This is a genomic window from Sunxiuqinia sp. A32 (genome assembly GCF_052690465.1).
In genome coordinates this window covers 1-57,671 of sequence record NZ_JBQYLI010000021.1, presented here as the reverse complement: position 1 = coordinate 57,671, position 57,671 = coordinate 1, and the positions used below count along the sequence as shown (strand labels likewise).

Here is a 57,671-nt window from a genome sequence, read left to right as displayed (position 1 = left end):
TTAAAGTTTTAGAAGAGCAAATTGCATCGTTAAAATAAGATTTCCGTTAATAATATTTAGTATGCATCATATTAACTTGGTGCATACTATTTTTTTGTAAGTAATTTCCCCCAAAAACAAACCCTACCTCCTTGAAGTTTGTTATATAAATCCGATATTTGGCTTCCGTGCACAAAGGGATAAATTTGATTTTCAAATTATTATGAAACAGGTTTCATTATTCGTACAGAAATGAAATCGAACTCAACTCCCAAAAATCGATTTATAATGGCAAACTATATATACAAAACAATTCGTTTACTTTTAATTCTTGCAACAATACTAGTTGGCAGTTTTACTGTTTCACATTCGCAAACCCTTTCGATTGACGATGTATCTAATGATGAGGGAAACACTTTGCAATTTACAGTTACGCTGAATCCTGCACATACAGAGATTGTTACTGTGAACTATGCCACACAAATTAATTCCGCCTCTGCCTCCGATTTCTCAATTGTTTCAGGCACTCTAACTTTTTCAATAGGAGAGACAGCAAAAACGATTGATGTTAACACAACAATTGACAGTAAGTATGAGACAAATGAAACATTCTTTGTAAATCTTTCTGACGAATCAGCAAATGCCAGCATAACTGATCCACAAGGCATTGGCACAATCAACAATGACGACAATCAGCCTGCGATTTCAATAAATGATGATTCGAAAGAAGAAGGAAATTCGCTAAACTTTACAGTCTCGCTTTCAAATGAAAGCTACCAAACAATTACAGTAGATTATAAAACAACTGATGTTTCTGCAACCGCGGGCGACGACTACACCACGATACCTACCACGACACTTACTTTTGCAGAAGGAGAAACAACTAAAAACTTTTCTGTGACAACTACTGATGACAGTGATGTGGAAAGTTCGGAAACATTTACAGTTGATCTTTCAAATGAGTCAAATGCATCATTTGGGGATAATCAGGGGCTTGGTACAATCACGGATAATGATGTTGCCGCTACTCCTGCGGCATCAATCAATGACGTGTCTGTAACGGAAGCAGGCAACCTCACATTTACGGTGACTCTGGATGCCTCACCGGCTTCTCCTGTTTCACTTCAGTATGCAACGGACAACCAGTCTGCAACAACCGCAGATAATGATTATACAGCGATACCACTAACAACGTTGGACTTTGGAATAGGGGAAGTCACCAAACAAATTGTCGTTGCCACAACTGATGATGACAAGTTCGAACCAAATGAAACAATGCTGGTCAACCTCTCGAACGAATCGGGAATTACCATCTCTGATTCTCAAGGTATTGGCACAATCAATAATGACGACAATCAGCCTGCGATTTCAATAAATGATGATTCGAAAGAAGAAGGAAATTCGCTAAACTTTACAGTCTCGCTTTCAAATGAAAGCTACCAAACAATTACAGTAGATTATAAAACAACTGATGTTTCTGCAACCGCGGGCGACGACTACACCACGATACCTACCACGACACTTACTTTTGCAGAAGGAGAAACAACTAAAAACTTTTCTGTGACAACTACTGATGACAGTGATGTGGAAAGTTCGGAAACTTTTACAGTGGATCTTTCAAATGAGTTAAATGCTTCATTTGGGGATAATCAGGGGCTTGGTACAATCACGGATAATGATGTTGCCGCTACTCCTGCGGCATCAATCAATGACGTGTCTGTAACGGAAGCAGGCAACCTCACATTTACGGTGACTCTGGATGCCTCACCGGCTTCTCCTGTTTCACTTCAGTATGCAACGGACAACCAGTCTGCAACAACCGCAGATAATGATTATACAGCGATACCACTAACAACGTTGGACTTTGGAATAGGGGAAGTCACCAAACAAATTGTCGTTGCCACAACTGATGATGACAAGTTCGAACCAAATGAAACAATGCTGGTCAACCTCTCGAACGAATCGGGAATTACGATTACTGATACTCAGGGAATTGGAACAATCAACAACGACGACATCAAGCCCACTATTTCAATAAATGACGACACAAAGGTCGAAGGAAATTCATTGAACTTCACGGTTTCTCTATCGAATGAAAGCTATGAAACAATTACCGTAGATTATAAAACAACAGATGTTTCAGCAACTGCGGGGGACGACTACACAGCGATACCAACTACAACACTTACATTTACCGAAGGACAAACCACCAAAAACTTTTCTGTAACAACTGCTGATGACAGTGATGTGGAAAGTTCGGAAACTTTTACATTAGATCTCTCCAACGAGTCAAATGCTTCATTTGGTGACAATCAGGGTGTCGGCACAATCACAGATAACGATGTTGCCGCTACTCCAGCGGCATCAATTGATGACGTATCTGTAACGGAAGCAGGCAACCTCACATTTACGGTGACTCTGGATGCCTCGCCGGCTTCTCCTGTTTCACTTCAGTATGCAACGGACAACCAGTCTGCAACAACCGCAGATAATGATTATACAGCGATACCACTAACAACGTTGGACTTTGGAATAGGGGAAGTCACCAAACAAATTGTCGTTGCCACAACTGATGATGACAAGTTCGAACCAAATGAAACAATGCTGGTCAACCTCTCGAACGAATCGGGAATTACCATCTCTGATTCTCAAGGTATTGGCACAATCAATAATGACGACAATCAGCCTGCGATTTCAATAAATGACGACACAAAGGTCGAAGGGAATTCCTTAAACTTCACAGTGTCACTATCAAATGAAAGCTATCAAACAGTCACAGTAGATTATAAAACGACCGATGTTTCGGCAACAGCGGGCGACGACTACACAGCGATACCAACTACAACACTTACATTTACTGAAGGACAAACCACCAAAAACTTTTCTGTAACAACTGCTGATGACAGTGATGTGGAAAGTTCGGAAACTTTTACAGTAGATCTCTCCAACGAGTCAAATGCCTCATTTGGTGACAACCAGGGAGTCGGCACTATCACCGACAACGATGTTGCCTTGCCACAAATTTCAATCAATAATCCATCAGTTGACGAAGGAGGCAACCTGGTATTTACAGTCACTTTAGACATTTCACCAACATCGCCCGTTTCTGTCCAATATAAAACAACGGACCAAACAGCTAAAGTTTCTGATTTGGATTACACCGAGCAAACACTCAGCACTTTAAACTTTGGTGTTGGCCAATCAAGTAAAACAATAACAGTTAACACAATAACAGACAGCAAGTATGAAAGCAATGAGACATTGGCTGTAGACTTGTCTAATCCTACTGGAGCAACAATTGCAGATAATCAAGGAATAGGTACTATAAACAATGACGATCCATTGCCATCCATTTCAATTTCAGATTTGTCAGCTGAAGAAGGGAATACATTTATCTTCTCTGTAACATTGTCCAATCCAAGTGACCAGACAATTTCGGTTAACTATACCACAGCCGATGGAACGGCCACCGTTACCGGCAATGATTATACTCAAATCACCAGTACTCCATTAACTTTTCTAACTGGAGAAACCAGTAAAAATATTTCTGTTGCAACAAATGATGATGGATTGTATGAGAATGATGAAACTTTCAAAGTCAACCTCTCAAGCGCTTCGAATGCAACATTGAGTGTTACACAGGCAACTGGAACAATTCAGGACAACGATACTGCACCTGAGTTTTCAATTAGTGATCCAACTATAGATGAAGGTGGAACACTTCTATTCACCGTTTCTTTAAACGTATCCCCTACAGAAGCAGTTTCAGTGCAATATCAATCCGCAGATCAAACAGCAACTTTAGCTGACTTAGACTATACTAAAAAAAGCCTGACCACTTTATATTTTGCAATTGGGGAAACTAGTAAAACCATTTCTGTTGCAACAACCGAGGACACAAAATATGAAGCAAATGAGACAATGGTTATTAATATAACCAATGCCAGCAAAGGCATTATTTCAAAAGCACAAGGAGTCGGAACCATTAATAATGATGATAATCTGCCAAGCATTTCAATTGCTGATGATTCAGAGTTGGAAGGAAATTCTCTCGAATTTTCAGTGACACTTTCTAACATCAGCTATCAAACAATTAATGTTACCTACGCAACTGCAAATGGGACAGCTACTACTGCTGATTCTGACTATAATCCGAAAAGTGCAACCGTATTGACATTTGCTCCGGGGGAATCTACAAAGTCAATTTCTGTAACTACAACTGGCGACAGTTATTATGAACCTGATGAAACCTTTGTGGTAAACTTAACAAGCCCTGTAAATTCGAGTATAAATAATTCTCAAGCAACAGGAACAATAGCAAATGATGATCCTCAACCAAAAATCTCAATCTCTGACGATTCCAAAATTGAAGGAAATTCTCTCAGTTTCAACGTAAGTATTTCTGCAAGGAGTTATCAGACAATTTCTGTTAATTATGAAATAAATGATGGCACTGCTACAGTTTCCGGAAGCGATTATACTGACGATTCAGGGTCCATACAATTTCTGGCTGGTGAAACATCTAAAACAATTACAGTTGCTACCAATGATGACAACATTAATGAACCGTCAGAAACATTCACAGTTGATTTATCGACACCGACAAATGCAACATTAGATGATGGCCAAGGCATGGGAACTATCATTGACAATGATGGAGAACCCTCAATATTCATTGGAGATGCAAGTAGTGAAGAAGGTGAATCCGTTGATTTTACAGTATCCTTGAGCAATGGTTCCAGCCAATCAATCTCTGTAAACTATCAAACAGCAAATCAAACAGCCGAAATAACAGATTCTGATTATACAGGTGTTGCCACCACTGTTCTAACATTTGCACCAGGGGAAACCGTTAAAACCATATCAATTAACACAACTGAAGACACAAGATATGAAGAAGATGAGACTTTTCTCATCAACCTATCAGGCGCCGTAAATGCAACAATTTCTGACAATCAAGGAACTGGTACCATTACAAATGATGATCCTATTCCTTCTATAACAATTAATGATGATTCTGCCGATGAGGGAACGATCCTTAATTTTACGGTAAGTTTATCCAATAGCAGTTATCAAACAATATCTGTTGACTATTCCACCGTTATTGGCACTGCAACGCTCTCTGACTTTACTGCTGTTAGTTCAGCAACTATTGAATTTGCACCTGGAGAAACAAGCAAGAATATTAACATAAATACAACTCCGGATAAACTTTGGGAAGTAAACGAAATATTTACGGTTGTATTGAGCAATGCATCAAACGCAACAATCGCAGTTGGAATTGGATTGGCAACAATCCTAAACAACGACAATCGACCAATCGTAAATGATATTTATAAATCTGGAAATGAAGATTCCCAGGTAACGTTCTCAACAACTGACTTCACGAGTCAATTCAGTGATGCAGACGGAGACAATTTGCAAAAGATAAAAGTTGAAAGTCTGCCAGAAAACGGAAGTTTACGATTAAATGGATCGAGTATCACCGCGAATTCCGAAATAGACACCGGTGATCTTAGTAAACTTTCTTTCACCCCGAACAATCAATGGAGCGGGGAAACTCAGTTTGACTGGAATGGTTCTGATGGAACAAATTATGCTTTATTCAGTGCTCAGGTGATTCTCAATATTGGATCAGTTAATGATTCACCAAGGGCAGAAAACGATGTTGTCAAAAGTCAGGAAGACATGCCAGCAACTGGAAATGTTTTGGATAACGACTCCGATCCGGATGGAGATCAACTTACCGTTACTGGATATACGATAGAGAGTGCAGAGTATTTACCAGAAACAACTGTTACAATTGAAAACATAGGAAATGTTGCAATTCAATCAAATGGTAATTTTCAATTCACCCCTGTTGACAATTACTACGGAGAAGTACCGATAATTCAATATACCATAGCAGATGCCGATAATAAGACTTCAAACGCGACACTTAGCATTAGTGTAATTTCAGTGAATGATTCTCCTGATGCTATTGATGATTCAGAATCTATATTGGAGGATACTCAACTTACTGGAAATGTATTAGAAAATGATTTTGATGTTGAAGGAGATGAACTAGTGGTTACTAGCTTTGAAGTAGAATCAACAAGTTATAATCCGGGACTAAACGCTACCTTAGATAATATTGGAAGCATCACAATCAATCAAGATGGTAGTTTTACATTTTCACCACTACTGAACTTTAACGGAGATGTTCCAGCAATTAATTATACGATTGAAGATCCTGACAAATCAAATGATACGGCTGTTCTTTCAATTACAGTAATCGCACAAAGCGAAGAAACCGTCGCAGTTGATGATCAATTTACAACGGCGAAAAATACAGCAGTTCAGGGGAACGTTATTGAAAACGACATGGATGGAGATGGAGGAAACAACCTGACAGTCGGTACCACTCTTATTACAAATCCTTCTCATGGGAATGTTGTAATGAATGCAAATGGTAGTTTTACCTATTCTCCTGATACTGACTATTCCGGCGAAGACCAGTTTGAATATGAAGCTTGTAACTCAGCCAACTCTTGCGATCAAGCTACTGTCACCATTACTATTATTGTAGAAAACCAAGCTCCGGTAGCGGCAGATGATGAATACATTCTCAACATCAATGAAACGTTAAATGTCTCAGTCATCGCTAATGACTCTGATCCTGATGGTGACCAAATACAAATTTCGACCACAGCTGTTACAGAACCAATAAATGGTCAATTAACTATTAACCCGGATGGAACGATTAGCTATCTGCCAAATGTTGATTTTTTAGGAACCGATTCATTTGACTATGAAATTTGTGATAATGGCGATCCATCAAAATGTGATAATGCAACAGTTACCATAACTGTAATGGAGATTATTCCTATTGCTGTGCACGATGCAGCAACGACAGCTATCAATTTGCCAATTGATATACCTGTTGCAGATAATGACTCTTCTTCATTTGATCCCGCAACTTTACAAATAATTGAAAATCCAGCAAATGGTATTGCTACCATCGAAAGCTTTGGGATCGTGACTTACACGCCAAATACCAGTTTCATCGGTTATGATTCTTTTATTTATGAAATATGTGATTCAAATAATCATTGTGATACTGCCATTGTGCGAATAACCATTGGTGACGAAGATTCACTACTTCCCAAGCAAGTATTTACGCCAAATGGAGATGGACAGAATGACACGTATGTTATTGAAGGAATTGAAAATTATCCAAATAATAAATTTATAGTATTTAACAGGTGGGGAAATGTTGTTTATGAAAAAAGTGGATACATGAATGAATGGACTGGAGAGTCCAATTCTTCCATAACAGTTGGAAACAATCCGCTCCCCGTTGGAACCTATTTTTACGTACTTGAATATAATGCAGAGAAACGTATTACCGGATTCATCTATATTGACCGTTAATTTTTACGCATCTCTCAAAGAACATTGAACATGAAACTACGAATAAAAATATATCTGATATTCCCGCTCTGTTTGCTAAGCTACCTTAGCTATGCTCAGCAAGACCCATTATTCTCTCAATACATGAACAATCCGGTGTCAATAAATCCGGCATACGCTGGTAGCAAAGGGATGTTAAATATTACAACCTTAGCGAGGCAACAATGGGTAGGAATTGATGGTGCACCAGAAACTTTATCTCTTTCAGTCAATTCACCATTCAAGGTCTATAATGTTGGCGTAGGATTGAGTTTAATTTATGATGTGATTGGCCCTGTGAAACAAACAGGACTTTATGCCGATTACGCTTATCATCTGGAAGTAAGCAATAAGTCTAAACTGAGCTTTGGATTAAAGGGAGGATTTAACCTATACGACTACAACCTTCTCAGCTTGAGAGGATCAGAAAATGACGAACTGATTGCATTACAAGGAGACAGAAACATGTTCCTGCCTAATTTTGGACTGGGCGTTTTTTATTATTCCGACAAGCATTACTTAGGTCTCTCTGCCCCAAAACTGATAAAAAATAGTTTATCTGACGATAAAAGCACTCAGAATGTTATTAATTATGAAGAAATTCATTACTTCCTAATGGGGGGAATGATTCTTGGCGTATCAGACTTTATTAAATTTAAGCCATCGTTTATTACTCGGTTTGTTAGTGGGTCTCCTTTTTCCGCTGAATTATCGGGTGCATTTATTTTCCACGACAAACTGTTACTTGGCTTAATGTATCGATTCGAAGATTCTTTTGGTGCACTTTTTAGTATTCAGTTGTCACCGCAATTAAAAATAGGATACGCTTATGATGGAACTCATTCAAGACTTGGCAAATACAATAGTGGAACCCATGAAATCATGCTTAGCTATGACTTAAAGTTTGGACATAAAAAGACCCTATCACCACGCTTCTTTTAAATTGAAAAAATCCATCATGAAAGGCATTTCTTATATATTATTCTTTATTTCATTGAACTTATTTTCCTTAGGCTCATTTTCACAAAATGCAGCTTATAAAAAGGCCGATAAATTATATGATAATTTTCAATATGCAAAAGCAATAAAAATTTACAAAACTCTCCTTGACGATAATCCAAAAGACATCTATCTTATTCAACGACTAGCTTATTCAAATTTTAAAATTGGAGATTATCCAGATGCATTACATTATTATTCTGCACTAGTTGCATCTCCTAGCGCTAGCCCAAATGATTGGTTTCAATATGCGCAACTATTGAAAATAGATGGAAACTATACAGATGCCCAAAAATGGTTTGAGAAGTACTTGACAGAGGATCCGAATAATGAATTGGTTAAAAATAAAATTGAAATACTATCAGAATTAGATCAGCTAATCGGATCTCGAAAATTTACAGTTCGCCGAACGAATAAGAATAGCCGATTCACCGACATGTGTCCTGCTATCTACAACGGGAGTTTAGTATTTAGTTCCGCCCGAGATACCTTCTCGGTATTTGGCAATGATTATTTCGGCGATGGTCAGCCTTATTTAGATCTTTACATTGCAGGCTTCCACAGAATGGTTTTATATGAAGTCAGAAAGTTTGCAAAGGAGTTAAATACACCATTACACGAGGGACCTGTAGCATTCAGCTCAGATGGTAAAAAAATATTCATTACTAGAAACAGCCTTATTAAAGGAAAGAAAAACAACTCCTCTAAAGGAGTGACTAATTTAAAAATATACATTTCAGAGTGGGATGGTAAAAAATGGGGGAAGGAAACTGAATTCCAATTCAATAGTAATAAATATTCTGTAGGTCATCCCGCAATAACAAAGGATGGTAAAACAATTTATTTTGTTTCTGATATGCCTGGTGGCTACGGTAAGACTGACATTTACAAATCTCAATTAACTGCTCAAGGCTGGTCGCAACCTGAAAACCTAGGTCCCACAATAAACACAAGCGAAAAAGAGATGTTCCCAACATTGGATTCTGCTGGTAATATATATTTTTCATCGAACGGGCATCCTGGATTTGGTGGTCTTGATATTTTTATCGCTGTAAGTGATGAAAGCGAAAACTATTTGGTACAAAACCTGGGAAACACCCTTAATTCTACTTACGATGACTTTTCTCTAATCTTTGATGATTCTGGAAAATCCGGATATTTTACGTCAAATCGCCTTTACGGAGAGGGAGAAGACGACATTTACTACTTCGAAGTAGAATAGTCAAATAGTTCTACAAAATGAATAGTGAGAATTTAAAAATTACATTTTTTGAATTTCTCTATACATAACTCCCCAATCAGGTAGTCCTCCAAAATTTCTATCATCGATATACAAATCCGCTAATATCTTGCGACTAACAGAGCCATCAAATTCTTCTTCCGGATAATTTCTGTTTACCGCATAGAATTCAACCCCTCCTGACTCACAAAATTGAATTGCGTCTTCAAGCTCCTTACCACTTCGGTACGTCCAAAGTATTAATCGATGACCTTCCTCTTGAAGCTTCCTCAATGTCATTAAAGCAAATGGAATCTCTTTACCTATTTTGGGATAACGATGTTCAACGATAGTTCCATCAAAATCAACAGCTATAATCATTCTTTAAATATTTTAGATATGCAAATGCAAATATATCTATTTATGGTAATAATGACCATAGCTATTTTTGTAGTTATACTTGGAACCGTAATATCCGGCATAAACGTACTTCTTAGTGTTGATGTCATTAAACACAATACCAGGATTTTTCATCTTTCGTTGCTTTGTTACATAGTTCAAGAATTTGACCTGATCCTTTGAACTGTAATCCTGTTTCAATACAAATAGATTCATATCCGAATGATAACTCATATTGATTCCATCACTCACCAAAGTCAAAGGTGGATTATCAATGATAATATAATCATATTTATCCCTGAAGGTATCTAGCAGCTCTTTAAATCTATCGTTTTCAATCAACTCACTGGGACTCGGAGGAATTGGGCCACCTGGTATTAAAGTAAGATTATTAACCTTTGTTTTCTTTCTGATTTGATCTAAATCAACTGCCCCAACCAAATATGTACTTAACCCATCTTTGTTTTCCAGATCAAGAAATGAATGTATACTTGGCTTTCTCAAGTCAGCATCAATTAACAATACTCTTTTATTATTCATTGCCAATATGGTGGCTATGTTAAGCGTTGTAAAGGTTTTACCCTCTCCTGGTATAACTGAATGAGTACTCATTACACGGCAAGAACCATCTGGCTGCAGAAATCTTAAATTTGTTCTCAACTCACGTAAAGATTCTGCAATAGCAGAACGTGGATTCTTAACTGCTGGTATTGGATCATTTGAGTAAGGATTATGAATAATATTTCCAATGATTGGTATTTCAGTCATACCTTCTATTTCTTCAGCTGATGTAAGTTTTTCATTAAAATAACTGGACAGCATTAATACAATCAATGGTATCATTCCACCTAGAAAAACTCCAGCTGCCATGTTAATCATCCGACTTGGACCAACTTTGTATACAGTAGTTATTCTCGCGGGATCAAGCACTTTGGCATCTGGCTGATTAGAAGCGTGATTAATGGCTGCCTCCGCTCTTTTTTGAAGCAAGAATGTGTACAAATCATTATTCAGATCAAACATTCGCTTCATGTTCATTAAATCCTGCTCAGTTTGCGGGATAGATGACATTTGAGAGTTTATTTTAGCGATCCTCTCATCTAAACTCTGGATCTTAAACTTTGAATTATCAATCAAATTATCCAAAGTTTCTCTCAAACTCTTTTGAGCGAGTTCAATCTCTCTCTCAATAAGAATATATGTAGGATTCTTTTCACTAGCTGTATATGAAATAACCTCTTTCCTACTGTAAAGATCAGAAAGCTTAACAACTAAACTGTTTAACGAAGCATCTGTAATTCCAACCACAGAGGGAGACACAACTTGCTTCATCTTTTCCGTGTCATTTAGATACTCTTTCAAATTAATAAAGTAATCATAACTACTCTTTTCTTTGGAACGTTCTGTATCTAATTGTACTAACTGTTGAACGATTAATCCACTTTCTTGAGATAGATCAACAATCTGGTTTTTTGATCGATAATTTGTCAGATTACGCCCTGCAGCTCCCAAAGTATCAATCACTTCAGACAACTGCCGATCAATAAAGTCAATAGTATTCCTTGAGCGACGATTCTTCTCATCCAATCCATACTTTATAAATTGTCTGTTTAATTCATTTAAATAATCAACTGCCTTTTGGGGAACATTATCAGTAATCTGAAGATTTATCATATCAGCTCCATCCTGCAATGGCTCAACAGTCAATGATGAAATATAATTCATTGTCTGATAATCCATATCCTTCAATATAAAATAGTAATCAAATCCTTTTTGATAATCCTTTGCATAAAGAGTAAAATTAAAATACTCACTTTCAAATGGTACCCCAAGTTCTCCTTTTTGAGAAAAAACAAGGTCCATTTCCCTTCCTCTATGAAAAACAGTTGCATCGACGTTTATTTGGTACTGATTATCTCCGATTAATTTTATATATATTGGAGTATATTGAAGATTATAACTTGATGCTTCTATTGTCATAGAAAATGGCTCATTCCCATAAAGTTGTTGATCAAGCATTGGCCTATCAATATACCATTCACAAAACCATCCTAATTCATCTAAAGCTTTTCTATTTAAAGAATAGGAAGTTAGCGTTCCAATATAATTTTCAATCTTCCCCCTATTTTTAAACATAAAAGGATTTACATTCCCTAATAGATTAGAGGATGCATCTTCTTCTTTTATTAAAATTAAACTGTTTGAACTAAATGTTGAAGGTGTAGTTTCTGTGCGATAATAACCAGCTGCTCCCCCAAGCATAACAGCTAAAACGAACCAGTACCATTTACGAAGTATTTTATAAAGAAACTCTTTAATTAACCTAGTATCTTTCTCCTCTAGCGTTCTATTAATTTCTTCAATTTTTGAAACCATACGTAATTAATAAAAATATTCCTGCTTCAATTATAAAACAGTGTTCAATTAAAACTAATTGGAACTCTTTTGCGTGTCAATAAATCTCCAAATAACTAGTAATGTAGAAATTGTAGACATAAATAACGTATACATAGCAGCGTTCTGTCGAGCATTTTTTAATTTTTGAGGCTGAATATAAACAACATCATTGGGTTGTAAATAAAACACTTCAGACTCGAAAATATTCTTACTCGTCAAATCCACTTTAAATGGCTGAGTACCATCCTCATATTCACGAATTACTGTAGTTTTATCTAACGATGCAAATTCACTTATCCCACCAGCCATGCCAATAGCTTCAAAAATAGTAAGTCTATTGTGATAGTTATACACAACACCAGGCTGCCGAACCTCCCCCATCACAGTAACCTTAAAACTCAAGTACTTAACCTGCACAGTCGCATCATTCAGGTATTCATCGGCCCTAATCTGAATACTTTCTTTTGCTTCTTTAAGAGATAAGCCTCCAACCTTAATTTTCCCTAAAATGGGAATTTCAACTTCTCCAATATCATCAACTAAAAATCCACTAATATATTGTCCAGATAATGATTCATAAGGTCTGTTGTAACCTGAATTACCAGCCCCTGGACTAAAGAGCGCATTCACCTCAGCGTTTATTGTTGAAATATTGATGTATAAATTATCATTTGACTGAATAATATACGTAGAGGGGGGCTCTGGAACTCCATTTAAAAATGCCTCTGTATTAACATCATATAAAAAAGTAAGTTTCTTTTCCGAACTACATGAAAAGAAACTTATACCTACCATCATTACTAAGATATAATGAATAAAATGTTTTCGTATGCTCATAATAAATTGACCAATAAATTCATTCTAGTTTTCTGGCGAAAAGATAAAAAAATTAATGCCCATCTCCAATTAACATCACACGAATAGTTTTAAAAACTAAAATAAAATCTAATTTAATTGACCAATTATCAATGTACTTCATATCCAACTTCATCCATTCTTCAAACTTAATGTTATTTCTACCTGACACTTGCCATATGCACGTAATGCCCGGCTTAACACTTAATCGTCTAATTTGCCATCTCTCATACATTTCCACTTCACTAGGAATAGGAGGCCTTGGCCCCACAACAGACATTTCACCTCGTAAAACATTTAGAAATTGTGGAAGCTCATCAAGCGAAGTTTTTCTTAAAAATCTTCCAATTCTAGTAACTCTTGGATCCATTGCTATTTTAAACACCGGTCCTTCCTGTTCATTTTGTCCCATCAATTGAGCTTTTAAAGCTTCCGCGTCAGCAACCATTGTTCTAAATTTAAAAACATAAAAACGTCTTCCATTTAACCCAACTCGTTCTTGTTTAAAAAATATTGGGCCACCGTCATCTAATTTTATTGCAAGAGCAATTATTGCTAAAAATGGAAAAGTCAAGATAATTACAAATAAGCTAAAGAAGAAATCAATCATTGCCTTAGTCTTCAACGCGAGGTAATTATTAGGAGATGTTCGATATGACACAAAAGGCAATTGACTAAAAAGAGTAGCAGGCGATTTTAGTAAACTAGAATTTACAGCAACATTTGTTTGATGATGAAATCCTACACCAATTTCAGAACAATCTGCAATAAGTCTTGAAATCTCTTCATGATTCACTTGTGATTTGCAGTATATAACTTCATCAATTGTTTCATGATCTAAAATATCTTTTAAATCTTTTGAAGGAATAATGACTCTATAGTCAGAACCATATTCACTATTTATGGAACTACTATTGGTCATTATTGCCCAAATCCTGTAACCCCAATCAGTATTTCGAATCAATAAATCAATAAAGCTTTTTGATTCATTATCGGCAATTAATAAAATATTTCGGCTATTATAACCTTTCCTCCTGAAATAGCGAACAAATACTTGCAGCAGATATCGGTATATATTCAGAAAAACTATATTAATAGTCGTAAACAAAATCAAATTCACTATACTCAACGCAGAATATTGGAGTAAAATATTTATTGCAAACAAAAATCCTAATCCAATAGATATTGCACGAAAATACCCTTTAAATACTTTCCACCCACTAGTCATTCGAATCAAATTTCCGTTACCAGTTTGATCAAGTAATATAAACCACAATGATGAAACGATTATTATTGAGAAATTGAACTCAGTCAATTGAACTTCATTCGCACCGTAAATTCCAATCTGCAACCACCAAACAATAGCGAAGCTAAAAATTGTAATCAGCACTTGCAGAACAACACTGATTTTTGATATAACTGTTTCACGTTCCTTTAACATAGCCTGAGTTTTAAAAGTGAATTTTCATTAGACAACTGGTTTGATTTTATTTCAGTTTTCACAAGGACTAATCCATACTGTGAAAATGCAGGCTTATCTACATTCTAACTTTGTGTTTTGGTTCGATTTAAATAACAATCAAACTTACGGTTTAGATGTCAATTTCACACATAAAAATGTGCAAAGTAGTAAAATTACCCACCCACAAATAGCTAGATTTCTGAACTTTGAGGAAAATCTCCAGAAGGTCGATTAAGAGCAGACGAAAGTGCTAATTTCTTCTACATTTTAAAGTACGGTAAATACCTATTGCGCTTATCCCGCCAAGCATATTGAACAATAAGTCCAGAGTAGATGCGGTTCTAACGGTCGTTAACACACCTTGTAATACTTCAATTGCGCCCCCGATAGCAAACAGACACACAACAAGAACCAGAATGCCTGACTTACTGACACTTGATACACCCGACAACAAGCATAGCATTGCCAAAACAAAGTATAGGATAAAATGAACGACTTTATCAAAGTGTGGAAAGAATGAAGTATCATTCACTTTGTTGAAAGAGTAAAAAGAAAGAAACAGAATAAACAAAAACCATACTACAAGTATGGTTTTCCACATTATCTTCAACATATATCTATAATTTAAAGAATAGCAATAAATCACACAATATTTTATTCGAGATACCAATTATAGATCCGAGCGATCCCTTCCTCGATTTCCACCTGGTGTTTCCAACCTAATTGGTGAAGTTTAGAAGGATCTGTCAATTTTCTCATAGTTCCATCAGGCTTGTTGATATTAAAAATTAAATCTCCGCTGAATCCCACAATATTTTTAACCAATGCACCAAGATCACGGATACTTATTTCTTTCCCAGAGCCAATATTGATATGTGTATTCCTTACTTCCCCATTTTCGATCTCCGAAACCTTTATCAAATCATCAAAACTGACATTTTCCATTACAAACACACATGCATCTGCCATATCCTCACTCCACAAAAATTCTCTCATTGGCTTTCCAGTTCCCCAAATTTCCACAGAGACATTTCCATCTTTATGCTTTACCAATCCGTATTTTCCCAATACCTCTAACATCTCATTTTCACTCGATGTCCCATCGATACCTTCAATCGGTCTTCCTGATAAATCCTCTCTAATGAGATCCCAATTATTGTTTTCCAAACACTTCCCTAAATGTATCTTTCTAATTAACGCAGGAAGCACATGAGATTTTTCCAAATCAAAATTATCATTGGGACCATATAAATTTGTTGGCATAACTGCAATGAAATTAGTCCCATATTGTAGGTTGTAGCTTTCACACATCTTTATCCCTGCAATTTTTGCTATTGCATAAGGCTCATTTGTATACTCGAGGGGAGAAGTCAACAAGCTATCTTCTTTCATAGGCTGAGCAGCCTCTCTGGGATAAATGCAAGTACTTCCCAAAAACAAGAGTTTTTTCACACCGCCTAAATACGCCTGATGAATCACATTATTCTGAATCATTAGGTTCTCATAAATAAACTGTCCTCGGTAAATATTATTCGCCATAATCCCGCCAACCTTTGCAGCTGCAAGAAACACATAATCTGGTTTCTCCTTCTTAAAAAATTTAGCAACAGCATCCTGATCAGTCAAATCAAGCTCGCTAAATGACCTTAGCACAAAATTCCCATACCCTTTTTGTATCAGATTTTTATGGATGGCAGAACCAACCAATCCCAAATGACCCGCTATATATATCTTACTATTTTTGTCCATCAAATCGAGTGATTTTCTCCAGGTTTGTAACAACTACTCAAAATAATTCATAATTCGATATCCACCATCGCGCAGATATGAATCCTTTTGCATCAATTTTACATCGGACTTCATCATATCCGAAATTAAAGCAGCAAGATCATATTTCGGAATCCAGTCCAGTTTTTCGCGCGCTTTGGTAGCATCCCCTATAAGAAGGTCTACCTCGGTAGGACGAAAATACATCGGATCAACGCTTACAACTTCATTTGTTCCGTAACTCATTCGCGCCATTATTCCATCTAAAAATGAATCACCAACCCTTTCTTTAAACAAATCTTTATCGATGCCAGTTAAATATCCCTTTTCTTCTTTTCCCTCTCCCTTAAAGGAAACTTCAAGTCCAACTTCTTCAAATGATAAGCGAATAAAATCTCGGATTGTTGTCGTTACACCGGTTGCAATCACATAATCATCTGGTTGATCTTGCTGCAGAATAAGATACATTGCTCTTATATAATCTTTAGCATGTCCCCAGTCTCTTTTTGAAGAAAGATTTCCCATAAATACCTTGTCAAGCATTCCAAGTGCAATTCGAGACACCGCCCTAGTAACTTTTCTCGTTACAAAAGTTTCTCCACGCACAGGTGATTCATGATTAAACAATATTCCATTACTCGCATGAATTCCATATGCTTCCCGATAATTCACAGTAATCCAATATGCATACATTTTCGCCACGGCATAAGGTGATCGAGGATAAAATGGCGTCTTTTCTGTCTGCGGAACCTCTTGAACTAAACCATACAATTCGGAAGTTGAGGCCTGATAAATTCTAGTACTATTTAAACCAAGCAACCTTATCGCTTCCAATAATCTCAAAGTACCAATTCCATCAGCATTTGCAGTATACTCAGGCGTATCAAAACTCACCTTCACATGGCTCATCGCCGCGAGATTATAAATTTCATCTGGCTTAACCTCCTGAATAATCCGCGTTATATTCATGCTATCAGTCATATCTCCATAATGCAGAATAAGATTCCGGTTATCAGTATGTGGATCTTGATAGAGATGATCAATTCGATCCGTATTAAATAACGAGGACCGACGTTTAATCCCGTGAACTACATAGTTTTTCTTTAATAAATATTCTGCAAGATAGGCTCCATCCTGCCCGGTAATACCCGTGATTAATGCAACTTTTGACATAGACGTAATTTAGTTGTTTATTTTATATTTTTTGCATCCTATTGGGGACTGAAAAATTCTTCTAAAAACATAATGAGATTAATTAGAAATTGGAACGCTAATTATCGATCAATTGTTTTCCCCAGACTGTTTATTTAGTAAAAACACCCATTATCTAAAAATCTATTCTCTCTTTTTCCAAATTTAGAAAAACGATTGAAATAAATTGAAGTCAATTTGAATGGGACCTGATAATCGAGGTTAATTCTAAGAAATACGAAATCAAATTTACCAGTCCAAAGATTATACTACACTGCGATTATTCCAATGGGTATTTTTACTAAAAACATTATGAATCCGTAGATTTATTCTAACTTGTTGGGAAAGCCTAGAACACTTTATAATCGACTAATCTCATTCTGAAAATCGTTTTATCAATTTGAGAATCCCACACAACGTTCAACGCACGCTAAATACCTAAAATGCTGTCACTTGCAATTTAATCATTGTTATGGCACAGCTATTGCCATGCACAGACTCATATTGAAAATACGAATGCGATGAGTAGGACAATCAAAAAAAACAAAAACACATTAATTAATAATTTATCATCAAATCCCGGTATACATCGGGCTATTTCCTTATTAATCAACAATCAAAAAAAATAAAAAAATTGAAATCCGAATAGGGTATTTCGATACAAAAGGGTATGCACATTAGAAATGCAGCTTGATCAGTAAGACAACCCATTCGCTCAGCGAAAAAGCCAGTTTGATCACCGAGACATTATCTGATGTAGAATAAAAAGAAAAGAAAATGAATAAGACGAGAGATTTAATTTTTATCATTCTTTTAATGCTTCCTGTAACTCTTCTAGCACAAAACAGCTATTATGTGAGCAGCAGTGAGGGGAATGATTCAAATTCCGGTATCAGTACCGGTCAAGCATGGAAAACATTGGCAAAAGTGAATAGCTTCACACCGCGTCCTGGAGACAAAATACTTTTTAAAAGGGGAGATGAATGGGAAGGCACCATTACGGTTAAAGCCTCAGGTACATCTGGCAACCCAATAACCTATGGTGCTTATGGTACTGGTGAAAAACCTAAAATTTACGGTTCAAAAACAATTACTGGATGGACATTGCATTCTGGAAATATTTATAAAGCCAGTTTTAATGAAAATATTGAACAGCTATTTGTGAATGAAGAAAGAATGATGTTAGCAAGATATCCAAACGAAGGATACTCAATTAACAATGAGGACATTGACAGTAATATCAACTTTACTGGAGCATCTTATATCGAAAGAACAAGTGCCTATACTGTAGTCTCCAAGGTATTGCAAAGTTCTAGTGTACCAATTTCAGGTAACGGGTTTATTCTTACAAATAAGCTAGAATTGTTAGACAGTGCTGGCGAATGGTATTATGACGCTCTAAACAATACCGTTTATCTATGGACTGAAAACGATAATAATCCATCAAACTACCAAATTAGAGGATCAATTAATAACTTTTGCATGTCTATTTCATCTAAAAGTTATATAACTATTCAAGAACTAAGTTTATTGCAGTGCAATAATTCGGGTATAATAATTGACAATAATAGTGATTATGTTTCTATTCTGGGGAATACAATCAAATATGGAGAACAATATGGCATCTATCTCCCCAGCTCAGGCTCTAACAATACCGTTATAAGTAATAATTTAATAGAAGGCTCTAACAGAACTGGCATTTGGATATTATCGCCTAATTCTAGTATCGAAGACAATACTGTAATAAATATCGGATTACAAACAAATTGGCATAAGATCGCTCAAGGTCAACAAGTAGGGACAGGAATTTTCTCTAGATCGGACAATTGTACTATAAATCATAATCGCATAGTTAACACAGGTTATGATGGCATCAATTTTTATGGTCAAAAAACAATGGTAAAGTTCAACTTTGTTAATAACGCAATGTCAACACTTGGTGATGGTGGCGCAATTTATACGTACAATGGTTCAAATTATTCTAATCCTGCATCAGCCGGCTCTGAGATTATGTATAATCTAGTTATTAACTCAACTGGTAACAGAGATGGATATCCTAAGAATAATTGGGATGATGGATATGGAATATACATGGATGATCGAACCCATGATGTTAAGATACATTACAATACTGTGCACAATTGCAACGCAGGGATATATCTTCATATTGCCGGTAATATTGAAGTGAAAAATAATAGCATTTCCAACTGCAATGCAATGATGCTTTCCTGCGGGGAAGAACAAGACAGCTACGTTACAAATAATACATTCTATGCGTACAATGAAATTGATGATTTCATATGGTGGCAAGACGATCCACAACGTTTCATCAAAGAAGATGGTGCATCTCCAGTATATGACTATAATAAATATGTAAATCACTACAATTCATCAAACATTTTCAATAACTTTGGCGACTGGCTAACTTGGAAAAACAATTATAGAGACGCAAGTTCCACTTTTAAAAGTCTAAGACTTGACACTAATGAAAACGAAAAGTTATTTTATAATGACACCAAACAAACCAAGATATTTAGCTTGGGAAGTGGAACATTTAAAGATATTTTTGGCAATGTAATTTCAAACTCATTCACATTAGAACCATTCACCTCTAAAATCGTAATTGGAACCAATTTTGATCAGGTGCAAAGTGATAATCAAGCTCCAATAATTCAGGATCAAAAATTCGATTTACAGGGAGACATAAGCATCAACCAGCTTATTGGACAAGTAAATGCATCAGATCCTGATGCAGGACAAAGCTTAAGTTATTCAATAATTGATGGCAATACAGATAATCTATTTTCTATTGATCGATCGTCAGGAGTGATAAAGGCAACTGCAAATTCAGTACTTACAAGTGATCTTTCATATAATTTGGTAGTGCAAGTAACTGATGATGCTGTAAATCCATTGTCAAGTACTGCAAATATTCAAATCAACATAAAAAGCAGTTCTCAAGTCCCCTCTGAGTCAATTGACACCACCAGTCCAACCATTACCGGTTTTAGCATTCCATCTACTTCAACATCATTAACTATAGATATTCAGTCATTTACTGCCACAGACAATGTTCAAATTAATGGATATTTCTTATCAGAGAACAACGTTAATCCAAGTAGTTCTGATGAAAACTGGGTATCCTCTCAACCCGCATTCTATACTTTTTCATCTGAAGGAGAAAAAAATCTTTATGCGTGGGTAAAAGATGCTGCTGGCAATATTTCAGTTAATAAATCAGCCGCGGTAACGATCTCACTCCCCGCAATATCTTCAGATTTTTCCGAATATCTTTTTGAAGAAGGTAGTGGTTCAACAGTACTTGACTCAAAAGGATCAAACGACGGGAGTATCATAAATAATGTTAGTCGAACGATTGGAATTAAAGGGGATGGACTCGAATTAAATGGCTCATCCTATATAAATCTGGGAAAAAGTTTCGGTGATAATATCCAGGATGAAGTAACGCTCAGTGCATGGATTCAACCAACTCTTGCATCTGGCGGCTACCAGGGGATTATTATGCATGGAGGTCCAAATTTTGATTCATTTGCCTTGTATATTCATACAAATAATCAAACAATCGGATTTAAAACGTCGGGGACTTCCTCTTCGTGGACATCTGTTGTCGCCCCCGCCTTATTCGACGGAAATTGGCATCATTTAACTGCCACCTATGATGGATCTCAAAAAATCATCTATTTGGATAATACCGTTTTAGTGAAGGCTAATTCAACAGGATTAATTGAATCGGGAGCAGGATATAATTTATTAATTGGTGCTGGTCGGGACGAGACTCCTCCAACATTAATTTACACAGGACTAATTGATGAAGTTCGTATTTACAACTACGCATTAACAAGTTCTGAAATTAGTGAATTATATTTTCAGGTTCAAAATAGCGAGGCAACCGGCCAAACTGACAAGGAATCAACTACAGCTACAAACCAAGCCCCTACGATTTCAGATCAGTACTTTGAAATTAGTCAGCCAAAGATAACTAATGAATTTGTAGGAAAAGTAGTTGCCTCAGATCCTGATGCCTCTCAGCAAATAAGCTATTCAATTACCTCTGGAAATAATGAAGGACTGTTCATGATTGATCCAGTCTCTGGAGATTTATATACAAATTCAACAATTGAAACAAATACGAACAAATCCGTTGTACTTTATGTAACAGTTTCCGATAATGAAACAACACCATTATCATCAAGTGCCCAGGTAACTGTTTCAATTAATACCATGGAAGTAAATCTGGCTCCTGTAGTTTCAGATCAGACATTTGAAATTCGCAAGAATAATAAATCAAATGATCTTGTTGGACAAGTAATTGCATCCGACCCAAATATTGGACAAACCCTAACTTATTCAATTGTTAGCGGTAATACCGACAATCAATTCTATATGGATCCAAATACTGGTGAAATCTTTACAGACAAAGCACTATTGTTAACATCGAATCAAACAATTATATTAGCCGTTGACGTTAAAGATAATGGTTTATCTCCGCTGTCAAGTCGTGCAAATATTACTGTAAATGTTATTGCAGATAGTAAATTAGTAAATGCAGAAGTAAAGGGAAATAATAAAAAACAAATTACACTTTATTATACAGAACCTCTTCAGGAAACAACTCTAAAAAGCACCGAATTGATCTCTGCTTTTACGGTAAATAATAGTAAGTCCATAAAAAAAGTTAGTATTAAAGGGAACGAAATTCGACTAGATGTGGATTCTGATTTTAATTTTGAAGATGAAATTTACATTAGTTACGATAGCAGTACAAGTGCTATACTTGATTTGTCTGGAAATGAAATTGACTCATTCACGAACTATATTGTAGAAAATAACCTGCCAATAGAAACGGATGACGTTACAACTGATGTGGAAACTGACATAGACAATGGAACAATGGAGGTTTCGTTCTACCCAAACCCTTCAAATGGTTTTTTTACCATAAGGGCTAATAACCTTATTGCAGATAACTGTATTATCAATATGTATAATATGCAAGGTAGTCTGGTTGCTAATAAAGAAATTTTTGCCATGTTTGGTAGCCTGGAAGAACGAATTGACATGACTCATTTAAGTACGGGGACTTACATCATTCACTTTATAAATGAGAGTCAAACCAAGCAGAATAAGTTAATCATTCAATAAATAGAAATTTTCCTAACTATAATATAAGGGAATGAGCGATTTGCCAAATGAAATCGCTCATTCCCTTTTTATGTAAAAGCACCTTTTACTTTATATTTTGATAATTACTAAGGGTGTGGAGGTTTTCAACCTCCATTAAACACAACAAGTTAGCGTTAACTTCACAACGCTAAAGTCGTTAATAACAGAAGCGCTAGCCTGTTAAAGTCGCTCGGGGCGGTTTTGGCATGTGGGAGGAAGGACTACCTTGACAAGATTTTTCTTTGTTTCGTTTCTTTTCATCTATGGAAAAGAAATGAAATTATTTTAATAAGGGGGTAACACTGCTAAATTACCTGTTCTCCAAATCTAAAATCTCAATTTGTGACTCATTACCGCCTAGCTTATTATTAACATAAAACAGTTAGAAATTGACATTGATAAGAAAAAACAAGGGTTTCCTGTAAAATTTAGGGGCGTTCCTGTAATCCTGCTTCGTTTTGTTTAATATTTAATTCAGTAATGCTAACTTGCTCCATGTTTTTGGTCTTATCACCCCACAATCAAAAGTGAGTGATTCTTAACGGTAATACGTCAAAAAAAGTTTGTCTATAGAGGAATAAAAGAACTTGATCTCCCCACATGCCACAGGGATGGTATGTAGCCGGCCAGCTGTCGGTAATAAAGAGGCCGCCCTTGCCATGGTAAGCTAAAAGGCGGCCCAACAGTTAACAACGAATAAATTCGTTGCTACCACGCCAAAATTACTAATTATGGCAACATTAAACGACAAAGAAAGTCGTGATTTCGTACAACAGGTGCTTGTCATCGTCAATCAGAATGCAAGTTTGCTAACTGATGCGGGATTTGATCCAACGCCCCGAACAGGGCAGTTACAAACCGAGCTTCAAACAGCTGACGATGCAGAGGGTGCCCAACAGAACGCACAAGCCGCTGCTCTTGATGCAACAAAAGTCGCACAGCAAACATTAGAAGTGGCTTATAATGATGCTTCTGCCGTTGTAAACCTGATAGAAGGTTTGCTTGGAAAAGATCATGGTCTGGTACGTCAATTGCGTCAACTACGGAAGTAGTTCTTTCACATTATTAAAAAATCCCGTTCTGGATTCTGGACGGGATTTCTTATTTCATTTCATTTTGAATTTTAAATAAACAGACTCTCCTTTCCATCAGATGATCACAATCTGACACCAGAGCCTGATACTCACATGCCAGAGCATGTCATTCTTATGGAAGATCATCTTTCCAAAACAACCGATGATACCAATCTTATGCCAGAGCATCTTGCTACCCAATAAGAGAAAGGCGATCTTGTAGAAGATGATGTTGCTATCCTGTAAGATCGTCATTCTCCTACACAAGATTAACGTTCTCTGGAACAAGCTCATGCCTCTCAGGTAAAAGATCATCGTTTACTGACGGAAGATAGTAATCCTCCCCTGAGTTTAAAAAACCGCTAAGAACACTGTGGATATAGAGATTAATGGCTTTTGCGTGATACCTACCGCGCCAGTCCAGACAAGGACTAAAAAGGGGAAAGCCTACAGGGGAAGTCTAGATTTATAGGGAAGCTTACGGCAGTGGTAAAAAAGGAAATGCATCCCCAAATGAGCATGCATTTCCTTTTGATTACACTATGTAAATTAATCTAAATTTTCTTCTATAAATTCTTTTGTTTCTCTAATGTGTGATTGACTGGAGGCTCCGAATAAAACAGATTCAATTTTTGGAAACCGACCTAAATATTCAATTGCCTCTTTTGGTCTAAGAGCACCAGCTGCCAAAACCTGCATGGCAATAGGCCTAAATTCTTTTTCTTTTAAGTACTTCTCATATACTTCAATTCCTCCACTCATCCTGAAGCCAATTTTGTTAATTGAACTACAGATAATCGGATTCTCAATTCCAATCGAATTTAACGTATCTAATAATAATGGCATATTCATCGTAATATAACCTGGCTCTGCATTGTATTTTTTTCGAATATATTCGTCGTACTCTTTAAATACATCATTCATTTTTAATCCCAGGATCATATCAACTAATACATTCTGAATAAAGATCACAGGAGTATTGATACCTTTGAACATCTTCATTTCTGCATCAATCAATAATTTCATCAACTTGATAAAATCTTTGTTTAAAAATGCCATCCCTCCCTTTGCAAATGTTGAAAAAACATTCCCTGGCACATATTGCTTAATTGTTCCAGCTATCCCTAACTCAGTAACAGCATTTGCGTATTTATGAGCGTAAGGCATGCATGGAAATATATTAAAGTCCTTATATTTTGATGGATTGGAACGCATATGATTGCAAATATTTCCAATACGATCATGAGTAGTGCACATAAATGTATTAATTCCTGTTTCAATTGCTTGGTCAAGCACCCTGATTATTGCTAAGTCATCTTTAAAACGAATGGCCTGCGCACGAGATTTTTCATCAGACAGGTGATTTACTGCAAAAAACTGGTTGTCTCCAAATAATACTTTATCCATGAGTAATGTTATTTTTTAGCGTTTTCAATAAGCATTTCAATCACTTTGTCAGTGTATAATCCTTCTTCAAAAGTGTTTAAACTAGTTATATTACTATTAATAATGCAGTCAATAAAATAATCAATCTGTGCGCTGTATTCTTCTCCTCGAAGATAAAAATCAACAGGAATTGCCAAATCAGTTATATATTTAATTGTCCATCCTTTTTCTAAACTTTCTTTTGGAGCCGCTTCTTTTAAATAGATTTTAAGTTCGGTTGCATCACAAATAATCTTTCCTTTCTTCCCATATACAGTTATAGAAGTTGACATCTTACGAAATGTCTCATCACTCCAGTTCACAGATAATACACCACTTAGACCACTTTCTAAACTCATTAAAGAATATACTGCATCCTCAACTCCTTTAGAATACATACTCTTCAATAAAGTTCCATTCAATTTTGATGGACGACCAATAACCTCCTGAATCAAATTGATTACATGAGAAGCATAATCGTACAAGCAACCACCTCCTTCTTCTGGCCTTGAACGCCAGGTACCACCCTTTTCTTTAGTAACTACAGGACCGTATGCTTCCCCAGTAAAATGAGTCAACTCTCCTAAGACATCAGTCTTCAGCAAACGCCTCAATTCTCGAAATGTTCCAATAAAATGATTATGATATCCGACTTGGTTGATCAGTTGTCTATTATTTGCGATCTCTACGAGTTCGCTTCCCTCGTTTACATTTAAACTAAATGGTTTTTCACAAAACGTATGAATTCCTTTTCCTAATGCATATTTAACAATCGGATAGTGAAATCGGGTAGGAGTAGCAACCAAAACAAAATCCAGGCTCTCACTATCTATCATTTTGATATAGTCACTGTAAGTCCTAATTTTACTGAATTTGTTGAAGGCATTCAACACCATTGAAGACGTATCACAGACTGCAACAAGGTCCACTTTTGGATGAGCACCTACGATCGCTGCATGAGATAGCCCCATTTTACCTAATCCAATAATTGCTCCTTGAATCATATTTTCTTTATTTTTAAGAATATTAAAATTACATGCCAGAAAAAAAGCATCTGGTTACCAATATTTCGTTTGAATACTTCTGGTCTCAAAAAGATTCTCACCAACCATCCAATTCTTAACTTAAACCAAATAGGGTGAATCGTTTTCTGCGTGCCTGCAAACCAATCAAAAACATTTCCTATACAAATTACTAAACCAGCGTTCAGTCTTTCCCTATGTTGTATTGCCCACTTTTCTTGCTTTGGACATGTCATCCCTACAAACAAAATATCTGGTTTGAATAAGTTAATCTTATTAACCATTGTCTTATTTTCCTCCGCAGAGAATTCAGGTTTAAATGGTGGAGAATGAGTCTCTATCGAAATATTTGGATACTCATCATTTGCTCGATTCTCTATCTTTTTAAGTGTACTTTCAGATGAACCTAGAAAGAAAGCTTTCCCCCCACGCTTATTTAGACGGTTAATAAAATGATAAAATACATCCGGCCCCTGATTTCTCTTTATATTCTTGCCTTGAAGCATCAGCGATGCAAATGCAAAATAAACCCCATCTAAAACTAAATAATCAGAAGTTTTCAGCGCCTTTTCAAACTCACTATCTTTTGTTGTAATACCGTATGAGTTAGGACTGATGGTGTTAACTACCCGACATTGATCTTTTGTAATTGGAATTAGGCTTAGATCATCAGAGAAGACAGTAAACTCTAAGGTATTTATTAATTTCATAAAATTCACAATTGCTAATTACTGATATTTATAGAGTAAGACTACTTATACACTCGTTCTCTGAGCCAATCAACATTACTCCTTACAACCTTTGCTGGAATTCCAGCAGCAATAGACCCACTAGGGACATCCTTCGTAACCAATGACTTAGTGCCAATGATCGAATTTTCCCCGATTGTTACTCCCTTCAAAACAATAGAGTGAGCACCAATCCACACATGATCATGCACTTCAATATTTTGGGCGTAGTTTATTCTCATACCTGTCTTAGTATCCAATATACTATGCGAATCCCCTGTTCTAAATTCAATATTATTAGAAAACATACAGTCATTACCAATAACAATTTTACTATTCGATTCAGTTACTGCAAGGTGAGCCGATTCAACAGTTGTTTTGTCACCAATTTGTATACTACAACAATCATCTTCGAACCATATACTACCACCCCGAAAAAAACAATCCTCGCCAATTTTGAATTTATTCTTATTCCCTCGTATATATATCTTCATATCTGATAATACAGTTCTAACACCAATTTCAATAACATTCCCATCACCTACAATATCATATTTCACATTGAACAATACCCCCTTGTTCTTGATCTTGTTATTTCTACCAATTATCGAAAGTTTATATCTTCTTTTTAATCGCTGGATACGCCGAGCTATATTATATAAAAGCCGACTATCTTTAATAAATTTTATTACTTTCTCATTCATTCCTATCAATATTTCGTAATAATACATTCGACAACGAGTTTTTTAAGATCTCAACAATCCTCATCTCAAACTTTTTAATAGTAAATTCTTTACTGTATTTTTCCTTCCCAGCGTCTCCCATATCCTGTCGTAATTTTGGGTCATTTATCAATAACTCTAATTTATCAGCTAACCTACCTGGGTTGTTACTATCTATGAGAAAACCAGTATGATTATTATCTACCATATCCCTTATACCACCTTCATTTGTTGAAATAATTGGCAATCCAAATTGCATTGCTTCTAATAATACTAATGGAAAACATTCATTCGGATAAAAAGTCGGAAAAGCAAATATGTCGGCTTGTGCAAAAGCGTCATGTTTATCTCTTCCGTATCTTTTCCCTAAATACGAAACACAGCTTTCCAATTTTCTTTCTTGGATCTTTTCCACAAATTCTGATTCAGAAATATCCCCTTCTCCTCCAATGAAATCACAAAAAAATCGAATATCTCTATTTCTCAAAATAGTGCAAGCATCTAATAAAACAGTGACACCTTTTGAGTCAATCAAGTTTGAAAGAAACAAGATTTTGACAGGTTGATCTTTCTGCAAACTGAAATCAGAACGATACTCATCAGGAACTCCATTCGGGCAAATCGATGCTCGATCCGGTCGAACAAAAGCAGCAACATCACTATATAAATACTGTGATAGAAGAATTACATCAACATTTCGAAACACATACTTATAGCACAAATAATATATTGGCTTTGTCTGGAAATTTTTAACACCTTTATTGTGCAAGTGATAAATCAGATTAACTCTGCAAGTTTTAATTAAAATAACCAACAAAACATCTCTGAAAAAAGCAACTCCAGTTGTTGTCAGAGAAAAATAACATAAATCTGTTTTGCTGAATAACAATTCTTTTAATAATCTAACCCAAATCAAAATAAATCCAAAGACCTTTCTAAGATTAACTCTACCAGTTTCATTAACATTCCTAGATGCAAGCAAATTAACATACCGACAAGAAAACTTTTCATTAATCAAGCTACTATCCTGAATAAATTTTCCAACCATTGAAGACCCATGAACAGGTGGCGGAATATGGAGAAGAAAGAGAATGTTGTTTTTTATTTTTCTTTTCATATTTGCGAAAAAAGCGTCCAAATTTTTTCATCTAGAGTAAACGGCATTAAGTCGGATTTCAATTTAATTGGCAATTGGAGAGGAGATAATTCTTTAGATACTTTGTCAATAAGGGCTGTTAATTGCAATTCATCTTTAGGATCAAACAGATATCCATTATCATCATTTATTAAGGTTGATGCACCAGCAAGGGCAGAACAAATAACTTTACATCCCGCCAATAATGCTTCATTAACGACAACACCGTATGGTTCCTGATAACTTGGTAGGATTAAACATTGAGCAATGTTAAACCACACCATTAACTCTCTCCCTTCAAACCGCCCCAGCAATAAACACGAATCTGACAATCCTAATTCTAGGATTAACTTTGACAAGGCTTCAAACTCTTCTCCGGCGCCAATAATAACCAATATGTCATTTTTGTTTTTTCGTTTTGCAAAAGCTCTAATTAGCAATATTGGATTCTTAATCTTTACCAATCGCCCAACAAATAGAAAAACTTTTTTACCATTCAGTTTATATTTATAAACTTTTTCATCTATACCTATTAAACTCTCATTTAGCTTCTCCCTAAAGACATTATTGGAATGTACAATAGGTAACTCTATTGCTTGGGGTTTTGAATTAACATTTTTCGAATACCAACCACAAACTTGCTTACTCGGAAATATGACGCCATCTAGATAATTTGAGGCAATACTTCTGGCTATCTTCCTAATTCCCTTCCTACTGACTGACAAATCCAGACTATCATCACTAATAGTATATACTTTTAGAGAGCTCTTAAGCAGTATTTTATAAATTAATACGGCAAAAGTTATTTGACTATATTCACTGCAAAATATTATTCCAGGATTGACATCTCTTATTATTTTGAATATACCAAAACGCATTGATCTACTATTGAAATCGAAACCTGAAGACAACAAATTAAACGTAAACCTACTACCTCCTCTCAATTTCTTCTGATCAAATTTTTGATCTTGAAGATTAGCGTAGGTAAAGTAAAATGTTGCATCAAAATTCTGAGCAATTTTATTAAAAAAGTCTATTCGGTAGGGAGCGAGTGCCGGATGAAAGACAACAATTTTTGTTTTACACATAAAAAATAAATTGTAAAGATATCTCGAAAACTATCGAAAATATAGATAATTATATCCGAGAATAAACCGGATTCCAGAGATATAAGACCACGAAAAGGCAATTCACAACTTAAAAAATCGCTTATGATTCCCTATATAAAAACTAATATTTACCAATCGACTACTTAAGAATGACCCAAATCGCTCGAATAGTCTTCTAATTTTTGAAGAATCGACAACTTGTGAGTCCTCTATTAGAAGAATTGGATTGTGTTTTATTTTTAGCCTATTATGAATACAATAAACATTCAATAATCGTTCAGCCATAAATCCAAAAACCCTTGATTGATATGAATAAGGAGATATTTTCACTTTCTTTTCTACCTCAAATAGCACCGCAAATAACCATTCGCAATATTGATCAAAAACTTCCTTTTTGCAAATAAGCATATTATACGGACTAAATTTATTAGTATCGTAAAGAAATTTGTTCCATGTTGATAAATATGCTGGGAATTTATTACCAAGAACTTCCGATATTATCTCTATGTCTTCTCTTATATGATTAGAGGTGTAATATACATACATTGAATACGGATACACATGAGACTTTGCAAGTATTATATCATGTTTCTTCAGGTGTCCATTTATAACATCTTCACTTGGGATATAATCATCTAAATCACTTTCTTTGATAAATTTTACAGTCTTTGCAAAAAAGGTATTCGATTTAAGATTAAAATGGCGTCTATAATGATACATTCCAATAATATTTGTATCTAAATTTTTCCAAGCCCAATAAAAAGCAGTCAACTCACAATAATTAGGATTTTTTTCAGAAATATTGTCCCCAACCTCATCTCCCTGCAACCCAAAATCCTTATTTGACCGTTTTTTCCCGACATGAATTGGTAAAAATATTTCATTCTCTGGAAAATTCCCTTCTTTATGAGTCGCAATTAAAATTTTTGTATTAACCATTATTTTGAACCTTTTTAGATAATTCCAGTGCTTTTGCCACAACTTGATGCATGTCGTAGTATTTATACTCAGCAAGTCTTCCACAAAAAACTACTTTAGTTTGTTTTCGGGCTAACTCCTGATATTTAGACAGAACTAGCTGGTTCTTCTGATCATTAATTGGGTAGTATGGCTCATTATCTTTAGAAAACTCATGTGGATACTCCCTTGTTATATACGTTTTGTCCTGAGTCCCAAACTCAAAGTGTTTGTGCTCGATAATTCGAGTATAAGGAACTTCTCGATCTGTATAGTTTACTACAGCATTGCCCTGAAAATCTGGCATATTCAACAACTCATTTTCAAAATAAAGGCTTCTATATTCAAGTTCTCCAAATTGACATTCATAAAATTCATCAATTTTCCCGGTATATACTATCTTTTTAGCTAAATTATCAAAATCATACTTTCTATCGAAATAGTTTTCTCCGGTCCTTACCTCAACACCGTCTAATAGATTCTCAATTAGTTTGGTATAACCACCAATTGGTATCCCTTGATAAATATCATTAAAATAGTTATTGTCAAATGTATACCTAAAAGGTAACCTACGAATTATGAAAGCAGGTATCTGAGTTGCTGGACGCCCCCATTGCTTTTCCGTATATCCTTTAATCAGCTTTTCATAAATATCTCTCCCTCCTAGCACCAGTGCCTGTTCCTCGAGATTTCTGGGTTCTTTAATGTCGAAATATTCAGCTCGTTGTTTCTCAATTTTTTTCTTTGCTTCTTCTGGTGTTTTAACCCCCCATAATTGGTAGAAAGTATTCATATTAAACGGCAAATTAAACAATCTTCCTTTATGATTTGCAATAGGAGAATTGGTAAATCGGTTAAACTCTACAAAAGAATTTACATAATTCCACACTTCTTTATTACTAGTATGAAAAATATGAGCTCCATATTTATGTACATTAATTCCTGCTATATTTTCCGTATATATATTCCCAGCAATATGCTGCCTTTTATCTATTACAAGGCACTTTTTACCTTTTTTTGAGACCTCATGAGCGAAAACAGCACCAAAAAGACCAGCACCAACAATTAAATAATCATACTTTGCCATTTTGCAAACTAAATTAAATTTACATTAACCAACAAGACAAGGGTAAATATTGTTTCTTCGATATTTCCAATAATTTAATTAGAAAATAAACCTCATAAATTAACTGTTCGAACTGCTAATAAATTAAAAATCGATACCATTATACAACTAAATTCGAAAGGTTCAATTCTTCTTCGATTTTTTCTTTCAATAATTTACAATCAATGTATACATCATCGCTTTGCCCTTTGACACTTTTATTAATCTTACCCATATTTCTGCCTATAAAGTAATGATAATCAAGGTTTCTTTTGGAAGCAATATCATAGAAGAAAGTGAAATCAACATATTGGTCCCCAAACAACTCCATGACCGTTGTATTTTCCTCACAAAAAACAAAATTAGTTAGCCCTGCACCACTTAATGATATAATTAAATCAGCATAAGCAAACAGATCAATTTTTTCTTGAAATGACAGTTCACTTAAAACAACCGTTATGATACCATATCCTAAAAGCAATGTGGCTACTTCATCTTCATTAACGATATTTCTGAAAGAAGAATCCTTTCTACTAATAAAAAACTTCCTGCTTGAAAATGCCGGCTTATTCTTTGGAGGAAACTCATTTCTTAGGAATTCTACAATCCAATAAGGAATATGATGACTACCCCTTGAATAACTCGAAGCGATCAACATATCCGCCTTAATATGTGGATAATAAGTACTGTCAATTATTTTTTCTTTAGGTACTCCAAAAGCGATTAAAGAGTCTAATTGATAATCATACTTAATAGTTGGCACATAAAACCAATCAATTTTCTCCATAAACCCCGACTCTTTCAAAATATGTAGCTTAGAAAAAGAATCAACCAACCAGTGAGCATAATTAATATAGGAACCACCTCCAGCAATAGTATGAAAAACTGTACCTTTAAAATGTTTTACTTTATGAAAATACTTCCGCTTAAAAACCCTACTATCTTTAATTGATTGATTTTCTTTCAATAACAAATCCAATGAGACACCTCCTATTATTTTATCCATATCATCAAAAATAGATATTGTCCATAATGAATCAGTAAGTATTCTTCCATTCTTAATTTTGAGTATATACTTTGCAGGCTCTTTCTCCAATAGAGGATAAGTTATGTAACTGGATAAGTCCTTCAACATTACATCAGTAATTTGAATTTCAGAATTCATCTCGGGATAAATTTCCTGATATATTTCCTCTGCCGTAGGATTCTTGCTTATATATTCTTTAATATTTAAATAGCAACCCTTTGGTCTTAATTTATAATTATAATAAACCTGATGATAAAGTACCTTTTTTGTAAAAACCTCTATCTTCCATTTTATATCCTTTAACTTCATAGTATATAAATTTAGCTTGGCAAAAAACGACAAGACTTGAATATCTTATTATCGATAAGAAAATTTATAGTGTAAATTAGAAAGACTTTTTGCTTGACAGTTTTGAATATACTTCTGGGAACAACACTTTTAGATAAGCCTTAATTGCGTAGATAATCCACTTCCATCCCCAAAAATTTTTCCTAAATTTATTATATTCACTCAAGTTTAAACCCTTGGGCGAATGCATTAATTTCCATCGCGTTGATAGGGGGACATTTGAATTGCTCCACCCTGGCTTTTTTGTATCATCAGGGCATATTGCAATATAGGTTTCAGTAGTATAACATTTAAATCCAGCCAATTGGACTCTCAAACCATAATCATAGTCACCCATACCATGAGTGTAATCAGGCGATAAATTTCCTAACTTTAGGTATATTTCATTCGGAATTAACAAAACATTCCCATTTGTATATTTACATTGCTGTAATTTTCCATTTGGAACAACGGGCCCTGATTCATTTCTGCCACCATAAGAAAATTCTTCTAAATATATACTTGTTTGACAAGCACCTGTAAATATTGACGGTCTATCCTCTTGTATTAAAGCTTTACGATAACATTGAAACAGCTCTATTAATGCATATTCTTTTAAAATAGTATCATCATTTAAAAGTAGATAGAAATCATAGTCCCTATTCTCGCTCGCCGTTTGCCAAGCTAAACGCATCCCTTGGTTCCAAAAGAGGCTTCCATCGCCTGAAATGACATGTATTTGAGGAAATTCTTTATTAACAGCTTCTTTTGTCCCATCGGTTGATCCATCGTCCACCAAATACACTTCAAAAACTTGATCATCTGGAAGCTTCGCCTCATACAAAGCTTTCAAACTGGATAAAGTTTTATCACGACGATTATGACAAGTAATCAAAACCGCCATTGTTTTACCTATCATCATCTAAATATTAAATTGATTAATTTTGAATAGAGCATAATTTCTATATGCAACAAGGTATCTCTTCTCAAAAATACTACGTGCCCATAATTTAACTTCCGAATTGTTCATTTGCCTAAAGGATTGAGAGAAACATATACCAACCGTTAACCAAAGAACATAATTATTCAAATCAAATAATGTGTAATCTTCTACCCAACTATATAGCCAACGAAAGGAAACATAAACGCCTATCATTTTGCTGTATATATTGTTTGACCTATATACCGCAATAGATGAAGCTTTATAGAAAACTAGGAAATATAACAAAACTCCTATTATGCCATTCCAAGTAAATATATTTAGTATATTTGCTTCGTTTTGCACCCTTTCGCTTCTTCCCGTTAAACTGTCACTCTTATCTGAAATAAAAAACTGAGTGTCATTTCCGCGTGCAGGACTCCTCCCTAAAATCCAATAATTATGTTTTTCCGCAGAAGTTAATACTTCTTCATATAAAAAGGTTCTTGAGTCTTGTATTAAGGATTGTTTTTCTACAGTACTATCGTCTTTAACCCCTTCAATATACTCATTAACTTTAAATATATTAAAAACACCGGATGTCGCAAGGAAAAAAAAGAACCACGGAGCAATAATAAATATCCATCTTGCTAACTTCATTAATTTTGTCAATGCTGGAATATTTTGGAAATAATAAAACAGCAACAAAATAATTGGAACTCCATACTTAAATATATGGCTCCTGGATGTTAAATCAGCAAGAGTCGCTACAAGTGCAACAGCGATAATAAACACTTTCCATTTTAATTTAAGTGATGGATAAAACAGCGCTAATAAACTTATTGGGAACAAATACCATCCCCAACCATTTAATGACAAGAATGGAATAAAAAATAAGAACAATGGCAATGTATATTTAATGAAAAATGACAATATTGCCTGCACCATTTCTTTATTTGTTGCAGTGTATATAATAATTGGCATCAATAATCCCATCCCCATTTCAATTAAGCTTTTATAATCCCAATAGTTGTCCGCCATGAAAATTCCGCCTCGGATGATACTAAAAAGATTCCACAATAAAAAAAACTTTAATATGCGAATTGATCTTCTGTTTTCAGCCTCAAAAAAAACATAACTCCCCCCCCAGAAAGTCAAAGCAATGAATATATAAAAGACCCAATAAATAGCTGTACTACCAAGTGGGGAATAGGAAAAACGCTGTACCGAAATAATAGAGACAGGTAGAATGGTAAACGGAATTATTTTTAATAAATAACTTTTAAACATTTGTACTTACATGAAAATATACATTCAAATAACTGTTAAGAATAATTATAGTATATAAAATAACTTTACCGATATAGCAAAAAGCAGATATTTGAGTAGATATAAATTTCTGATACAAAATGACTATTGGTAAATGTACCATTCTTCATTTTTTTCATACTAAATCATTTCTTTTTATAAACCCGAGAATATATCTGATATAATTGCTCCCCATTATGAATTTTATTATGACGTTTAGAGGCAACCAACTTACTTTTTTCTGATAGGGAAAGAGCAAGCTCTCTATTCGAGAATATTCTACAAATGCTTGATGCAAGCATTTCAATTTCTTCAAAGCGATATAATAATCCAGTTTCTCCATGCTCTATCATATCTGAATTTCCTCCGACATAAGAAGCGACACAAGGTAAGCCAAGCAATTGCGCTTCAGCAACTGAATTTGGACTATTCTCAATTGCAGATGGACAAACAAATACGTGCGTTCGCAAAAAACGTTCGCAAATTTGGTCTTCAGATAACAGTCCCGTAAAAATGATCTGCTCCGATAAATTCCCCCTCCGTATCAAGTTATTAATATAATTTCCAAATCCATTTATTCTAATTCCCCTATTTGAAAAGAAATTGTGCCCAGCAACATACACCTTTGTATCTGGATAATGTTTTAAAATAATAGGCAGCGCCTTAATTAATTGATGAAAACCTTTAATCGGATATTGTGCTTGACTTATAAAGATACTGTTCCTTTCACAATTATCAATATCCCATTTCTTTTTATAAAATATTGGACGTAAACTTCTGGTTAAATGATGATATGTCGCTTTTGAATTAAGAGCCCAAACATGATCTCTATCCCAAGAAGTACGCCCCATAAAATGATTAACTTGTTCAATTAATAATTTTTCAAAAACACCCCTTTTATACATATTTCTCCATTGAGAGAATATTGTGTCTTTCCGAACAATATCTCTAATAGTAATTGATTTCGTTAGCTCCAACTTATCAATGTTTCCATAATAATAACGCTCATAAACGCTAACTAACCCTTGAATTGAAACGATAACATTCTCAACTCCACAAGCTTTAACATATGAGTAAGAGTGAGTATATTCGGTTCCATGTATATGAACTACATCTGGTTCAAATTCGTCCCTTATCATTTTCCAAAATGAATCTATTTTTTCACCTTTTATGTTTTCTCTTAACTTAGAAGGCAAATTGTAATGAACAACTCCGTTCTTTTCTACTTTTTTATATTCATTCCCACTATAAAAAGACGCCACTGCAAGATTAATATCATCCGTATAATCAAATAATGCAGCTGCATCAGCATATACCCACCCAACAGTAACTGGAGCCTTCAAGCCCAAGTCATGATAAATTTCAGGAAATGGAGTATTCGTTATCCAAAGTAATTTCATAATGTCAATCTTAAACAGGCTTTAAATAAAAAAATTCCAACTTCTATTAAACACTACCATAAAATTAGATTCCGATCTTTCTAAATATTGATTTACTGATAGATACAAAAAGCTGCTTCTCGTTTCTCTGAAAACCAACTAGGAATAAAAATATAAGAAATGATACCATACTCATAACAAATACAAAAACAAGTCGAATAATCCCCGGATTAAAGACAAATAAAGGAATTGATGCAAATAACATTGACAAGGTAGACGTAATCATACACCGACCAACCACATTTAGAAAGAAATCATTAAGTGATAAGCCACATATTGTATAAACAAAATATATTCTAATTAAAAAAAGTCCTAGCACCATAAAAACCAAACATAAATAGATAGTATAAGGTGGTGCCCCAAACTTAAACGCAAAAAAACTTACAGGCAACACTAAAATATAAGCTAATGAATTCCAGTAACTATAGTATCGAATATTACCGGTTGCCTCAATTGCTGTTGGAAACGTGACAGTTAATTGATTCAAAATTAAACGAAAAAGATTCAATCGACAAAAGACAACTGCATACTCAGGAACATCCTTCAGCCACACATCCATAATATATGGCATCTCGATGATCACAGGGATTGCTAAAAAGGCAAGTAAAAAAAAAGATATCTTGTTACCTGTCATAGAAGCCTTCAGCATCTTTACTCGATCATTGCCTCCTTCACTCTTAACAATCACAGGATTTAGTGCTTTCAGCATTGTTTGAGAAAACGCCATCAACTTACCAGTGATTTCATGAGAGACCCCCTGAGCAGCATTGACAATAACACCGAAAAATGAATTTAAAATGATTGAAATACCTTGCATGGTAACAATGCTTGCAGCACTATTTAATAACGCTAGACTTGCAAAACCAGTCATTCTCTTAAATAATAATCTATCAAAGTATTTTCTAATATTTAAATGAGCTTCTTCGTATTTACGATAACAGTATACTTTATTCAAAACAAATAAAAATATCGGTATTATAACCATTAAAATTCCATAAGTAAGTAATTTATCAAATGAGGTAATAGTAATATACAGCGCAACTGCTAACTTAAGTACTGCCTCAATAATACCAATAATAGCAACCCACAACATATTTTCGTGTGCATTGACAATCGCATCATAGGGAACAGATATTATAGTAAAAAAAGTACTTACCAGCATAAGTTGAAAGAGGATCTTTGCAATATTCAACCTGTTCTCTGGAATTTCTAAAATACCTTTAAAAAGAAAATACCCAGCAACTTCTAATACAAAAAGAATAACAAAACCAATAACTATATGCAGTACGGTTGATACATTAAAAATATTTTTTAATTTGCTTTCATTTCCTTCTCCTTGAGCATGAGACATAAACCTCTGCGTTGTTGTAACCATGGCAGCATTTAGGAATGTCAACATTGCAATGGAACCTAATATAACATTATAAATTCCATAATCCTTAGCCCCCAATGCAGCTAATATTAGTCTAGTAATATAAAGTGAGATAAATACGGTAATTGCCATCCGGGCATAGAGAATACCTGTGTTCATTGCCACACGTTTTGCAGCCTCCATAATTAAACTAGTTTTAAATTTTTATTACCAACATTCCAATTCGTCTATTCAACTAAATTCAATTATGCCAAACCAACGCTTTTCGGGAATTCACTTTTAACTTATCAATTTTACTCGGTCCCCTATTTACCAATTTACTCCATTTCCAAATAATTTTTGTTAGCATAATATATGCAATTCCCATTTTATTCAGGTACTTCTTTTTATATAAAAAAATTTCAAAGGCTGAAAAATTATTCAATATTCTGCAATCAAGCTGTGTTAAAAATAAGTTTACTAGGTTGTGGTCATTTTTCTTTAATGCCGCATAAAAATTATGCCTGATTTCATATTTATTGAAAATCGTAAATAATCTATTTTCTTTTTTATATTTAATCCAATTCTTGTAAACAAAATTGATCCTATCTATAACAAATTGGGTACATTCAATCCTTTTAATTGAAAACAATGAAGTATTTTGACCGGCAACACCAATATAATATGTTGATAGAGGAAATCCACAATAAACTACTGTCTCAGTTAGGCCAATTGTGAAAAACAAGGCATAATCTTGGTTTATTCTAAGTTCGGAGGGAAAACCTCCATATCTATCGAACACCTCCTTGTAGACTACAATTGCGCTTGTTTGCGTGAAAACAAGTGGGTCTTCAAAATAATTAACCGGGGTTATTTTACTCATATATTTTTTTGCAATTCGATAAGTCAATCCTGTCTTAGTCTCATGTAATCCAGCACAGCAATACATCCCAGACATTGGATATTTTTCAATTGCTTCTTTCATTTTTTCCAGATAGCCTTCTTTCCAAGTATCGTCTCCATCCAAAAATGCAATATAACTGTACTTTGCCTTTCTAACTCCATAATTCCGAGCTGCACCTGCCCCACTATTTGACTCAAGACTATATACTCTTATTCGTTCATCAATTTTATACTGTTCAACTATCTCAAGACTATTATCGGTAGATGCATCATTCACAATCAAAACTTCAAAAACAGTAAACGATTGTTTAATAACAGAATCAATAGTTCTTGCAATGGTTTGTGCTTTATTATAAAGCGGGATAACTATCGAAAACATATAAACCCATTTTATTCATATTAGTTTTAATCTGCAATGTAAATCAGGATAATTCTTCACCGTGCACAGGCCTATTTCCCTCTCATAAGTTTAATGAAACTATAAATTAATTTTTCTGATATGGAGTTAATGTTCATTTAACTTTCATAACAAAATGCAAAAACGCAATTTGATTAACTTTTCAATGCAACGCAAAAAATGAAGAATTATTAAATGCATTAATATAAAATTCATCACATTTGGTCTGAAATTGAGCATAAAAGTTAACTCAAGCAACGCGAATACTATGTCTATAAATTTCTTTCAATCAAAACTCAATAGATCTATTTTGATTCAGATTCAACAAGTTGCCCTATATATTTAGCATACAGCGTCGGATCCGGTAAGTCAACATCATCAATAGTTATTAAGTCATCCCTTTTTAGCGTTCTTTTTACGACACAGTTCTCTGCCAATCCAACAGGAAGCAAGTTATCGGCCCGGGCTGAGTTGGAGTTATCACAAATACCATAAGTTTTATACCCACCTAAGCCATCAATCTTATCACCAGGCTTCAAATCCTCTTTTGCAACAGATACAACTTCAACTTTCATCCCAAACTCTGCATCAAGAGTAATATCCTTAAAAATAACCAATCGTGCAATTGAACAAACTAACTCGAAAAACAGAAGATGATAAGGTACATAGAAACTGTATAGGGGGCCATCACCAAGTTTACCATATCTCAAATATTTTGCTGATATAGGGTCATCAGTTGTTGCGAAAACAAATACGCCCGGACCAGGTTTTGCCCCAACAACATAATCTACGATTCCACCCAGTTCCCTCAACTCATCCACATCAGGATAAACTCCTGAAGTCATTTCATCAACATGTCCATTAAAATAAGGACCTATCATTCCCCGTTTTGCCACTCCCATATTTGTTGCATTCGCGGTAGTCGCCTGCTCAATGGAAATTTTTGTGCCGTCAGCAAAACTAGTAACCATTTCCGGAGTCATTCCCCATTGTTTTGCGAAAGAAGCTTGAGTAGTTGGATTTCGATACCGATCCTGTAATCCTTTAATATTTCCACATATCAAAGGCTCAAATCCTTTCATTTTAACATGACGAAACAAGTTTTGAGTTACACCCGGTTGATCACCATCTCCCAATGTATACAGTACATTATTTTCGGCAGCTTTTGCTTTCAAGTATGGTCCAAATGTTGCTTCCAATTCTGCATTGAACGAAACAACATGCTTACCATTTTCAAAAGCCTTTATAATATTTTCAAGGGCAAAACTAATTAGCCCAGTCAACTCAACTAAGACTTCTACTTCAGTACATTCAATTAATGCACCAATATCTTTGGTTATTGCTGTATATCCATTTTCAATTGCAATGGCCATTTCACGTGGACTAAAAACTATTTTAGTTTTATGGACTCCAGCTAATTTCAGTGCATCCTGGGCTTTTTCAATTGTCCGATTGTAAACAGCAACAACAATCATTCCTGGAGTATAACGACTTATCTGATTAATTACTCCTTTCCCCATTTCTCCAGCGCCAATGATTCCAACCTTAATCGGGTTATTCTCATCTTGCCTCTTCTGTAAGGCTTTATCAACAATTATCATAATTTATAATTTTAAGGAAGAATGATATTTTTAAAATTAGGATGCATAGTATCCCTGTCAGAAACTACTTCTGCTTCAATAGGCCAATCTATCCCAATTTCTGGATCATCCCATCGAATTCCTCCTTCTGCAGACGGTTTATAAAATTGTGTTACCAAATATGTTACTTCACTATTATCTTTTAAGGTGATAAATCCATGAGCAAACTTCTCAGGAACATACAGCATTCTATGGTTGTCTTCCGTCAATTCGATACCAAACCATCTTTTAAACGTTGGCGAGTCCTGACGAAGATCAATAATCACGTCAAAAATGGCTCCCCGGATGCAACGAACTAACTTTGTCTCTTCATAAGGATTTACCTGATAGTGCATGCCTCTAAGGGTGCCCTTAAATTTATTAAAAGATGTATTCGATTGAACGACATTTCCATTTAAACCTTGTTCTTCCATTTCCTTTTGGCACCATGATCTTCCAAAAAAACCACGTTCATCCGCAATTTTATTAATATCAATGACGTAAACTCCTTCTATTTCTGTCTTGTTAAATATCATTCCCGTTTCTATTTCATTAGTAAAATTTCGCTTCAAATTTTTGGAGTAATTTTATTGAAAAGTTAAATCAGCATAATGGAATATATGACTCACTTAATCGTTCCCCTTCTTCCAAATCTTGAAAAACTTTTAAATTCGGAATTACCGTTACAAACTTACTGTCCCATTCTTTTGTAAATTGTAAACTGTTTACGATTTCATTTTTTAAATTCCAAGCTAAAATAACAATGAAATCAGGTTTAAACTCCTTAATTATATCAGGTGAATAAACGCAAATATGACTTCCTGGCAAATACTTATTTTGTTTATGCGGAGAAGAATCTACTACAAATTTGATGAGATCATCACCTTTGATTCCACAATAATTCAATAATGTATTTCCTTTAGCAGCAGCACCATAACCAATAACTTTTTTCCCTTCAAAATGACATTTCAACAAAAAATTTAAAAAGTCGTCTTTAATTTGATTAACCTTTTCCGTAAAATCTTTATAAAATGCGTCAGTGTCAACTCCAGCATCTGTTTCTTTGCTTATCATTTTCTCAACATTTGACGTAACTGCCTTTGAGTCATCTTCTTTATGTTTCACATAAATACGCAACGATCCACCATGAGTTGGAATTTCTTCAACATCAAACACTTCAAGTCCAAATGATCCAAATATTTTACTGACCGTATAAAAAGAAAAATATGAATAGTGTTCATGGTATATTGTATCGAATTCACAATCCTCTACCAACCGCAATAAATGAGGAAATTCTATTGTTATTATCCCTTTCTGACTAAGTGCTTTTTTTAATCCAATTACGAAATCATTTATATTTGGAACATGCGCCAAAACATTATTTCCAATAATTAAGTCTCCTTTAATGTTATTTGGTATGAAGCGAGTATCAACAAAATCGCTTCCAAAATAATCAACAATAGTATCAATCCCTCTATCGATTGCTACTTTTGCTGTATTTGCTGCAGGATCAACTCCTAGAACATCATATCCTTTGTCTTTAAAATATTGAAGCAAATACCCATCATTTGACGCAATCTCAATAACTTTAGTTTCAGTACTAAATTTAAAGCGACTAATCATCATTTCAACATAACTCTTAGCATGTTCGAGCCAAGTACTAGAGTAAGAAGAAAAATAAGTGTACTCATCATTAAAAATTTTGCTAGAATCTGCGATCGTTCCAACCGAGACCAATCGACAATTGTTACAAACATAAATTTTTAATGGTAAATAGATTTCTGGTTTCTGCAATTGCTTCTTATTTAGCATTGCATTTGAAGGTGGACAATTGATCAAATCAATGAAAACATCCTTCAATTTCATGTTGCAGTGACGGCATTTCATAGATTAATAATTTCTAATTTTTCAGATTAAATCTTAAGCTAACTATCGATCATTTTTTCTTAATAAAGTTGTGGATCAAAATAACTGATCTGCCATTGATCCAAAATTTTCACTTAGGCAATCGATTACGATTTGAGGGGCTGATAACATATATTGAATCCAATTTACTCGAGAATTCAAATTAGCATCTATTTTTTATATTAAACTGCAGTCGTTCATCTGCTATAAACAGTAATGACTAAAACTTCACTAAAAAATACACTAAAATTCTTCAAATCACTTAAAACTAACAAATGAAATTACTCAATAAGTCTTACTCTCTCATTATACTATTTTAATATGTGCCCGTTAATAATCATTTTATAGATGCTTTCTCATTATAATCGAGAATTTGTTTCATCGTAAACTCAAACATATCACTTTCTTCATGATACCGTTTATACCACTCAACGGTTCTTTTAATTGTTTCCTCATACCCCCAAGCAGGGTACCAGTTCAACAAATGGTAAGCTTTATCGATTGTAAGGTTCAGCAAAGATGCTTCATGCACAGATTCAACATCATCATGTGTCCATGATCCTGCTCCCCAATTCTTTAAAATTTCTTCAACTAAAATCTTTACTGGCTTATTTGAAGAAAGGTTAGGACCAAAATTAAAACTATCACAAAACAACTGATTTTCAAACTCCTGTTCGAAAAGTTTTGCTCCTAGGAGCAAATAGCCACCTATTGGTTCAAGTACATGTTGCCAAGGTCTGGTAGCATAGGGATTTCGCACATGAATATTTTCGCCTTTCGATAAGGAACGAATACAATCAGGGACAATTCGATCTTTTGCCCAATCTCCTCCCCCTATAACATTACCTGCCCTCACAGATGCAAGTTGAACTCCATGCGTCTCTATTTTTAATGGATCAAAAAATGAGCGCCTATAAGATGATATTACTAGCTCCGCTGCACCTTTACTTGCAGAATAAGGATCATGCCCTCCCATTGGATCAACTTCCCTGTAACCAAAAAGCCATTCTTTATTTTCATAGCTTTTATCTGATGTAATACAAACAATTTTTGTTCTAATCCCAAGTTCCCGAACTGCCTCTAAAATATTTGCAGTTCCCATAATATTAACATCAAAAGTTTCAAGAGGAATTGAATATGAATCACGAACTAATGGTTGTGCTGCTAAATGAAAAATAATATCAGGTTTTGTATCCTCAATACATTCTTTCACATCACTATAGTTACGCACATCACAAGTATATTGCTTAACTTTCTTTCCAAGCTGTAGCTGTTCATACATCGATGGATTGGTAGGAGGATCAAGTGAGTATCCAGTTATCTTAGCTTCCAGATTCAACAACCACATTGTCATCCAGCTCCCTTTAAATCCAGTATTACCAGTAACTAATACAGATTTACCCTTATATGACAAAAGCCTTTCCAACATATTATCTTAATTATATCACCAAACTTTCCAAGGAGCAGTCCCTGATTCCCATAAATTTTCCAAAACATTCTTATCTCTAAGCGTATCCATTGGCTGCCAGAAATCAGTATGTTTATATGCAAATAAGTTCCCACTAGTAGCTAATTCCTCCAATGGTCCCTTTTCAAAAACTGTTGAATCGCCATCAATCAAATCCAATACTTCTGGCTCTAGAACAAAATATCCACCATTAATCCACGCGGTACCATCAGTATCTCCTTTAGGTTTTTCTTTAAAATAATTAATTTGAGTATTATCTCCATGAAGTGTAAAGACCCCAAAACGACCAGGTTGTCGAACAGATGTCAGGGTTGCATTCTTCCCATGGTTCTTATGAAACATGATTAAATCATCAATATTAATATTACATACTCCATCACCGTAGGTTAAGCAAAACGTTTCGTCGCCAATGTAATCTTTCACCCTTTTAACCCGACCACCTGTCATCGTATTCTCACCGGTATCAACCAGGGTAACCGACCAAGGTTCAGAATTCATATTATGGACTTTCATATTATTTGTCTTCATATCAAACGTTACATCAGCAGTATGAAGAAAATAATTTGAAAAATATTCTTTAATCATGTAACCTTTATAACCACAGCAAATAATAAAGTCATTGATCCCATAATGAGAATAAGTTTTCATGATATGCCAAAGAATTGGTTTTCCTCCAATTTCAACCATCGGTTTTGGACGCACTCCACTTTCCTCACTAATACGGGTTCCAAATCCTCCCGCAAGAATAACAGCTTTCATAATTTAATATTTTTGAATTTTACTCTTTTAGAAGATGTATTCAACCCTTTCCTATACTCCTCAAATCAAACCCAATTTCTGTTAAATTACTTCGGTCTAAAATATTTCGCCCATCAAAAACAAAAGCAGGTTTTAACATTCGGTCATAAATTGTAGTCCAGTCTAACGTCTTAAATTCATCCCATTCAGTTATAACTGCAATGGCATGAGCTTTATCCGAAGCAGAATATGCATCTTCATGCACAAACAATTTTTCAGAAATTGATTCTTCGTTTCCATAACCAGCATAAACCAGATCCTTTATCATTTGATGCTTTGTAACTTTTGGATCGTATACATGAATTTCCGCCTGATCTTGCATTAATTGACCAGAGATATAGATAGCGGCTGACTCTCGAGTATCATTTGTATCCTTCTTAAACGCCCAACCCAAAATGGCTATTTTCTTTCCGGAAACGGTATTAAACAAGGCATCAATTATTTGTTTTGAGAAACGGTGTTTTTGATAATCATTGATTTTAATTACCTGTTCCCAATAATCGGCAACTTCAGGCAATCCAAAATGATGACTTAGATATACCAGATTTAAAATATCCTTCTGAAAACATGAGCCTCCAAAACCAACTGAGGCCTTTAAAAATTTTGAACCAATTCGGGAGTCCGCACCAATTGCACGTGCAATCTCATCAACATCCGCCCCAGTCTTTTCGCACAGTGCTGAGATTGAATTGATCGAAGAAATCCGCTGTGCTAAAAATGCGTTTGCTGTCAATTTTGATAATTCTGAAGACCATAGTTTTGTTTGTACAATACGTTCACGTGGTACCCAGTTTGCATATACTTCTGATAATAATTCGATCGCTTCCAGTCCATCTTCGTCCTGATCGCCACCAATCAGAACCCGATCTGGCTCCAACAAATCTTCAACAGCTGTTCCTTCTGCTAAAAATTCAGGATTCGATAAAACCTGAAATTTCACATCGGAACTATTCGCTTCCAATATCGTTTTTATACTTTGTGCTGTTCGCACAGGTAATGTAGATTTCTCAACAACAATCTTATTTTCCTTCGCTTCATCTGCAATTTGACGAGCGCATAACTCAACATATTTCAAGTCAGCTGCCATTCCTTTTCCGACTCCATATGTTTTAGTTGGAGTATTTACTGATATAAAAATCATCTGCGCATCTGCAATTCCTTTAGACACATCAGTTGAAAAGAATAGATTTTTCCCTCTAGTAGATTTTACGATATCTGCTAAGCCGGGTTCGTATATTGGAAGTTCATCTAAATTATCAGAATTCCAGTCAGCAATCCTCTGGGGATTTACATCAACTACATTTACTCGTATATGTGGGCACTTTTGAGCTATAACTGCCATGGTTGGGCCACCTACATATCCGGCACCAATACAGCAAATTGAAGTAATTTTCTTTCCTAACATTAATTAGTATTGTTTCTTTGGTTTTTTAATTATTTGATTTCTAATCCAATGTTTTAATATCTTTAATTTGGATTTCAGTGTGTACGCAATATCCTAATTCCCTAAATCGAAGTACAATTCTATTTTTACCTCTGATCTCAATGACCTCACCTTTGACTCCCTTAAGTAATCCTGATTTTACTTCCACCTTATCTCCACGTTCCAAATCATCAACAGTCGCTTCAATATTTTGATTAAAGTGTAATAGAAAAAGTTTTAAGTCTTCAATTTGTTTTTCAGGAATTGATGCTGCTTTTCCATTAAATGAAATATAACGCACAGCTCCATCAGTATTTAAAACTTTATAATACTCTTTATTACTAACTTTTACGAATAAATAGCTTCTCAGGAGAGGTTCTTCAATCTTTTTTACTCTATCACTCCATTGTTTATCTTCAACCTTTAACGGTAAATAACATTCAATATTTTGTGATTCAAGTAGCTTATATAATTTCTTTTCGTATCTGGATCTGGTATATACGGCATACCATTGATATTTACTATTTAAAGTCATTTATTCTCCATTGGAAATGAACTGAAAGATTGGAAAATCAAGATACAACCAGTTCAAATAGATTACTTTTTTTTTCAATTATAATATTGCGATTAAAATTACAACATTTTTAAAAAACAAAAAGTAGAATTATCCTTAAACTGAAGTTTAAATATCTACGAAAGAAATTTAGAAATTGGATATCTATCAAATAATCTGAAGAGTTATTTTTGCTGGTTCTTCACAGCTTCGCTCCTTCACTCCCAATAAGGTGTGTGTTCGAAGCACGATAAATCTTGAATACAATAACGAATATCCTACTATTTTTCTTTACTGGCAACTAATAAAAATCTAGATTCTTTTGGCAAAATTGCTTCAGGAAACTGTTTGTCAACATATTGGAGCGTCTTAAGAATTATTGCTTTTTATAAATATCAGTAAAATTACCACCAGCCTAAAAACCCTTATTTTTCAGGTGTTGGGTGATTTCCGCAAGGATAATTTTGAAATGTGTAGATATTAAATATTTCGAAATTGAATTTGGAAAGAACTTTAATCAAAATCAGGACGATTTATTCTTCAATAATTCCCATTTGTTTCATTAAAAAACTCGCATTCATTGTGGAAGTAACACCTTGAATAAGTTTGTAGTCAAATATGAGGCTTTCGTCATTTAATTTGATATCAAAACATAAGTTATTGATGTTTTGAGGATAAGTGCTACTCAACCTTGTCAATTCCAAATCATGAGTTGCAACTACGCCATTGGCTCTTAGATGAATTAACTGTTTTATGAGCTCTCTGGAACCAGATAATTTATCATGAGAATTGGTCCCTTTCAGCATTTCATCAATTAATAAAAATAGCTTTTCACCATTACGAATTCGCTTCAGCATATTTTGGAGGCGAAGCAATTCTGCAAAAAAGTATGACTCGTCTTTATGGAGATTATCGGTCGTACGCATGTTTGAGTAAAGAAATGCTGGTTTAATTGTAAACCAACTTGCACATACACGGCAACCATTTAAAGCCAAAATAAAATTCACCCCCAATGCCCTTAGGAAAGTACTTTTACCTGCCATATTTGCCCCAGTAACAATCGCAATTTTTCCTTCTCCATTCATTCGAAATGAGTTACCAATTCGTTTCTCTGAATTAATAAGTGGATGGGCTAAATCATTAGCGGCATAATGAAATTCATCTTTCTCAAAAGAGGGAATCGTCCATTCCGGATGATTGTGATTCAAATTGCCAAGACTGCAAAGAGCATCCAACTGGGATATTACATCAAAGCATTGATAAAAGAAGTCTTTGTATTTTAACTGCCAGTTGTTTAGCTGATAAACACAAATTAAATCCCAGATAAAAACGAATTCACCAATGAATGCAAAAATGAGATTTGCACGGTAATCAAACCTTGCCATTGTCCTTTTCAAATCAACAAAAACCTCACTTGCCTTTTTTTCACGAGTTAGTAATCTTCCTTTTAACCGAACTAATTCTTCTGACTGAAACCCCTTTTTTTCAATCATTAAGATAAGCTCGAGGTAGCTTTGCAATATTTTTGATTGCTTCCCAAATCTATTATAGTATGAGGAAATTACTTTTCGAAATACAAAAAGGACGAACCCATTAAATAAGAAGGATAACAATGCCACTGACCATGGTACAATTGAAAAAGAAAGTAACAGTAGCAACATAAAATTGACAGCTGGTAAAATGAATACCAGCCATTTCACCAAGTTCCATTTTGTTTTCTCTGTAGATTCGGCAAGTAGTTTCAGTAGTTTAAAATCATCTTCATCGTGTGTTTTTCCTTTCGCTTCATAAAATTGCCGCCATCTAGTATGCTTCGAAAGCTCTTTCAGTGCTTCCTGCCGTTGCTCTAGTCGCTCAATGTCTGTCATTGGATTTGAAAGGTATTCCGCCAATTTTTTCCGTCCAAGTTGAGTTGTCGTGCGATTCAAAAACTGAAAAACAGAATCTTCTCCAAATAAATCCAAATCATTTGAAAATGGATGCTCTCCATCCTTAAAATCATCACCTCCATCAAACTGTGAATATTCCTCAGAAACTGCAAGTAATTCCTTTTGATTAATCTCAATTAGGTTTCCATACAATCTCTTCTGCTTCTCTCTTTCAATGAATTTTTTAATCCAATAAAAGAATAGCACAACAGAAACAACAATGATAGATAATGCAAATGGAGCACCTAACACTTTATAAAAGACAAGAGCTAATATAAAACTCACAAATGCGAGTAATCTCAATACTGATAAAAGTTGAATTCGCTTTTTGATTTCCGCAAACTTCTGCCTATCAGATTCAAGATAATTTTCATATTTCAGAAAAAGTTCACTTTTCATCTTACAACAAATGTATGTGCAGCAAACGGTTCACCACTAATAGCACCATAATAACGACAAATAAAAAGGAAATAATAAGAGAGTAGCTTTCTGCATTTTCCAGTGAAGTTTCGCCTAATCTTGGTTTTCGGTGCAAATAGTATCTGTTTTCCAAATAGCTCAATAAAACGGAAAAAGCATAACCTATGAGACTTCCTACAATTATTCCCATAATGATATCTCCAGGATAATGAAGCCCTAAATAAATTCGTGTATAACTTGCCAGAAGTGCCCAACCAAAAATTAAAATAGAAAAACGATAATTCCTGAATAACCGTGAAGTAAACATCGCTACCGCAAAGGTATTGGTAGCATGAGATGAAAAGAAGCCGTAAAGGCCTCCCCTTTTTAGTACAATGTGAACTAAATCCTGAATTTCCGGATTTTGAGAAGGTCTGAAACGTTGTACTGTTTCTTTAATTAGTACAGATAGTTGATCTCCAATTAAGATTGTTAGAACCAACAAAAGTAAAATAAAGACTGCCTTGGCACGGTATTTCTTAATGATAAACCAAATCAATGAAATATAAAACAACAGCCATACTTCAGTGCGAGTAAATAGCGACATCGCCACGTCCCAAAACGGAGTATGTTTGCTGTTAAAAAAGAAAAATAGACTTTGATCAAGTTGTGCTATAGACTCGAATAAACTCATTATTTACTGTTCAGAATACGCCAGATTTTATCTTTCAACGGCAAAATCCCATGTCCAGTTACCGAAGATATAAAATCATGTGGAATATCATGCAACTCTTTGCTAATTTCCAATTGTAATTCTTCATCCAGGAAATCGGATTTGCTAATAACTAAATACCGTTCTTTATCCAATAATTCAGGGTTGAATTTCTCAAGCTCATTCAACAAAATATGATATTCTTTCCGATGGTCCTTACTATCAGCAGGAACCATGAATAACAGCATAGAGTTTCGTTCGATATGTCGTAAAAACCGAAGTCCTAATCCTTTTCCCTCGTGAGCTCCCTCAATAATTCCTGGAATATCTGCCATAACAAATGATTGATTATCACGATAAGAAACAATTCCTAAATTAGGCACCAAGGTTGTAAAAGGATAATCTGCAATTTTTGGTTTTGCAGCAGATACAACTGATAGTAAGGTTGATTTTCCGGCACTTGGGAATCCAACAAGCCCAACATCGGCTAATATTTTCAATTCAAGGATCTTCCATCCTTCAGCACCCTCTTCACCCGGTTGTGCGTATCTCGGCGTTTGATTTGTCGCCGATTTGAAATGCGTATTTCCAAGTCCACCGCGTCCGCCTTTTGCCAGATAATTTGTTTCGCCATCCTTTGTAATTTCAAAAAGAAATTCTCCGGTTTCACCATCTCGTGCGACTGTACCCAATGGCACTTCAATCATTATATCCTCTCCATCAGCACCAAAGCTACCATGGCCACTACCAGATTCGCCATGTCCGGCAAAAATATGTTTCTTATATCTCAGGTGTAACAAGGTCCACATTTGAGCATTGCCACGAACCATAACATGACCGCCTCGTCCACCATCACCACCATCTGGTCCCCCTTTAGGAACGAACTTTTCACGTCTCAGGTGTGTTGACCCAGGGCCTCCATTTCCCGATCGGCAAAAAATCTTCACGTAATCTACAAAGTTGCTCTCAGCCATGCTTTTTTTTTATTTAAATTAAAGAATAAAGACGAATGCAGCCAGTACATTCGTCTTTATTTCAATGAACAGTCTTTTATAATTTACCAACGGTAGTTTCCAGACGAGATGCAATATCTTCGACAGAGCCCATACCATTAATGCAAAAATGCTTCTTTTGAGCTGTATAATACCTCTTTAAAGGCGATGTTTTCTCATTGTAAACCTGAATTCGGTTTTCAATGATTGATTCATCCTGATCGTCTGATCGACCAGAAGTTTTACCTCGACTTAACAATCGGGCAATCAATTCCTTTTTTTCTACTTCCAGCGATAACATACCAGACACCGGTGTTCCATTCTCCTCTAACAATTTATCTAGTGCTCCTGCTTGCTCAACAGTACGAGGGAATCCGTCAAAAATAAATCCTTTCACCTGTTTATTCGCATCCAATTTGTTTTTTATCATCCCAATCACCACTTCATCAGGAACCAATTCTCCTTTATCCATATTCTTCTTGGCTTCTAATCCAAGTGGCGTTCCTGCAGCAATTTCACTTCTTAACAAATCTCCAGTTGAAAGGTGGATCAACCCAAACTTTTCAATCAGGTATTCAGCTTGTGTGCCTTTACCAGCTCCGGGTGGTCCAAATAAAATAAGATTTAACATGGTTTTTTAATATTGAATTTTGGTTTTTATTCTACGACTTTGTAAATGTCGATCAGATTTCGCCCCCTTCCATCATAATCCAAGCCATACCCAACAATAAAATCATTTGGAATTTCAATTCCTACATAGTCAATCTGAACATCTTTTTCCAACGCGTCAGGTTTTAACAGCATGGTTGCAACAAGTACTTCTGCAGGCTTCTTTGCTTCAATTTGTTTGATTGTATTATCAATCGTAATTCCAGTGTCAATGATATCTTCCAGCACCACAATAGTTCTATTTTCCAGATTTTCATTTAAGCCAATCAACTCTTTTACCTTTCCAGTTGTTGAAGTACCATCATAGGACGCAAGTTTCACAAATGAAATCTCTGCATCCAATAAAGTAATTCGTTTGAAGATTTCGGCAGCAAACATGAAAGAACCGTTTAACACACAAAGAAACAAGGGATTCTTCCCCTCAAGTTTTTCATTCATCTCATCGGCCATCTTTTCGACTACTGACCTGATTTTTTCATACGAGATGAATAATTCAAACTCCTTATCTAATACTTTAATATTCCCCATTCTATTAATTTTGATGTATTATTTATGAAGAGGTAAGTTTTAATATCTGTTTAATTTGGGCTATTTTAGCCTAGAATTTTAAAAGCACAAAGTAACAAAAAATAATTGCTCAACTGAAAAATTAATATTAAAAGATGAAGGCAAAAGTTAGTATCATTATGGGAAGCACCTCGGATCTTGGGGTTATGGAGGGTGCTGCTAAAATATTGGATCAATTTGAAATTCCTTTCGAAATAAATGCTTTATCGGCACATCGGACACCTGCCGAAGTTGAAACCTTTGCAAAAGGTGCTAAGGATCGAGGAATTGAAGTAATTATCGCAGGCGCTGGTATGGCAGCACATTTACCTGGAGTAATTGCTGCAATGACCACACTTCCAGTTATTGGCGTACCGATTAAAGCTAGTTTGGATGGATGGGATGCCATGCTTGCAATTTTACAAATGCCTCCGGGGATTCCAGTTGCAACAGTTGCGATTAATGGATCGATGAATGCTGCAATATTAGCCGTGCAAATGATGGCTCTCGGCAAACCTGAATTACAGGAGAAACTGGTTCAGTTTAAAGAAGACTTGAAAAAGAAAATCGTTAAGGCAAATCAGGATCTTTCCGAGGTAAAATTCAAATTTAAAACAAATTAGTTTTTTGTTAACTAAAAATACTGTAATTTTAAACTGCTTGTTGCTTAAGGGTGTATAATTAAATACACCTTTTTGCTATGCAGAATAAAATAATCACCCTATTCGCGTTTCTTATTAGCTTTAGTTTAAACTTAAAGGCGCAACAACCTATTGAGAATTGGCAGGACCAAATCCTTGATTTCATAGAATCAACTTATTCAGGAGATGAAAATCTGGATGTTGAACAATTGATTGAAGATTTGCAGCGACTTGCAGAAAACCCCTTGAATATTAACAATTGTAGTTTTTATGATCTTAAACAATTAAGTCTGCTAAGTCCAATTCAAATTCAAAACCTTTTATCGTATCGAAAGAATTATGGGAAAATCCTATCTGCCTATGAGTTGATTGCAGTTGATGGATTCGAACCAACTTTAATAAAAGTAATCCAACCATTTATTTATTTTGGTGATTCCCAACAAGATTCCATTAAATCCTATTCTAAGCAGGAGATCATTTTAAGGGCAACCCAATTAGTAGAAAAACAAAAGGGATTTAAAGAACCTAAAAAATATGAAGGTAGTCCTTTGAAGTTTTATACCAGATACCGTTATTCAACTCAACAAATTAATTTCGGATTAACGGCAGAAAAAGATGCCGGGGAGTCATTCCTTCAATCTTCCAACAAAACTGGTTTTGATTATTTCAGTGGTTATGCCAGTTATAATTCCAGAAATAATGAAAATCAAATTATAGTTGGGGATTACAGATTACAGTTTGGTCAAGGGTTGGTCGCATGGCAAGGTTTTTCTTTGGGTAAATCTTCAGAAGTAACCCAAGGAGCCAAGTTCAACCAGGGAATAAAACCGTATACTTCTACCAATGAAAACATGTATATGAGAGGTATAACAAGCCTATTAACACTCGGAAAATTCAAATTCACTCCATTCTTTTCAATTAAAAATTTCGATGCAAATATTGATAGTGTAAATCAACAGGCAATTTTTACATCTTTCCAAACCAGTGGTTTGCATCGGACACAAAGTGAAATAGCTGATAAGAATTCGGTACAAGAACGATCAATAGGTTCCTATCTAACTTTCAGTGGACATAATTACACCATTGGAATTACTGCATTAAACACAAAATACAATCTTCCTCTTGATCGTCGCGATGCAGAGTACAACCAATTTTTGTTTGAAGGGAAACAACTTTCAAATTTCTCCATAGATTATCAAGTTGGCTTTAATCGATATTTTCATTTTGCCGAATTTGCAACCAGCTCTACCAAAGGAATGGCAATAATTACAGGAATACTAGCCAAACCCATTGACAAAATAGAAACCTCCATAATATACCGGAATATTGGGAAAAGATACAATGCGCCATATGCAATGGCTTTTACAGAAGGCAGCAAAATAAATGACGAAGAAGGTATATATATTGGCATGAAACTATTCCCTGCTCCAAAAATTAGTCTTGTGCTTTATGCCGACTATTTCAAACACCGATCGATTAAATACACGACGATTGCTCCCTCAAAAGGAAGCGAATACCTTTTCCAAGTCAATTATCAATTAAATAGAAAATGGGAAACATACGTCAGATATTTCTACGAAATAAAACCAGTAAAAGCAACTGTTGACGGTGAAAAGATCAACCTAAATCAAACCAGGCAAAAACTTCGAATACATGTTTCTGGAGACCTTTCAAACCGGTTCTTTCTAAGAAGTCGTTTCGAATTATCGAGATACGCACATGATCACCATTCAAAAGGCTTCCTGCTATTCCAGGATATCGGATTTCAATCCGAAAAACTGAATTCAAAATGGTGGTTGCGGTTGAGCTACTTTAATACTGATGATTACGATGCTAGAATCTACACCTACGAAAATGACTTACTTTATCAGTTCGCCATACCTGCCTTTTACAACGAAGGAGTCCGTTCATACCTAAATGGAAAAGTTAAAATTTGTGAAAAAACTGAGATTTGGATAAAGGCTTCAAGAACTTGGTTCTTTGATGTAGAAAGCATTGGAAGCAGTTACAGCCAAATTGATGGAAATAAAAGAACTGAGTTGAAAATACAACTTAGGCACAGGTTTTAAGCATCATTTTGTATCTTTGCCGCCAATTAATATGGAATGGGGGCAAAAATGAGTTTTGATGACATTAGACCGTACGAAGATCATGAAGTCAATCAATACGTTAATGTATTGCTAAATGACGAAATCTTCCAACAGGTTTTGTTCTTTATTTTTCAGGACGAAAAGAAGCTTAAAGAAGTCAAATACATGCTCAGTGGTATAAAAACCATTGAAGAGCTGCAGATGGGTTTTATGTATCCATTAATCAAAGAATGGATTATTGGTAAAACCACCAGTGGTGTTTCATACAGTGGACTTGATAAGCTGGACAAAAATGAAAGCTATTTATTTATTTCCAATCACAGAGACATTATTCTGGATTCAGCAATCCTCAATTATATTATTGTAAATGCTGGCATGAATACAACAGAAATTGCCATTGGAAACAACCTGTTAATTTACGACTGGATTTTGCACACTGTTAAGCTGAATAGAGCTTTCGTTGTAAAACGTAATCTTCCTGCCAGGGAATTGTTATTAGCTTCTAAAAACCTTTCAAAATACATTAGAAAAGCAATTACAGAACGAAAACGTTCCGTTTGGATTGCCCAGCGAGAAGGCCGCACTAAAGATGGCTTTGATCAAACTCAGCAAGCATTACTGAAAATGCTTAATCTGAGTAATGAAAAAGGTTATGCGGAAGGATTCCGTGAATTAAAAATAGTACCTCTATCAATAAGCTACGAAAGGGAACCGTGTGGAATTTCAAAAGTTGAAGAATTATACAAACGGGAAAGCGAAGGGTTTGAGAAAACTCAGGAGGATGATCTCAAGAGTATGGCTTTTGGATTAACCAGACCTAAAGGGCGGGTTCATTTTTCATTTGGAAAACCAATTGATGCTCCTTTAGATGAGTTTGCATCTTCGGAAAACCAGAATGAAAGCATACAAAGACTTGCTGAATATATTGATGAGCGCATATACAAGAACTATAAACTTTGGCCAAACAATCTACTTGCAGCGGATCTCCAAAACGGATCGAATGAACATCGAGAAAAAATAGACGAAGCAACCCGGGCGAAATTTGATGAATTACTTACTGATTTGGTTAAAACAATTGGAGTTGGAGATGCCCAAAGGCAACAAGAACTATTTATTGAAATGTATGCAAATCCAGTGTTAAATGCTGAACGAATCCGAGAATTAAAATAATTCACAACCATAGTACAACCAGAAAGGGACTTTGTTAGTCCCTTTTTTATTTTCTTTTTTTTATAATACGGAATGGCATCCATTTTGTGGCTTGATTTGTTGTATTCTTAAAAAGAAAGGAGTTGGTTATGAAACGAATAGCAATTGTCATCAGTTTACTCATCGGTATTTTTTGGATAGCTGAAGCGCAAGATAAACAAGTTAAAGCAGATGAAATAAAACAACTCATCGAAAGCCAGCAATTTAAATTTACTGCTCGATCCGCAAATCCGCTCATAGGAGGAAGAATTGATCTCACTTCTACTTACGATTTCACAGTCGATAGCATGAAAGTTGAAGCATGGTTACCTTATTATGGAAGAGCCTACCGTATAGACTATGGCAGCACGAACGGCGGCATCAAATTCAAAGAAACGGCAGAATCTATTGACATAAGTTTGAATAAAAAGGAAAATGCCTACAAAGTCAAAATTGTAGTGGATACTAAAAACGATTATTATCAAATCTATTTGGAAGTGGGACTAGCTGGATATGGAATTTTAAACATCTCGTCAAATAATCGACAATCAATTTCCTTTTATGGCATTATTGAACCACTTGATTAGTTACTCATTCAGTTACAACAGAGCAACTAAAAATCGTAAAAACGAAAGATTTCATATTCACTACAAAAAGTGTAGTTTGGATTCAATCATGCCTACTAATCCTCCTACTTAATGTGTGTTTCATACATATTCAAAAGTATAGAGAGTGTTGTCTGTTCTAATATATTTCTACGAATACTACAAAGTATCAATAAAATATATAGAATTAAGAGCTTTTGAGCTAACAATTTTAACCTTGGTAAAAAAAGGAAATAAAAAACCCTGTGCTCTGGAGAACACAGGGTTTGGAAAGATTGGCGACGACCTACTCTCCCACATTTCTGCAG

The 57,671-nt window shown here is 35.0% G+C and carries 43 protein-coding genes (1 of these 43 running past the window's edge); 10 read left to right on the top strand and 33 right to left on the bottom strand.

Going from position 1 to position 57,671, the window contains the following annotated elements; all coding sequences use genetic code 11:
• The 4 genes from ACUNWD_RS17830 to ACUNWD_RS17815 all read left to right on the top strand — a co-directional run.
• Positions 1-38, top strand: partial view of a valine--tRNA ligase gene (locus tag ACUNWD_RS17830; RefSeq protein WP_445589210.1) — the 3' end only. The gene continues 2,590 nt to the left of window position 1, outside the view; only the last 38 of its 2,628 coding nucleotides appear in the window; its start codon lies beyond the left edge, outside the window; the stop codon is at positions 36-38.
• Positions 39-267: 229 nt separating this feature from the next.
• A complete protein-coding gene (locus ACUNWD_RS17825) occupies positions 268-7,392 on the top strand; it encodes a Calx-beta domain-containing protein (RefSeq protein WP_445589209.1) in 7,125 nt (2,374 codons plus the stop codon).
• 30 nt (positions 7,393-7,422) lie between these two features.
• A complete protein-coding gene (locus ACUNWD_RS17820) occupies positions 7,423-8,352 on the top strand; it encodes a PorP/SprF family type IX secretion system membrane protein (protein WP_445589208.1) in 930 nt (309 codons plus the stop codon).
• A 16-nt stretch (positions 8,353-8,368) separates the two neighbouring features.
• A complete protein-coding gene (locus tag ACUNWD_RS17815) occupies positions 8,369-9,631 on the top strand; it encodes a tetratricopeptide repeat protein (RefSeq protein WP_445589207.1) in 1,263 nt (420 codons plus the stop codon).
• A gap of 39 nt (positions 9,632-9,670) precedes the next feature.
• Here ACUNWD_RS17815 and ACUNWD_RS17810 read toward each other — a convergent pair whose 3' ends face one another.
• From ACUNWD_RS17810 to gmd, 7 genes are all read right to left on the bottom strand, one after another.
• On the bottom strand, positions 9,671-10,009 hold the full coding sequence (locus tag ACUNWD_RS17810; protein ID WP_445589206.1) for a BT0820 family HAD-type phosphatase: 339 nt from the start codon (positions 10,007-10,009) through the stop codon (positions 9,671-9,673).
• 36 nt (positions 10,010-10,045) lie between these two features.
• A complete protein-coding gene (locus ACUNWD_RS17805) occupies positions 10,046-12,403 on the bottom strand; it encodes a GumC family protein (protein WP_445589205.1) in 2,358 nt (785 codons plus the stop codon).
• A gap of 54 nt (positions 12,404-12,457) precedes the next feature.
• Positions 12,458-13,261 (bottom strand): polysaccharide biosynthesis/export family protein, encoded by an 804-nt coding sequence (locus tag ACUNWD_RS17800; protein ID WP_445589204.1) that lies wholly within the window; start codon positions 13,259-13,261, stop codon positions 12,458-12,460.
• A gap of 52 nt (positions 13,262-13,313) precedes the next feature.
• Complete coding sequence (locus ACUNWD_RS17795) at positions 13,314-14,720, bottom strand: sugar transferase (RefSeq protein ID WP_445589203.1); 1,407 nt, start codon at positions 14,718-14,720, stop codon at positions 13,314-13,316.
• Positions 14,721-14,991: 271 nt separating this feature from the next.
• Entirely contained in the window at positions 14,992-15,342 is a 351-nt protein-coding gene (locus ACUNWD_RS17790; protein ID WP_445589236.1) for a VanZ family protein, read from the bottom strand.
• A 53-nt stretch (positions 15,343-15,395) separates the two neighbouring features.
• The gene (locus tag ACUNWD_RS17785; protein ID WP_445589202.1) at positions 15,396-16,490 is read right to left on the bottom strand and encodes a GDP-L-fucose synthase family protein; all 1,095 of its coding nucleotides are present in this window, start codon (positions 16,488-16,490) and stop codon (positions 15,396-15,398) included.
• 33 nt (positions 16,491-16,523) lie between these two features.
• The gene (gmd, locus tag ACUNWD_RS17780) at positions 16,524-17,681 is read right to left on the bottom strand and encodes a GDP-mannose 4,6-dehydratase (RefSeq protein ID WP_445589201.1); all 1,158 of its coding nucleotides are present in this window, start codon (positions 17,679-17,681) and stop codon (positions 16,524-16,526) included.
• 795 nt (positions 17,682-18,476) lie between these two features.
• On the opposite strand from gmd, the gene ACUNWD_RS17775 reads away from it, so the two are divergent.
• Positions 18,477-22,859, top strand: a complete 4,383-nt coding sequence (locus tag ACUNWD_RS17775; protein ID WP_445589200.1) for a cadherin domain-containing protein — start codon at positions 18,477-18,479, stop codon at positions 22,857-22,859.
• Positions 22,860-23,611: 752 nt separating this feature from the next.
• On the top strand, positions 23,612-23,932 hold the full coding sequence (locus ACUNWD_RS17770) for a hypothetical protein (protein WP_445589199.1): 321 nt from the start codon (positions 23,612-23,614) through the stop codon (positions 23,930-23,932).
• Positions 23,933-24,502: 570 nt separating this feature from the next.
• Here the strand turns inward: ACUNWD_RS17770 and ACUNWD_RS17765 are convergent.
• The 26 genes from ACUNWD_RS17765 to ACUNWD_RS17640 form a co-directional block, all read right to left on the bottom strand.
• Positions 24,503-25,360 (bottom strand): hypothetical protein, encoded by an 858-nt coding sequence (locus tag ACUNWD_RS17765; RefSeq protein ID WP_445589198.1) that lies wholly within the window; start codon positions 25,358-25,360, stop codon positions 24,503-24,505.
• Between the two features lie 8 nt (positions 25,361-25,368).
• On the bottom strand, positions 25,369-26,382 hold the full coding sequence (locus ACUNWD_RS17760; protein WP_445589197.1) for a Gfo/Idh/MocA family protein: 1,014 nt from the start codon (positions 26,380-26,382) through the stop codon (positions 25,369-25,371).
• Positions 26,379-27,110 carry a WecB/TagA/CpsF family glycosyltransferase gene (locus ACUNWD_RS17755; RefSeq protein WP_445589196.1) on the bottom strand — a complete coding sequence of 244 codons (732 nt, stop codon included), beginning with the start codon at positions 27,108-27,110 and terminating at the stop codon, positions 26,379-26,381. The genes ACUNWD_RS17760 and ACUNWD_RS17755 overlap by 4 nt, the downstream gene beginning before the upstream one ends.
• Positions 27,111-27,151: 41 nt before the next feature.
• Positions 27,152-27,859: an acyltransferase gene (locus tag ACUNWD_RS17750; RefSeq protein WP_445589195.1), complete on the bottom strand. Its 708-nt coding sequence runs from the start codon at positions 27,857-27,859 to the stop codon at positions 27,152-27,154.
• Positions 27,825-28,967, bottom strand: a complete 1,143-nt coding sequence (locus ACUNWD_RS17745) for a glycosyltransferase family 4 protein (protein ID WP_445589194.1) — start codon at positions 28,965-28,967, stop codon at positions 27,825-27,827. Before ACUNWD_RS17745 ends, ACUNWD_RS17750 begins: the two co-directional genes overlap by 35 nt.
• Positions 28,964-30,073, bottom strand: coding sequence for a glycosyltransferase (locus ACUNWD_RS17740; RefSeq protein ID WP_445589193.1), 1,110 nt, complete (start codon positions 30,071-30,073; stop codon positions 28,964-28,966). The genes ACUNWD_RS17745 and ACUNWD_RS17740 overlap by 4 nt, the downstream gene beginning before the upstream one ends.
• A gap of 102 nt (positions 30,074-30,175) precedes the next feature.
• Positions 30,176-31,033: a DUF4422 domain-containing protein gene (locus ACUNWD_RS17735; protein ID WP_445589192.1), complete on the bottom strand. Its 858-nt coding sequence runs from the start codon at positions 31,031-31,033 to the stop codon at positions 30,176-30,178.
• Entirely contained in the window at positions 31,026-32,138 is a 1,113-nt protein-coding gene (gene glf, locus ACUNWD_RS17730; protein WP_445589191.1) for a UDP-galactopyranose mutase, read from the bottom strand. Before glf ends, ACUNWD_RS17735 begins: the two co-directional genes overlap by 8 nt.
• Positions 32,139-32,277: 139 nt before the next feature.
• Positions 32,278-33,492, bottom strand: a complete 1,215-nt coding sequence (locus ACUNWD_RS17725; protein ID WP_445589190.1) for a glycosyltransferase family 61 protein — start codon at positions 33,490-33,492, stop codon at positions 32,278-32,280.
• A 76-nt stretch (positions 33,493-33,568) separates the two neighbouring features.
• Positions 33,569-34,432, bottom strand: a complete 864-nt coding sequence (locus ACUNWD_RS17720; RefSeq protein ID WP_445589189.1) for a glycosyltransferase family 2 protein — start codon at positions 34,430-34,432, stop codon at positions 33,569-33,571.
• Positions 34,433-35,719, bottom strand: coding sequence for a hypothetical protein (locus ACUNWD_RS17715; RefSeq protein WP_445589188.1), 1,287 nt, complete (start codon positions 35,717-35,719; stop codon positions 34,433-34,435).
• A gap of 164 nt (positions 35,720-35,883) precedes the next feature.
• Positions 35,884-37,137, bottom strand: a complete 1,254-nt coding sequence (locus ACUNWD_RS17710; protein WP_445589187.1) for a glycosyltransferase family 4 protein — start codon at positions 37,135-37,137, stop codon at positions 35,884-35,886.
• Positions 37,138-37,201: 64 nt separating this feature from the next.
• Positions 37,202-38,731 carry an MATE family efflux transporter gene (locus tag ACUNWD_RS17705; RefSeq protein ID WP_445589186.1) on the bottom strand — a complete coding sequence of 510 codons (1,530 nt, stop codon included), beginning with the start codon at positions 38,729-38,731 and terminating at the stop codon, positions 37,202-37,204.
• A gap of 58 nt (positions 38,732-38,789) precedes the next feature.
• Complete coding sequence (locus ACUNWD_RS17700; protein WP_445589185.1) at positions 38,790-39,809, bottom strand: glycosyltransferase family 2 protein; 1,020 nt, start codon at positions 39,807-39,809, stop codon at positions 38,790-38,792.
• A gap of 323 nt (positions 39,810-40,132) precedes the next feature.
• Positions 40,133-41,428, bottom strand: a complete 1,296-nt coding sequence (locus ACUNWD_RS17695; protein ID WP_445589184.1) for an NAD(P)H-dependent oxidoreductase — start codon at positions 41,426-41,428, stop codon at positions 40,133-40,135.
• 11 nt (positions 41,429-41,439) lie between these two features.
• Entirely contained in the window at positions 41,440-41,982 is a 543-nt protein-coding gene (rfbC, locus tag ACUNWD_RS17690) for a dTDP-4-dehydrorhamnose 3,5-epimerase (protein ID WP_445589183.1), read from the bottom strand.
• Between the two features lie 67 nt (positions 41,983-42,049).
• On the bottom strand, positions 42,050-43,333 hold the full coding sequence (locus ACUNWD_RS17685; protein WP_445589182.1) for a methyltransferase domain-containing protein: 1,284 nt from the start codon (positions 43,331-43,333) through the stop codon (positions 42,050-42,052).
• Positions 43,334-43,688: 355 nt separating this feature from the next.
• Positions 43,689-44,780, bottom strand: a complete 1,092-nt coding sequence (gene rfbG / locus ACUNWD_RS17680; RefSeq protein ID WP_445589181.1) for a CDP-glucose 4,6-dehydratase — start codon at positions 44,778-44,780, stop codon at positions 43,689-43,691.
• Between the two features lie 15 nt (positions 44,781-44,795).
• Positions 44,796-45,578 (bottom strand): glucose-1-phosphate cytidylyltransferase, encoded by a 783-nt coding sequence (rfbF, locus tag ACUNWD_RS17675; protein WP_445589180.1) that lies wholly within the window; start codon positions 45,576-45,578, stop codon positions 44,796-44,798.
• 40 nt (positions 45,579-45,618) lie between these two features.
• Positions 45,619-47,022: a UDP-glucose 6-dehydrogenase gene (locus tag ACUNWD_RS17670; protein ID WP_445589179.1), complete on the bottom strand. Its 1,404-nt coding sequence runs from the start codon at positions 47,020-47,022 to the stop codon at positions 45,619-45,621.
• A gap of 40 nt (positions 47,023-47,062) precedes the next feature.
• Positions 47,063-47,575, bottom strand: a complete 513-nt coding sequence (locus ACUNWD_RS17665) for a UpxY family transcription antiterminator (protein WP_445589178.1) — start codon at positions 47,573-47,575, stop codon at positions 47,063-47,065.
• A 551-nt stretch (positions 47,576-48,126) separates the two neighbouring features.
• A complete protein-coding gene (locus ACUNWD_RS17660) occupies positions 48,127-49,920 on the bottom strand; it encodes a MutS-related protein (protein ID WP_445589177.1) in 1,794 nt (597 codons plus the stop codon).
• A gap of 1 nt (position 49,921) precedes the next feature.
• Positions 49,922-50,614: a phosphatase PAP2 family protein gene (locus ACUNWD_RS17655; RefSeq protein ID WP_445589176.1), complete on the bottom strand. Its 693-nt coding sequence runs from the start codon at positions 50,612-50,614 to the stop codon at positions 49,922-49,924.
• On the bottom strand, positions 50,614-51,606 hold the full coding sequence (gene obgE / locus ACUNWD_RS17650; protein ID WP_445589175.1) for a GTPase ObgE: 993 nt from the start codon (positions 51,604-51,606) through the stop codon (positions 50,614-50,616). Before obgE ends, ACUNWD_RS17655 begins: the two co-directional genes overlap by 1 nt.
• Positions 51,607-51,682: 76 nt before the next feature.
• A complete protein-coding gene (locus tag ACUNWD_RS17645) occupies positions 51,683-52,255 on the bottom strand; it encodes an adenylate kinase (RefSeq protein ID WP_445589174.1) in 573 nt (190 codons plus the stop codon).
• A 26-nt stretch (positions 52,256-52,281) separates the two neighbouring features.
• Entirely contained in the window at positions 52,282-52,821 is a 540-nt protein-coding gene (locus tag ACUNWD_RS17640; RefSeq protein ID WP_445589173.1) for a phosphoribosyltransferase, read from the bottom strand.
• Between the two features lie 134 nt (positions 52,822-52,955).
• Between ACUNWD_RS17640 and purE the strand changes: the two genes are divergently transcribed.
• From purE to ACUNWD_RS17620, 4 genes are all read left to right on the top strand, one after another.
• The gene (purE, locus tag ACUNWD_RS17635; RefSeq protein WP_445589172.1) at positions 52,956-53,462 is read left to right on the top strand and encodes a 5-(carboxyamino)imidazole ribonucleotide mutase; all 507 of its coding nucleotides are present in this window, start codon (positions 52,956-52,958) and stop codon (positions 53,460-53,462) included.
• Between the two features lie 77 nt (positions 53,463-53,539).
• Entirely contained in the window at positions 53,540-55,549 is a 2,010-nt protein-coding gene (locus ACUNWD_RS17630) for a helix-hairpin-helix domain-containing protein (RefSeq protein ID WP_445589171.1), read from the top strand.
• 36 nt (positions 55,550-55,585) lie between these two features.
• Positions 55,586-56,740, top strand: a complete 1,155-nt coding sequence (locus ACUNWD_RS17625) for a 1-acyl-sn-glycerol-3-phosphate acyltransferase (protein ID WP_445589170.1) — start codon at positions 55,586-55,588, stop codon at positions 56,738-56,740.
• Positions 56,741-56,868: 128 nt separating this feature from the next.
• Positions 56,869-57,345, top strand: a complete 477-nt coding sequence (locus tag ACUNWD_RS17620; RefSeq protein WP_445589169.1) for a DUF4251 domain-containing protein — start codon at positions 56,869-56,871, stop codon at positions 57,343-57,345.
• The last annotated feature ends 326 nt before the right edge of the window (positions 57,346-57,671 follow it).

Bases quoted from the DNA above. Each gene is read 5' to 3' on its own strand.
- ACUNWD_RS17670 (WP_445589179.1), bottom strand. From the start codon at position 47,022: ATGTTAGGAAAGAAAATTACTTCAATTTGCTGTATTGGTGCCGGATAT.
- ACUNWD_RS17785 (WP_445589202.1), bottom strand. From the start codon at position 16,490: ATGGACAAAAATAGTAAGATATATATAGCGGGTCATTTGGGATTGGTT.
- purE (WP_445589172.1), top strand. From the start codon at position 52,956: ATGAAGGCAAAAGTTAGTATCATTATGGGAAGCACCTCGGATCTTGGG.
- ACUNWD_RS17725 (WP_445589190.1), bottom strand. From the start codon at position 33,492: ATGAAGTTAAAGGATATAAAATGGAAGATAGAGGTTTTTACAAAAAAG.
- ACUNWD_RS17715 (WP_445589188.1), bottom strand. From the start codon at position 35,719: ATGTTTAAAAGTTATTTATTAAAAATAATTCCGTTTACCATTCTACCT.
- rfbC (WP_445589183.1), bottom strand. From the start codon at position 41,982: ATGATATTTAACAAGACAGAAATAGAAGGAGTTTACGTCATTGATATT.
- ACUNWD_RS17750 (WP_445589195.1), bottom strand. From the start codon at position 27,859: ATGTATTATTACGAAATATTGATAGGAATGAATGAGAAAGTAATAAAA.
- ACUNWD_RS17820 (WP_445589208.1), top strand. From the start codon at position 7,423: ATGAAACTACGAATAAAAATATATCTGATATTCCCGCTCTGTTTGCTA.
- ACUNWD_RS17775 (WP_445589200.1), top strand. From the start codon at position 18,477: ATGAATAAGACGAGAGATTTAATTTTTATCATTCTTTTAATGCTTCCT.
- ACUNWD_RS17740 (WP_445589193.1), bottom strand. From the start codon at position 30,073: ATGTGTAAAACAAAAATTGTTGTCTTTCATCCGGCACTCGCTCCCTAC.
- ACUNWD_RS17700 (WP_445589185.1), bottom strand. From the start codon at position 39,809: ATGTTTTCGATAGTTATCCCGCTTTATAATAAAGCACAAACCATTGCA.
- ACUNWD_RS17795 (WP_445589203.1), bottom strand. From the start codon at position 14,720: ATGTTAAAGGAACGTGAAACAGTTATATCAAAAATCAGTGTTGTTCTG.
- obgE (WP_445589175.1), bottom strand. From the start codon at position 51,606: ATGGCTGAGAGCAACTTTGTAGATTACGTGAAGATTTTTTGCCGATCG.
- ACUNWD_RS17685 (WP_445589182.1), bottom strand. From the start codon at position 43,333: ATGAAATGCCGTCACTGCAACATGAAATTGAAGGATGTTTTCATTGAT.
- ACUNWD_RS17770 (WP_445589199.1), top strand. From the start codon at position 23,612: ATGGCAACATTAAACGACAAAGAAAGTCGTGATTTCGTACAACAGGTG.
- ACUNWD_RS17620 (WP_445589169.1), top strand. From the start codon at position 56,869: ATGAAACGAATAGCAATTGTCATCAGTTTACTCATCGGTATTTTTTGG.
- ACUNWD_RS17755 (WP_445589196.1), bottom strand. From the start codon at position 27,110: ATGAAATTAATAAATACCTTAGAGTTTACTGTCTTCTCTGATGATCTA.
- ACUNWD_RS17735 (WP_445589192.1), bottom strand. From the start codon at position 31,033: ATGGTTAATACAAAAATTTTAATTGCGACTCATAAAGAAGGGAATTTT.
- ACUNWD_RS17625 (WP_445589170.1), top strand. From the start codon at position 55,586: ATGGGGGCAAAAATGAGTTTTGATGACATTAGACCGTACGAAGATCAT.
- ACUNWD_RS17665 (WP_445589178.1), bottom strand. From the start codon at position 47,575: ATGACTTTAAATAGTAAATATCAATGGTATGCCGTATATACCAGATCC.
- ACUNWD_RS17720 (WP_445589189.1), bottom strand. From the start codon at position 34,432: ATGATGATAGGTAAAACAATGGCGGTTTTGATTACTTGTCATAATCGT.
- ACUNWD_RS17810 (WP_445589206.1), bottom strand. From the start codon at position 10,009: ATGATTATAGCTGTTGATTTTGATGGAACTATCGTTGAACATCGTTAT.
- ACUNWD_RS17815 (WP_445589207.1), top strand. From the start codon at position 8,369: ATGAAAGGCATTTCTTATATATTATTCTTTATTTCATTGAACTTATTT.
- ACUNWD_RS17655 (WP_445589176.1), bottom strand. From the start codon at position 50,614: ATGAGTTTATTCGAGTCTATAGCACAACTTGATCAAAGTCTATTTTTC.
- ACUNWD_RS17645 (WP_445589174.1), bottom strand. From the start codon at position 52,255: ATGTTAAATCTTATTTTATTTGGACCACCCGGAGCTGGTAAAGGCACA.
- ACUNWD_RS17765 (WP_445589198.1), bottom strand. From the start codon at position 25,360: ATGGATAAAGTATTATTTGGAGACAACCAGTTTTTTGCAGTAAATCAC.
- ACUNWD_RS17800 (WP_445589204.1), bottom strand. From the start codon at position 13,261: ATGAGCATACGAAAACATTTTATTCATTATATCTTAGTAATGATGGTA.
- gmd (WP_445589201.1), bottom strand. From the start codon at position 17,681: ATGTCAAAAGTTGCATTAATCACGGGTATTACCGGGCAGGATGGAGCC.
- ACUNWD_RS17705 (WP_445589186.1), bottom strand. From the start codon at position 38,731: ATGGAGGCTGCAAAACGTGTGGCAATGAACACAGGTATTCTCTATGCC.
- rfbF (WP_445589180.1), bottom strand. From the start codon at position 45,578: ATGAAAGCTGTTATTCTTGCGGGAGGATTTGGAACCCGTATTAGTGAG.
- ACUNWD_RS17760 (WP_445589197.1), bottom strand. From the start codon at position 26,382: ATGATTCAAGGAGCAATTATTGGATTAGGTAAAATGGGGCTATCTCAT.
- glf (WP_445589191.1), bottom strand. From the start codon at position 32,138: ATGGCAAAGTATGATTATTTAATTGTTGGTGCTGGTCTTTTTGGTGCT.
- ACUNWD_RS17710 (WP_445589187.1), bottom strand. From the start codon at position 37,137: ATGAAATTACTTTGGATAACGAATACTCCATTTCCTGAAATTTATCAT.
- ACUNWD_RS17695 (WP_445589184.1), bottom strand. From the start codon at position 41,428: ATGATAATTGTTGATAAAGCCTTACAGAAGAGGCAAGATGAGAATAAC.
- ACUNWD_RS17825 (WP_445589209.1), top strand. From the start codon at position 268: ATGGCAAACTATATATACAAAACAATTCGTTTACTTTTAATTCTTGCA.
- ACUNWD_RS17660 (WP_445589177.1), bottom strand. From the start codon at position 49,920: ATGAAAAGTGAACTTTTTCTGAAATATGAAAATTATCTTGAATCTGAT.
- ACUNWD_RS17630 (WP_445589171.1), top strand. From the start codon at position 53,540: ATGCAGAATAAAATAATCACCCTATTCGCGTTTCTTATTAGCTTTAGT.
- ACUNWD_RS17640 (WP_445589173.1), bottom strand. From the start codon at position 52,821: ATGGGGAATATTAAAGTATTAGATAAGGAGTTTGAATTATTCATCTCG.
- ACUNWD_RS17805 (WP_445589205.1), bottom strand. From the start codon at position 12,403: ATGGTTTCAAAAATTGAAGAAATTAATAGAACGCTAGAGGAGAAAGAT.
- rfbG (WP_445589181.1), bottom strand. From the start codon at position 44,780: ATGTTGGAAAGGCTTTTGTCATATAAGGGTAAATCTGTATTAGTTACT.
- ACUNWD_RS17745 (WP_445589194.1), bottom strand. From the start codon at position 28,967: ATGAAAAGAAAAATAAAAAACAACATTCTCTTTCTTCTCCATATTCCG.
- ACUNWD_RS17790 (WP_445589236.1), bottom strand. From the start codon at position 15,342: ATGTGGAAAACCATACTTGTAGTATGGTTTTTGTTTATTCTGTTTCTT.